Source organism: Nonomuraea monospora, assembly GCF_039531895.1.
GTDB classification, from domain to species: Bacteria; Actinomycetota; Actinomycetes; order Streptosporangiales; family Streptosporangiaceae; genus Nonomuraea; species Nonomuraea monospora.
On the sequence record NZ_BAAAQX010000037.1, the window covers coordinates 56,826 to 114,172 of the forward strand.

Here is a 57,347-nt window from a genome sequence, read left to right on the forward strand (position 1 = left end):
CCCGGGAAGGATCATCAGCACGCCCTGGACGAGCTTGCCGGCCAGCCAGTGCGCGTCGGCCAGCGGCGTGACCCTGAGCTGCCGCAGCCAGCCGCGCATGCGGTCCTCCGCGACGCCGCCGCCGGAGCCGATCAGCCCGCCGCCCGCCGCGGCGTAGACGGCCATGGCGACCATCGCGAGCGCGGAGTCCGAGGTCCTGCCGTAGATGAGGTAGAGCCCGACGGGCATGATGACGAGCAGGAGCAGGTACCGGACGTTCCGGAGGGACCGGAAGATCTCAAACCGCACGAAGCTGAACATTACGCACTCCTTCGGGGGAACGTAAGGGTCGTCAGGGGTAGGGGTCAGCGCTGCGACGAGGTGAGCTGGAGCAGGGCGTCCTCCAGGCCCGCGCCCGAGACCTCCAGGTTCCGCACCCCGCCGATCGAGGAGTACAGCGCGGCCACCGCGCTGTCGGCGTCGGCCGTCGTGAGCGTGACGGCGCCGCCGCGGACGGCGACCCGCGTGACGCCCGGCAGGGCCAGCAGCCGCGCGGCGTCGGGGGAGTCGAGCACGCAGCGGACCGTCCTGCCGCCCGCCATGGCTTTGATCGTGGCCGGGCTGCCGGTGGCGACGACGGCGCCCGCGCCCAGGACGATGACGCGATCGGCGTAGGCGTCGGCCTCGTCCAGGTAGTGGGTGGCGAACACGGTGGCCGTGCCGCCCGCGCGTACGGCCGCCCAGAACGCCCGCCGCGACTCCACGTCCATCGCGACCGTCGGCTCGTCGAGGAAGAGCAGCTCGGGACGGCCCGCCATGGCGACGGCGAAGCGCACCCGCTGGGCCTGCCCGCCGGAGAGGGCGTCGCAGCGGCGTCCGGCCAGCGCGGTGAGGTCGGCCAGCTCCAGGACCTCGGCGACCGTGCGGCGCCTGCCGTACAGGCGGACCGCCAGCCGGATCACCTCGGCCACGGTGCTGTCGGCGGGCAGCCCGCCCGACTGCAGCATCGCGCCGACCCTGCCCCGCGCGACCGCCCGGTGCGGCGCGGTCCCGAGTACGGTGATCTCGCCCGCGTCGGGCACGGCCAGGCCGAGCATCAGGTCCACGGCGGTGGACTTGCCGGCTCCGTTGGGGCCGAGCAGCGCCACGGTCTCGCCAGGCGCGACGTGGAAGGTGACGTCGTCGAGGGCGCGCACCCGGCCGTAGCTCTTGCTGACGGCGGTGAAGGTCACGGTGTTCTTCATGGGGATTACGCTAGATTCGCGCCCTCTCGCAGATAAGTGTCCGCCATCGTGACTCCACCCGTGACGATCGTCATGGGTCTGGCCTGGCACCCCACCCAGCTTCCGATCCGGAGAAACGGCATGGCCGAGGAGATCGCCACCAAGCTCGCGGTGCTCATCGACGCCGACAACGCTCAGCCAGGAGCCGTCACAGGGCTGCTGGCGGAGGTCGCCAAGTACGGCACCGCCCACGTCAAACGCGCCTACGGCGACTGGACGGGAGCGAGCCTGAAGGGCTGGAAGGAACACCTGCTCGCCCTGTCCATCCAGCCTATCCAGCAGTTCGCCTACACCACCGGCAAGAACGCCACCGACGCGGCCCTCGTCATCGACGCGATGGACCTGCTGTACTCCGGCCGCTTCGACGGGTTCTGCATCGTCTCCAGCGACAGCGACTTCACCCGGCTGGCGCAGCGCATCCGGGAGTCGGGCCTGACGGTGTACGGCTTCGGCGAGCGCAAGACGCCCAAGCCGTTCGTCGTGGCCTGCGACAAGTTCATCTACATCGAGAACCTGACCTACGCCCCCACCGGCGCCCCGCTCACGGATGCCGCCTCGCCGCCGCCGCGTCCGGCCGCGCGGCTCAGGGCGGACACCACACTGGTGAACCTGCTCCGCAACGCCGTCGAGGCGTCCTCCGACGACGACGGCTGGGCGGGGCTGGCGTCCGTCGGACACATCCTCATCAAGCAGAGCCCGGACTTCGACTCGCGCAGCTACGGGCACGCCAAGCTGAGCGACCTGGTCGCCGCCACGACGCTGTTCGACCTGGACCGGCGGCCGCTCGGCGACGGGAAGCCGGCCGTCATCTACATCCGCGACAAGCGCCACCGCGACCCGGGGCCCAAGCCGAGACAGCCGTTCCCGTCCGACGACGCCGGTCGCGGCTAGATCTCGGGCACGCGAGTTGGCCAGGTGTTCCAGCGGACCCTCGCGTTCGGGACCGGGCAGCCGTATAGTGCAAGTTGCAATATTGAAGGGAGAAACATGGCGCGACGCCCCGACCTGGTCGGCCTGACCGTGCTGGCCATGCTGTCGGTACGCGCCAGCCACCCGTACGAGCTGCACCGCTTCATCGTCGACACGCACAAGGACTACGTGACCGGGCTGCCCAGAAGCCTCTACCACGCGGTCGAGCGGCTCGCCGGCGAGGAGCTGATCGTGCCGGTCGAGACCAGCAGGGAGGGCCGGCGGCCGGAGCGCACGGTCTACGAGATCACCGACGAGGGCCGCCGCGAGCTGGCGACCAGGATCCGGGCGCTGCTGGAGAACCCGGGGGCCGAGCGCCGCACGTTCACCGCCGTCGTCTCCCTGATCGGCGTCCTGCCGGTCCCCGACGCGCTGCGCGCCCTGCGCACCAGGGCCGCGACGATCGAGGGGGCGCTGGCCGCGATGAGCGGTCATCTCAAGGCCATGCGGGACAGCGGCCTGCCCGACGTCCTGATGATCGAGGTCGACTACGAACGTGCGGTCAGCGAGGCGGAGCTGACCTGGCTGCACCAGCTCATCGCCCGGCTGGAGTCGGGCGAGCTCGACTGGCCGAGCACCGTCAGACAGGAGCTCCTGGGACAGGTGCTCGGCGAGTCGTGACAGAAAGATCGGCCGCCGGGGTGCGCCAACACCCCGGCGGCCGGACATCCGGAACAAGGCGCCTGCCCTGCCTGGAGTCGCAACCTCAGGATAGGCGCCGCGACCACGAGGAGTTGCGTCATGTCCGATCTCACCGAACTGCTGGACAGCCTCGTCGAGGCCTGGAACGGCGGCGACGCCGCCGCCTACGCGGCCGTCTTCACCGACGACGCCGACTACATCACCTTCGACGGCACGCACCTGCGCGGCCGGGCGGCCATCGAGTCCTCGCACCGGTGGCTCTTCGACGGGCCGCTCAAGGGCTCCACCATGTCCGGCGTCGGCGACGCCATGATCAAGCCGCTCGCCGACGGGGCCGCGCTGGTGATCGCCGGTGGCGGCACCGCGGTGGACGGGCGGCACCGCCCCTCCGTCGTCACCTTCACCGCCGTACGGACGCCGGAGGGCTGGCGCTTCGCCTCCTTCCAGAACACCCGGGTGGCGGCACGATGAACAAGAAGCTGATCACCGAGGTGGCGGGCATCGTCGAGGCGCCCGCCGCCCGGGTGTGGGCGGCGCTGGCCGCCGAGCTGCTGCCCGGCGACCGGCCGCGCTCCGGGCGCTTCGCCGTCGAGGACGCGCCCGGGCACACCTCCACCGTCGAGGTGGCCAGTCACACCATCTCGATCCAGGGCGGGTGGTGGTACCGGGGGGAGTGGAGCGTCGAGCCGCATCCCCAGGGGGCGCTGGTCGTGCACCGGGTGTTCAACGTGGCGGAGTGGATGAGATGGGCGGTGCCGCCGGCCAACCGGATGTTCGCCGGGTTCGCCGGGACGACGCGGCGGGGGTTCGCCGAGCTGCTCGCGAACGTGGGACGCCGCACGCAAGCCCCGGCCCGCCCGACCTGAGCCGGTAGGCGCGGAGCGGGGCGGGGGCGGCAGGCTGGGCTGGTGGCCCGGCCTGCGGTGGCCTCGCGTGCGGCGGTCTCGCGTGCGACGGCGTGGCGTGGCGGTGGCCTGGCCTGCGGTGGCCTCGCGTGCGGCGGTCTCGCGTGCGACGGCGTGGCGTGGCGGTGGCCTGGCCTGCGGTGGCCTCGCGTGCGGCGGTCTCGCGTACGGCGGCCTCCCGTGTGGTGGCGTCGCGTGTGGTGACCTCGCCTACGGAGGCTTGGCGCGTGCGGTGGCCTCGCGTGCGGTGGCCTCGCGTGCGGTGGCCTGGCGTGGCGGGCGGCAGGTGCGTGACGGCCTGGCCTCGGTTGGCGGTCCCGGCGTGATGACCGGTCCGGCGGGGCGGGCCGCCCGCTTCGGGCGTCAGGGGAGCGGGGTGGTGCGGGCGCGGGCGATCGCCTCGGCGTGGTCGGCGGGCAGCAGGTGCCCCGCCGCGAGCGCCCGGTCGGCCGCCCGGGTGAACGCGGCCACGTAGTCCTGCTGCGTCGGGTAGAGCTGACGGATCCGCGCGCTGCTCAACCCCGTGGTGGCCCCCAGCAGCAGGCAAGCCCCCGCCACCTCGCCCCCGGAGTTCGTCGGCGCGTACGCGGCCAGCGGCGCGTCCAGGTCGGGCAGCCGCACCCCGCCCAGCGCGTTGCCGTCACCGTCGCGGCGGACGCTGCCCAGCAGCAGGCTGATCTGCGGCCCGGCGGGCGGCGCGCCGAGGCCGCGGGTCCACCGGTCGAGGTGGTGGTAGGCGGCGTTGGAGGCGTACCGCCAGGTCATGGCGTTGACGGGCTGGTCGCAGGAGATGGGCCGGCCGTCGTTGATCGCGCGGTCGCGCGCGTTCTGCGCGTTGTACTGCGCCAGCCCGTACGCGTCCGCGTGCGACGTGCCGGCCACCTCCCACGTGCGCACCCTCGCGCTGTCGGCCTGCCGGGCGTCGGAGAACGTCCGGACGTCGGTCTCGGACTCGATCTGCAGGACGGGCACGGCGCTGTCGGTACGGATCCGCGCCGTGAGAGGCAGCGAGATCAGCCCGTCACCGATGGGCGCGGCCCCCGCGCCCCGGCCGTGGATCAGGATGCCGTCGTAGGCGGGCACGATCGGCTGGATCGCGTTGGCGAACGTGGCCAGCCGCCCCGCCGACTGGGAGTGCCCCGCCGCCAGCACCTTCGCGGGCGCGCCCGTCCCGAGGAGCGCGGGCGCGTTCGCCCGCACCGCCTCCGCCGCCTGGGCGAAGATCGAGTACGACAGCGCGTCCGACGCCAGCGACACCTGGCCGTAGCGGGCGGGATCGAGGCTCTTCAGCTTGTCGGCGCCGACCTTCTGCGTGGTGACGCCGACGTAGGCGTAACCGGCGCGGGTGAAGTGCTCGTAGGACTGGGACCACTCGACGCCGATGTCCACGCCGAAGCTGACGTTCAGCCACTCCATGACGACGGTGCCGTTGAACCTGGCGGGGTCGGCGGGCCGCTCCACCAGGAGGCGGGTGGTGTAGCTCTGCGTGGTTCCGGTGGCGCGGGCGCCCCACTGGCCGCCGCTGGTCCAGACGCCGACCTTCTGGTACGTGTCGGCGCGGCCGCTCATCAGGAACTCCCGCTCCTCGTAACCGCGGGCGGCCAGGTCGGCCACCGTGGCCCCGATGGGACGACCGTTCCCCGCCCCGGCCGGAACCTCCGCAACGGTCGGCACGGGCGCCGACAGCGCGACGGCAGACGCAGGCACCGACAACGCGACGGCAGACGCAGGTGCCGACAGGGCGACGGCGAGCGCGGGTGCGGGCGCCGACAGCGCGACGGCGGGCGCGGGTGCCGACAGGGCGACGGCCGGTGCCAGCAGGCACCACACCATCCTGAATCGGGAGCGCAAGAACATGGTGAGCTTCCTCCTCGCGGTTCCAGAGCGCGACGACGACAGTCTCCGCCGCAGCCCCACCCCCGGCATCAGGGAAATCACCAGTGCTGCACCCGCCGGGAGCCGATCACCCCGGCCACCTCCTCCGCGTCCGCGAAGCACCGGTGCAACGACCCGCCCCCGGTCGCGTCCCCGATCACGTGCACCCCGAGCGGCGCCGCGCACCCCGCGAGCAGCCCGGTACGCGGAACGACCCCCTGCGACACCAGCAGAGGCCCAGAAGCGGGCACCCACTGCTCCTCGTCGAAGGACCGGACGAGCAGCCGGTCGGGCTCGACGGCCAGGACGGTGGACTCCAGCAGCACCCGAACCTTCGGGTTCCCGGTCAGCCGCGGCACCATGAGGATCTTGGCCCGCCGCCCGACCTCCGGTGCGAGACTCGCCTGGGAGCCGATGAGCAGCACCTCCGCCCCGCCGGAGGCCAGGTGGTCGGCGACGGCGACGCCTTCCCGGTCGGCTCCCCACACGACGCAGGCGCGGGGCACGTCCCGGCTGAGGGCGAGCCAGTCGCGGACGTCGATGACGTGCGGCAGCCCGGCGCCGGGGACGCCGGAGGGCACGCGTCCCGCGCCGCCGGTGGCCAGCACGACGGCGTCCGCCCGGTGCCGGGCCAGCTCCTCGCGGGTCACCTCGACGCCGGTGCGCACGCTCACGCCGAGCCGCTCCAGCTCGTCGGCGCACCACCGTACGAGGCGGTGATGCTCTGGGTAGGTGCGCAGCCGACCGGCGAGCGCCGCCCGGCCGCCGACGTGCTCCTCGCGCTCCAGCACCTGGACGTGCTGCCCCTGCTCGGCCAGCAGTCGCGCCACCTCCAGCCCGGCCGGTCCCGCGCCGACCACCAGCACGGAGAGCCGAGTAGCGGACGCCTCCGCCAGGGGAAGGTGCTCGCGGACGTCTCCACCGGAGGGAAGGTGTTCGCGGATGCCTCCGCCGGAGGGGAGGTGCTCGCGGATGCCTCCGCTGGCGGACAGGTGTTCGCGGATGCCTCCGCCGGGGGGCAGGTGCTCGCGGCCGGCGCGGGCGTTGACCGTGCAGGGGATGGGTTCGCCGCTGCCGAGCCGGTCGATGCAGTGGTTGCAGGCGATGCACGGCCGGTGGGGCCGTCCGGCGAGGGCGTGGCGTGGGAAGTCGGGGTCGGCGTGCAGGGTGCGGGCCAGGGACACGAAGTCGGCGCTGCCGCCTGACACGATCGCCTCGGCGGTGTCCGGGGTGCTGATCCGTCCGGCGACGCCCACCGGCAGCCCCAGCGCGCGGTAGCGCCGGGCGTACGGGGCGAGCAGGCCGCGCTCCCACTCGGCGGGCTGGATGATCCACTGCCCCGCCTCGTAGGAGCCGGCCGAGACGTCCAGGAAGTCCAGCAGGTCGAGCCGGGTCCGTGAGATCAGGTCGTACGTGCGCTCCGCCGTCAGCCCGCCCTCGAACCCCTCGTGCGCGGACACCCGCAGCCCGACGGCCACCTCGCGCCCGGCCCGCTCGCGGACGGCCTCGACGACCAGGCCGAGGAAGCGGAGCGGGTCGGCGAACTCGTCGGTGCGCAGGTTGCGGGCGGGGGAGAGGAACTGGTGGACGAGGTAGCCGTGCGCCCCGTGAATCATGATCACGTCCACGCCCGCCTCGCGGCAGCGGCGCGCGCCCTCCGCGTACGCCTCCACCAGCTCGTACACCTCGGCGGCCGGGGCCTGTCGGGGCAGTTCGCCGCCCGCGGGCAGGCAGGGGACGGGGGAGGGGGCGACGGGCCGGAACCCGCTGACGGCGCTCTGCGCGGTGCGCCCGCCGTGATTCAGCTCGACGCCGAACAGCGCGCCGCCGTCGTGCACGGCCTTGGCCAGCCGGGCCAGGCCGGGGACGCGCGCGTCGGTGTCCGCGCCGAGCTGGCGCGCCCGCCCCTTGCCGTCGGCGCGCACGTAGGCGGCCTCGGCGAACACCAGCGCGGCGCCGCCGTGCGCCCGGCGGGCGAGGTAGGCGGCGTACCGGTCGGTGGCGGTGCCGTCGGGCTCGCAGTAGTTGCGCTCCATGGGGGCCGAGACGAACCGGTTGCGCAGGCGTACGGGACCTAACGCGAGGGGGCGGCCTGCGGCCGGTCCGGGAGGGGGAGGCACGCGGGCTCCGTCCTGAGAGTACGGACTAGATAGTCCACTAGGCTCCAACCCCGTCCCCACCAAGTCAAGAGCCACGTCTAGTCAGCTAACTCACTAGTACGTACATTAAGAAAACCGCAGCACCCTGCTGGAGAGGAAGAAGTGATGGAGTCATTCCTGGTCGGGTTGATCGGCTCGGGCATCGGCCCCTCCTGGAGCCCGCCACTGCACGAGCAGGAGGCCGTGCACCACGGCTTGCACTACGTCTACCGGCTGCTGGACACCGACCGGGTCGGCGGCGAGGTGGGCGAGCTGGTCCGCACCGCCCGCAGGTTCGGCTACGACGGGCTGAACATCACCCACCCCTGCAAGCAGGCCGTCATCCCGCACCTGGACGAGCTGTCCCCGGACGCCCGCATGCTCGGCGCGGTCAACACCGTGGTGTTCGACGGCGAGCGGGCCATCGGCCACAACACCGACTGGACGGGCTTCGCCGAGTCGTTCGCCCGCGGCCTGCCGGACGTGCCCACCCGCAGGATCGTGCAGCTCGGCGCCGGCGGCGCGGGCGCCGCGGTGGCGCACGCGCTGCTCACGATGGGCGCCGACCGGATCACCCTGGTGGACGCGGACCCGGCGCGGGCCGCCGCGCTCGCCGGGGAGCTGGCCGCCCGCTTCGGCGCGGGACGGGCCCGCCCCGCGACCACCGGCGAGCTGCCCGAGCTGCTGGCCGGGGCCGAGGGGCTGGTGCACGCGACGCCGACCGGCATGGCCCACCATCCTGGCCTGCCGCTGCCCGCCGAGCTGCTGCACCCGGGCCTGTGGGTGGCCGACATCGTCTACCGGCCGCTGGAGACCGAGCTGCTCAAGCAGGCGCGCGCGATCGGCTGCCGGACCCTGGACGGCGGCGGCATGGTCGTCTTCCAGGCCGTGCACGCCTTCCGGCTGTTCACCGGCCGCGAGCCGGACGCCGAGCGGATGTTCGCCCACCTGACCGATCTCATCGCCGTCTAAGCAGGAGGAACCGTGCGCAAGTCCATCGCCACCGTGTCGGTGAGCGGCACTCTCCCCGAGAAGCTGGAAGCCATCGCCGCCGCCGGGTTCGACGGTGTGGAGATCTTCGAGAACGACCTGCTGGCCTGCCCGCTCTCCCCCGAGGAGGTCCGCTCCAGAGCCGCCGACCTGGGCCTCGGCATCGACCTCTACCAGCCCTTCCGCGACTTCGAGGCGGTGCCGGCCGACGTGCTCGCGGGCAACCTGCGGCGGGCCGAGCGCAAGTTCAGGGTGATGGAACGGCTCGGCGCCGACCTGCTGCTGGTCTGCTCGAACGTCTCGCCGGACGCGATCGGCGACGACGAGCTGGCCGCCGAGCAGCTCAGGCTGCTGGCCGGGCGGGCCGCCGAGCACGGCGTCCGCATCGCCTACGAGGCGCTGGCCTGGGGACGGCACGTCAACGAGTACCTGCACGCCTGGCGCGTCGTCCGGATGGCCGACCATCCGAACCTGGGCACCTGCCTGGACAGCTTCCACATCCTGTCGCGCGGCTCCGACCCGATCGGCATCGAGGCCATCCCGGGCGAGAAGATCTTCTTCCTGCAGCTCGCCGACGCGCCGCTGCTGGCCATGGACGTGCTGCAGTGGAGCCGCCACTACCGCTGCTTCCCCGGGCAGGGCAACTTCGACCTGGCGGGGCTGACCGCGAGCGTGCTGCGGGCCGGGTACGCGGGGCCGCTGTCGCTGGAGGTGTTCAACGACGTCTTCCGTCAGGCGTCGGCGGAGCGCACCGCGCTGGACGGGATGCGGTCGCTGATCGCCCTGGAGCAGAGCCTGGACGGGGTGAGGCATCCGGCCGTGCCCGCCGGGTTCGCGTTCGCCGAGCTGGCCGACACCGGCACCCTCGGCGGGCTGCTGACCGCGCTCGGCTTCGCCCGTACGGGGGCGCACGCGAGCAAGCCGGTCGAGCTGTGGTCGCAGGGCGAGGCGCGGCTCCTGCTCAACTCCCGGGCTCAGGAGTCGCATGACGGCCCGGCGCTGGTCGCGATCGGCCTGGACAGCCCCGACCCCGGCGGCGCCGTCAAGCACGCCGGATCCCTGCTGTCTCCGGTGCTGCCCCGCGAGCGCGCCCCCGAGGACGCCCCGCTCGACGCGATCGCCGCCCCCGACGGCACCGAGATCTTCTTCTGCGACACCGCCTGGCTCGCCGACTTCGGCCAGGGCGCGCCCGTCGAGGGCAGCGTCACCCGCATCGACCACGTGGCGCTCACCCAGCCGCTGCACTACTTCGACGAGGCCGCCCTGTTCTACCGCGGCGTGCTCGGCCTGCGCCCGCAGGAGAGCCTGGAGCTGCCCGACCCGTACGGCCTGCTGCGCAGCAAGGCCATGTCGTCCCCCGACGGCGCGGTCCGCATGGTGGTGAACATCGCGCAGGTCGGCGCAGGCCACCACCCGTGGCAGCACATCGCGCTGGCCTGCGACGACGTGGTGGCGACGGCCCGCAGGCTGCGGGCGGAGCACCCGGACCTGCTGCTGCCCATCCCGGACAACTACTACGACGACCTGGAGGCCCGCTACGAGGTCGATCCCGAGCTGCGCCACCTCGGCGTGCTCTACGACCGCGACGGCCGGGGCGGCGAGTTCCTGCACCTGTACACGGTCACGGCGGGCCGGGTGTTCTTCGAGCTCGTGCAGCGGATCGGCGGGTACCAGGGTTACGGGGCGGGCAACGCCCCCATCCGGCTCGCCGTGCAGCACGCGGGTGCTTAATCCTGCGGCAACACCCTTGTAATGTACGAACCGGTGAGTTAGTTTTCCTGTCACCGCACTACCCCCCGACGTCACCGTGAGGAGCAAATTGTGACGGTGCAGGGCAAACCGCGTAAAGCGGCCGTTGCTGCGTGGATCGGCAGCGCCTTGGAGTATTACGACTTCTTCATCTACGGCACGGCCGCCGCGCTGGTCTTCAACAAGATTTTCTTCCCGTCCTCCTCGCCCGCCACGGGGACGCTGCTCGCGCTGGCCACGTTCGGGGTCGGCTATCTGGCCAGGCCCGTGGGCGCGTTCGTGCTCGGGCACATCGGTGACAAGTTCGGCCGCAAGCGGGTGCTGGTCACCACGCTGCTGCTGATGGGCGGCTCCACGTTCCTGGTCGGCTGCCTGCCCACCTACGACCAGGTCGGCGTGCTCGCGCCCATCCTGCTCGTGGTGCTGCGCCTGCTGCAGGGCTTCTCCGTCTCGGGCGAGCAGGCGGGCGCCAACTCGATGACGCTGGAGCACGCCCCCGAGGGGCGGCGCGCGTACTACACGAGCTTCACCCTCAACGGCACCCAGGCCGGCCAGATCATCGCCACCGCGATCTTCCTGCCGATCGCCGCGCTCCCCGAGGAGCAGTTGCTGAGCTGGGGCTGGCGGGTGCCGTTCTGGCTGAGCGTCATCGTGGCCGTGGTCGGCGTCGTCATCCGCCGCACGCTGGAGGAGACGCCCGCCTTCGAGCAGGAGGTCGCCACCAACACCGTGGCCAAGATGCCGATCGCGGTGCTCTTCCGCGAGCAGTGGCGCGACGTGCTGCGCGTGGTCGTCGCCGCGGTCATCGCCTCGGTCAGCACGATCTTCACCGTGCACGCCCTGTCGTACGCGGTCAACACGATGGGCCTGGAACGCAGCCCGATGCTCTGGGTCGGCGTGCTGGCCAACGTCGCCGCGGTCATCACGATCCCGCTGTGGGGCAGGCTGTCGGACCGCATCGGCCGCAAGCCGGTCTTCATCGGCGGCTCGCTCGGCTGCGCGGTGCTGATGTTCGCCTACCTGTGGTCGATCTCCGTGAGCAACTACGTGCTGATCTTCCTGGCCGGCATCCTCATGTTCGGGGTCGTGCACAGCGCCACCAGCGCCGTCTGGCCGTCCTTCTACGGCGAGATGTTCACCACCAGGGTCCGGCTGTCCGGCATGGCGATCGGCACCCAGATCGGCTTCGCCATCGCCGGGTTCGCGCCCACGGTGGCCACCGCGATCGCCGGCACGGGCCAGGAGAGCTGGCTCGGCGTCTCGGTCATCACCGCGGTCGTCTGCCTGATCAACGTGGCCGCCGTCGCCACCGGCAGGGAGACCTACCAGGTGCCGACCGAGCAGCTCGGACTCAAGCTCCCCGAGCGGGTGAAGGCATGACCTACCGCGTGTACGCCGTCCGCTACGCCCAGCGCGACGCCCGGCGCGGCGAGCACTTCCACGGCTACGAGAGCGGCGGGGACAGCCCCCACCCGACGTCCTACTACGTCTGGGCGGCCGTCTCCGGCGAGCACACGGTGGTGATCGACACCGGGATCGCCCCCGGGCGGGCGGCCCGCGTCGCGGGCCTGGACTACCGCTGCTCACCCGTCGAGGCCCTGGCCGAGCTGGGCATCAGCGCCGAGTCGGCCGGCCACGTGGTGCTCACCCACCTGCACTACGACCACACCGGCACCGCACGCGACTTCCCGCGCGCCCGCTACGTCGTCCAGCAGGCCGAGCTGGACTACTGGAGCGGCCCGTGGGCCGAGCGGATCGCCCGCGAGCGCTGGCTGCTCAACGACGACGACCTCGCTCACCTGACCGCCGCCAGGAAGGACGGGCGGGCGCTCGTGGTGGACGGCGACGCGTTCGTGACGCCCGGCCTCAGCGTGCACCTGGTCGGCGGGCACACCGCCGGCATGCAGGTGGTGCGGGTCGCCACCGCCCGCGGCCACGTCGTGCTGGCCTCCGACGCCAGCCACTTCTACGAGAACCTCGAGAGCGACCGCCCGTTCCCGATCCTGCACAGCATGCCCGGCATGTACGGCGCCTTCGACCGCATCAGGGAGCTGGCCGACGACCCCGGGCTGGTGGTCGCCGGCCATGACCCGCTGGTGCTCGAACGGTTCCCGCTCCACACCCCCGACGTCGCGGTGATCAGCCCGTGACCTCGATCTTGCCGGTGGGCCGCGGGCTGTAGGAGTCGTTGAAGAAGTACTCGCCCGGCTCGGTGAAGGTGTACTGGAACGACTCGCCCGGCTTCAGCCTGACGTCGAACAGTCCCTCGAAGAACTGGGTGGCCCCGTGGACGTTGACGTTGTCCGCGGGGTTGACGAAGGTGACCGTGGCGCCCACCGGCACCCGCAGGTGCGTGGGGGCCATGGCGTTGACCGCCGTGGACTCCACCGCGCCGACCTGCCCGCCCTCGTAGACGCGGGCCAGCACCACCGTGTTGTTCACGACGGCGCCGTCCACCGGCTGGCCGGAGACCGGGCGGCGCACCACGGGCGGGGGCGGCGTGGCGGCGGGCGGCACGGAGCCGCCGAGCTTGAACGCCCACAGGTGGTCGCCGCGCGGCGCCGAGTTCCCGTACGGGATGCCGGTGCCGCCGGCGTAGACCGCGAGGTACTGCTCGCCGTCGATCTCGTAGGAGATGGGGCTGCTGCTGACCGCGGCCCCGGTCTGCCAGCGCCACAGCTCGCGCCCGTCGCGGGCGTCCAGGCAGAGCAGGTTGCCGTCGGGCTGGCCGATGAACAGCAGGTCGGAGGCGGTGGTGAGGATGCCGTTGCCGTGCGCCAGCGAGTACGGCAGGTTCCGCTTCCAGCGCACCCGGTTCGTCGAGGGGGCCACGGCCACCACGCCGCCCGTCATGTACTCGCCCGGCGGGCGCAGCCCGTTCGACGACTCGGTCAGTGAGTGGGCCGCCGCCACGTAGCCGAACCCGGTGTAGACCAGGCGGGTGCTGTGGCTGTAGGACTGGTGGTTCCAGTCGGCGCCGCCGCCGTGGCCGGGGATGGTGAGGATCGGCTCGTCCCAGTGCGGCGTGTACAGCGACCCGATGCGGTAGTTGGGCACCGCCCGGTGCGGCAGGCCTGGCACCTCGGTGCCGAGCGGCTGCCAGACGGGCCGCTGCTCGGTCCAGCCGCCCTGGCGCGGGAACGGCTGCGTCGGCCACGTCTTCTGCCGCGGCTCCTGCGGCACGGGCAGTTCGTCGATGCCCAGCGGGGCCGAGCCGTCGGACCGGTCGAGGATGTAGTACATGCCGGTCTTGCTGCCGTACACGACCAGCTTGCGGGTCCTGCCGCGGATGCGGGCGTCCAACAGCACCGGGGCCATGACGTTGTCCATGTCCCAGATGTCGTGGTGGATGGACTGGAAGTGCCACCGGTAGGCGCCCGTCTTCAGGTCCATGGCGACGATCGAGTTGGCGAACAGGTTCTGGCCGCCGCGCTCGGAGCCGTCCTGCGAGGACTTGCTGCCCCTGGCGTTGCCGAACGTCCAGTAGACCAGCCCCAGCTCCGCGTCGATCGCGCAGTGCATCCACGGGGTCGCGCCGCCGACCTGCCAGGAGTCGCCCTCCCAGGTGCCGCCGCCGACCTCGCCGGGCGCGGCCGTGCCCCAGAAGTGCCACACCAGGTCGCCCGTCGCGGCGTCGAAGGCGAGCGCCGCGCCGCGCGGGCCGTCGTTGGTGCCGCAGTACAGCATGCCGTCGTGGTAGGTGACGGCGACCTTCTCCAGGTTGCCGTACCCGTTGTGCTGCCGCTCCCAGACGACCTGGCCGGTGCGCTGGTCGAGGGCGATCAGCCAGTTGTCGTTGGCGCAGGTGAAGACCTTGCCCGCGCCGACCGCCACCCCGCGCCGGGTGACCGCGCCGCGCGTCTGCTCGTACTTCCAGATCGTCGCCCCGGTACGGCCGTCCACGGCGACGACGTTGCCCAGGGCCGACTCGATGAACAGGACGCCGTCCACGGCCACGGCGGTGCTCTGGCTGTTGCCCGCCATCAGCCCGCCCTCGATGTGGTTCGTCCACGCCGCCCGCAGCCGCCGCACGTTGCCGCGGTGCACGGCCCGCAGCGCGGTGTGGTTCTGGTTCGCCAGGTTCCCGCCGACCTTCGGGAAGTTCCGGTCGGCGCGCCCGGTGGCGGCGACGGCGGGGCTCGCTCCCGCTCCGGCGAGCGCGACGGCCGCGACGGCGCCCGCGAGTAACTCTCTGCGACGGACCATGACCTTCCTCTCTCACAAACCCAGGTAGATGCGCCGGACCTGAGGGTCGTCGCTCAGCTCCGCCGAGGTGCCGCTGGCGGCGATCTCGCCGTTCTCCATGACCAGGCAGGTGGTGGTGACGTCGAAGGTGAGCTTGGCGTTCTGCTCGACGAGCAGGATGGCCAGGCCGTCGGCGTTGAGCTTCTTCAGCGCGGCGGCGATGTCGCCGACGAGCTTGGGCGACAGCCCCATCGACGGCTCGTCCAGCAACATCACCTTGGGCCGGCACATCATCGCCCGCCCGACCGCCAGCATCTGCTGCTGCCCGCCGGACAGCGCGCCGGCCAGCCGGCCGCGCATCTCGCCCAGCACCGGGAACAGCTCGTACACCTCGTCGATCGGGGTGCGCTTCCAACTGCTGGTGTACGCGCCGAGCAGCAGGTTCTTCTCCACCGTCAGCCCGGGGAAGACGTGCCTGCCCTCGGGGACGTAGCCGATGCCGTGCCGCACCAGGGTGTGCGCGGGGGCGCGCAGCAGGTCGTGCTCGCCGAAGCGGATGGCGGTGGCCTGGCGGGGGGCCAGGCCCATGACGGCCTTGAGGGTGGAGGTCTTGCCCGCGCCGTTCGCGCCGATGATGCCGAGCGACTGGCCGGGCTCGACGGTGAAGGACACGTCGTGGGCGGCGCGCACGCCGCCGTAGTGCACGGACAGCCCTTCGACGGTGAGTGTGCTCATCTGGTGGCCTCCTCGACGGCGGCTTCCGCGGTCTCCTCTGTTGGCGCGGCCATCGAGTCGCCGAGGTAGGCGGCCACGACGTCCGGGTGCACGGCGACCTCGGCCGGCGGGCCGTCGGCGATCACCCTGCCGCTGGACAGCACCGTGACCTGGTCGCACAGCGACATGACCAGCCCCATGTTGTGCTCGATGATGATCACGGTGACGCCGGAGTCCCTGATGGAGCGGACGATGTCGGCGAGCTGGCGCACCTCCTCGCCGTTCAGCCCGGCGGCGGGCTCGTCGAGCAGCAGCAGGCTCGGCGACATGGCCATCGCGCGGGCCAGCTCGATGCGCCGCTGGATGCCGTATGGCAGCGAGCGCGGCTCGGCGTCGGCGACCTCGCTCAGCCCGAAACGCTCGATCAGCTCCGCGGTGCGCCGGTGCAGCGTGCGCTCGTAGCCGAGCACCTTCCACGGCAGGACCGCGTACCGCCAGATCCAGGTGGTGCGGGTGCGGTCCAGCCCCAGCAGCAGGTTCTCCCGCACGCTGAGGTCCTCGAACAGGCGCAGGTTCTGGAACGTGCGGGCCACCCCGCGCAGCGACAGCCGGTACGGCGCCAGCCCCGTCGCCCCGCGCCCGGCCAGCTCCACCGACCCCTCGGTCGGGTCGTAGAAGCCGCTGACCACGTTGAACAGCGTCGTCTTGCCGGAGCCGTTCGGCCCCACGACGCCGCGGATCTGGCCCGTGGGCACGGTGAGCGACACCTTGTCCAGCGCCACCAGGCCCTTGAACCGCTTGGTCACCTCCCTGACGTCCAGCGCCACCTCCCCTGCGGCGGCGGGCGCGGGCTCGTAGGGCAGGAACGCGCCGAGCTGGGCCCGCGCGCCGCCGGTCCGCCTGCGCAGCAGGGCGCGGATCTGGCCGGGCAGGCCCGCCAGCCCCTTCGGCGCGAACACCACGACCAGCACGACCACCAGGCCGTAGCCGAGCTGCGCGTAGCCGGAGGCGTCCAGCAGCGCCTCCCTGACCAGCGACAGCGCGACCGCGCCGACGACGCAGCCCAGGATGCTGCTCCGCCCGCCGATGATCACCATGGCGAGCAGCAGGAACATGTTGGCGATGTTGAACGTCTCGGGCGCGACGAAGCGGATCAGCCCGGCGTACAGCACGCCGGCCAGGCCGCCGTACAGGCCGGACAGCACGAACGCCGTCATCCGCAGCAGCGGGATCTCCGCGCCGAGCGCGCCCGCCGCCAGGTCGTCGTCCCGCATGGCGCGCAGGCGGCGGCCGAGCGGCGAGTGCGTGACGAACAGCGCGAAGGCCAGCGCGATCGCGAAGACCACCAGCTCCACGTAGTAGAAGAGGTAGCCGCTGGACAGGTCGACGCCGAACATCGGCGGCACCGGGATGTCGCTGATGCCCTCGGCTCGCCCCGCGACCGTGGAGTTGGTGACCCAGTTCGTGAACGCCAGCGCCAGCCCGAGCGTGACGATGCCCAGGTAGTGCGACTGCATGCGCAGCGCCGGGATGCCGGTCAGCACGCCGAACACCACGGCGGTGAGGATGGCCAGCACGGCGGCGGTCCAGAAGCCGAGGCCCGCCTGCGTGGTCAGGATGGCCACCGCGTACGCGCCGACGCCGAAGAACGCGACCTGGGCCAGGTTGATCTGCCCGGCCACGCCCATGGTCAGGCCGAGGCCGATGGCCAGGATCGCGAAGATGATCGCGACGTCGGCGACGTGGATCGCGTAACCGCCCAGGCCGTAGGGCAGCAGCCAGGCCGCGACGGCGGCGATGGCGATGAGCGCCACTCGTCTCATGCTCGGTTCACCGTTGCCTCTCCGAAGATGCCGGTGGGGCGGATCATCACGATGACGGCGAAGACCAGGAACGTGACCAGCTCGGAGTACTCCTGGAAGTTGCCCGCGGCGAACGCGTCGAGCAGGCCGAAGGCCAGGCCGCCGACGATCGCGCCGGGCATGCTGCCGAAGCCGCCGAGCATGGCCGCGGCGAAGCCCTTGATGCCGAGGGTGCCGCCCATGGTCGGGTTCACGTACAGCATGGGCCCGATCAGGCTGCCCGCCAGCGCGGCGAGGCCGGCGCCGATGGCGAAGGCCATCGCGTTGCTGCGGCCGACGTGGATGCCGACCGCGGTGGCGGCCTGGTGGTCCATGGCGACCGCCTGCATGGCCGCGCCCCGCTTGGTGCGCTGCAGGAACAGGGCCAGCAGGCCGGTCGCGGCGGCGGCCACCGCGATCACCAGCAGGCTGTAGGTGGGGATGCGGATCCCGGCCACGTCGAGCGGTCCCGTCGCGACCGGGGACGGCACGGCGTGCCCGGTCGCGCCCCAGATGAGGACCGCGCCCGCCTCCAGCACCGCGCCGAAGCCGATCGTGCCGATCAGCATCAGCGTGAAGTCCTTGTTCTCCAGCGGGCGCAGGAAACGCTCGATGACCAGGCCGATCAGGCCCGTGACCGCGATGGCGACGACGATCGCGACCGCGAACGGGAGCTGGGTGGCCAGGTAGAAGGTGGAGGCGGCGTACGCGCCGATCATGACGACGCTGCCGTGGGCGAAGTTGACCAGGCCCATCGTCCGGTAGACGATCGAGAAGCCCATCGCCACCAGCGCGTACACCGCCCCGAACGTGACCCCGCCGATCAGGGTCTGAAGGAAGACCTGCACGTCAGCTCGCGGCCTCGGGCACGACCTTGCCGTCCTTGACCAGGCCGATCTTCGTTTCGTGGATGCCGACGCCGTTGGCGTCGTAGTTGTAGTTCCCCAGCAGCCCGGCGCGCTTGACGCCGCGGATGGCGTCGGCGAGCTTCTGGCCGCCCTCGCCGTTGGTCTGCTTGAGCGCCTCGATGAGGATGGACGCGCCGTCGTAGGCCTTGGCCACGTGCATGCGGGCGTCCTCGTTGTAGGCGGCCTTGTACTTCTCGGCGAACGCCTTGATCTCGGGGGTGGCGTCGTTGCTCAGGTAGGGGGAGCTGACGATGGTGCCCTCGGCGTTCTCCAGCCCGGCGGTGCCGGCGTAGACGTCGGTGCCGACGGGGGCGCCGCCGGCGAAGATCGCCTTGATGCCGAGCTCGCGGGCCTGCTTGGCGATCAGCCCCGACTGGACCTCCTCGGCGCCGATGAACAGCACCTCGGGGTTCTGCTCGCGAATCTTGGCGAGGTTGGCGTTGAAGTCCTTCTGGTCGGGGGTGACGACCTCGTCGGCGGACGGGGTGACGCTCCTGGTCTTGAGCGAGTTGAGGAACGCGTCGTGCTCGCCTGAGCCGTAGGCGCCGTTGTTGCTGATCAGGGCGATTTTCTTGTAGCCCTTGTCGTCCACCAGGTACTTGGCGAGCGTCTCGTCGAAGGTGACGCTGGTGGGCGCGTTGAGGAAGAGGAACGGGCTGCCCAGCTCGGCGAGCTTGGGCGACTGGCCCGAGGTGATGTTGGGGATCTTGGCGTCCTTGAGGATGGGCGCCATGGCGAGGGTGACCGCGCTCTCGGCGGTGCCGAGCATCGCGATGTAGCCCTCGGCGGAGATCTTCCTGGCCACGTTGGTGCCGACGGTGGGGTCGCCCTGGCTGTCGAACAGGTCGAGCTTGATCTGCCGGCCGTTGATGCCGCCGGCCTTGTTGGCCTCGTCGATGGCGAGCTTGACGCCCTTGTGCTCCCACTGGCCGAGCGAGCTGAGCTGGCCGCTCTGCGCGTTGGCGTTGGCGATCTTGATGGGGCCGGTGGCGGTGGCCCCCGACTCGGCCTGCTGGCCGGGCGGGGCGCAGGCGGCGAGCGCTATCAGGGCCGCGGCTGCGATGGAGAATCTCGTGAAACGCACGGTTCACCTCTAGGGGGGTGGGTGAGAGTTAATTCACGGACTAGTACGTTCGTTATAAGCGACGGGAAACGCTGAGGGAATCTCGAACGTGCAACGGTTTCCCGGACAGATCAGTCGGTGAACAGACCCTGATAGATGTCCTTGATGTTCCAGTGGCCCGGCGTCGGCACCGGTTCGTTCACCATCGGCACGTCGATCACGGCGGGCCGCCGGTTCGCGACCGCCTCGCGCAGCGCCGCGCCCAGGTCGCCGGGCGCGGCGACGGTGTGGCCGTCCGCGCCGCACGCCCTGGCGAGCGCGGCGAAGTCCGGGCTGTACGGCTGCCCCGCCGGGTCGGTGAAGTCGCAGCCGTGGCTGCGGCCGAAGTGCGCCGACTGCAGGTCGGAGATCGTGCCGTGGGCCCGGTTGTTCATCACCACGAACACCACGGGGGCGCCCTGCTCGACCGCCAGCGGCAGGGCGGGCAACTGCGCGCTCATCCCGCCGTCGCCGATGAGCGCCACCACCGTCCTGCCGGGCTGCGCGAGCTGCACGCCGACGGCGGCGGCCGGCCCGAACCCCATCGTGGACGCCCCGCCGGGGGTGACGAAGCGGCCCCCGGCGGGCAGCTCGTAGCACTGGGCGACGCCGTTCTTGTTCCAGCCCACGTCGGTGACCAGGATCGTGTCCGGCGGCAGCGTGTCCCGCAGGTCCGCGAGGATCCGCTCGGGACGCAGCGGGAAGTCCGCGCTGCGGCCCCGCTCCCGGCTGGCCGCGAACAGCTCCGTCCGCGCCTCCAGGATCTGCTTGCGCAGCTCGTGCCGGGAGCGGCCGGGGTGCGAGGCGGCGGCGTCGGCGATCGCCTCCACCGCGAGCCGCACGTCGGCGACGGCGCCGATGTCCGCCGGGTAGTTGCGGCCGATCTCGGCCGGGTCGATGTCGATCTGGATCAGCGTGCTGCCCGAGAAGTCCCAGGTGAAGCGGGGATCCCAGGAGCTGGCGTCGGTCTCGGCGAAGCGGGTGGCCAGCGCCAGCACCACGTCCGCCTCGCGGGCGCAGGCGTTGGTGAGCTCCAGCCCCCAGAAGCCCGGCATCCCGATGACCAGCGGGTGCGCGTCGGGCACCGTGCCCTTGGCCATCAGCGAGTGCGCGATCGGGATGTCGAGGTGCTCGGCCAGCCGGATCAGCGGCCCCGGATCCTCGCGCAGGCCGCCGCCCACGTAGATCAGCGGGCGCTCGGCATCGGCCAGCCTCGCGGCGATCAGCTTCGCGGTGTCCTCCGGCAGGCCGGGCAGCGCCGCGTGGCTGATCGGCGGGTACGGCGCGGCGGGCCGGGAGAAGACGTCCATCGGCACGTTGACCAGCACCGCGCCGGGACGGCCCGAGGTGGCCGTGAAGAAGGCGCGCTCGACGAAGCGGCCCAGGTCCTGCGCCCTGTGCACGTTCCAGGCCCGCTTGACGAACGGCCGGAACACGCTCGCCTGGTCGGCGTCGGCGTGCAGGTTGATCTCCTGGTGCGGATGCCGGCCGTGATAGTACGACGGGATGTCGCCGGAGATCACCACCAGCGGCACCGAGTCCAGCGCGGCCGTCATGACGCCGGTCGCGGCGTTGGTCAGGCCGGGCCCGACGTGCACGAGCAGCACGCCCGGCTTGCCTGAGGCGCGGGCGTAGCCGTCGGCGGCGTGCGCGGCGGCCTGCTCGTGGCGGGTGATGACGAACCGGACGGAGCTGTCGGCCAGCGCGTCCAGGACGGCGATGTTGGTGTGGCCGCAGGTGCCGAAGACGTACTCGACGCCGAGCGCCTCGAGCTGCGCGACGAGGGCGTGGGCGGCTGTGGTGGTCACTCGTCTCCCCAGATGGTCAGGCCCTTGAGCATGAGGGTCTTGGTCACGGTGAAGTCCTCGATCATCCAGCGCGGCGACTCGCGGCCGATGCCGGAGTCCTTCACCCCGCCGAACGGCACGTGGTCGAGCCGGAAGTTGGACGAGCCGTTCACGATCAGGCCGCCGACCTCCAGCTCCCGCCAGGCGGTCACGATGCGGCGCACGTCGTGGGTGAACAGCCCGGCCTGCAGCCCGTACGAGCTGCGGTTGCACTCCTCGATCACCTCGTCGAAGCCGTCGTAGGGGAGCACGGCCACCAGCGCTCCGAACACCTCCTCGCGCACCACCTTCGCCTCGGCGGGCGGGGCGACCACCACGGTCGGCGCCATCACCGAGCCGTCGCGGCTGCCGCCGGCCGTCACCCGGGCGCCCTGGGCGGCGGCCTCGGCCGTCCAGCGGACCACCCGCTCGGCCGCGTCGTCGTCCACCATGGAGCCCACGTCGGTGCCCGGGTCGAGCGGGTCGCCCACGACCAGGCCCTTCACCTGCGCGGTCAGCTCCTCGGCGAACTCCTCGAAGCGGCTGCGGTGCACGTAGACGCGCTGCACCGAGATGCAGCTCTGCCCGGAGTTGCTGTAGCCGGTGCGCGCGCACGCCAGCGCGGCCCCGGCGATGCCGGCGTCCTCGCAGACGATGGTGGCGGCGTTGCCGCCGAGCTCCAGCATCACCCGCTTCGGCCCGGCGGCGTGGGCGACGGCGTGACCGGCCGCGACGCCGCCGGTGAAGCTGACGACGGCGATCTCCGGCGCGGCGCACAGCCGCGCGCCCACGTCGCCGCCCCCGTGCAGGACCTGCACGGCCTCCACCGGCATTCCGGCCTCCAGCAGCAGCTCCACCAGGGCGGTGGAGACGGCGGGCGCCTGCGGCGGCGGCTTGACGATCGTGGTGTTGCCCGCCGCGAAGGAGGCGGCGAGCTTGTGGGCGAGGAGGTTGGCGGGCGCGTTGAACGGCGTGATCGCCAGCACCGGGCCGGCCGGGGCGCGCTGGGTGATCGCGGTGTTGCCGACGCCCCGGCCCCAGCCCGCCACCGGCAGCACCTCGCCGCCGATCATGCGCGCCTCGGCGGCGGCGACGGACAGCGTGTCGGCGACCCGCAGCACCTCGCCGCGCCCGTCCTTGAGCGGCTTGCCCAGCTCCAGCGCCAGCAGCCGGGCCAGCCTGTCGCCCTGCGCGGTGACCGCGGCGGCGGCCCGCTCCAGAATGTCGGCCCTGGTGGCGGGCGCCAGCCGGGCGACCCGCCTGGCGGAGCGCCGGGCGTGGTCCAGAGCCGCGGTGACGTCCTCGGGTCGTGCGGTGCGGGCCCTGCTGACGGGCTCGCGGAGGTAGGGGCCGATGCGTTCGGCATGCGGGCCTTCGGTCAGCCACTGCCCGGCGACCAAGCAACCGGCTTCGTGGATGGTGTTCATGATGACTCCCACTGAATCCGCTCAGCGGTTCTGATAATCCGCACTGTGGATTGCCTCACGGTATGAGCCAGGCGAAGGTTATGGCAAGAGCGCCGGGTAATCCGCTTGGTGGAGCGTATGGACCGCTATGCGGACTCGGTGTTAGCGTACGGCCATGCCTTCGAACATCCCCGCGGCGTCGGGAGAGGGCGGGGGCGTACGCAGCGTCCAGCGCGCGTTCGACATCCTCTCGCTGCTCACCGAGGACCGGCGGTCGTTGACGATCCGCGAGGTCGTCGACGAGACGGGCCTGGCCAAGACCACGGCGCTGCGCCTGCTGCAGACCCTGGAGCACCTGGGCCTGCTGTGGGCCACGCCCAAGGGGTTCGCGGCAGGCCCCGGGCTGTGGCGCTGGGCGCACCTGGCCCGTACGGTGTGGGAGCTGCCGCCGGAGACCGTCCAGCTCATGCGCGAGCTGGGGGCGCGGCACCGGGAGACCGTCAACCTCTACGTGCCGCGCGACACCTGCCGCGTCTGCATCGCCCAGCAGGAGAGCCCGCAGCCGCTGCGCCACGTGGTGCGCGTCGGCGACGAGCTGCCCCTGTGGGCGGGCGCCTCCTCGAAGGTGCTGCTCATCGAGGCGCCGGAACGGCTGCTCGTCCGGGTGGCCCGCTCCTCCCCGTACGGCGAGGCCCACGTGCCGACGCTGCGGGCGTGGATCGGGCAGGCGGCGCACGACGGGTACGCGGCCAGCCACGGCGAGCGCGAGCCCGGCCTGTCCGCGGTCGCCGTCCCGGTCGCCCGTGGTACGGGGCCCGTGGCGGCGCTGACGCTGAGCGGCCCCACCGTCCGCTTCACTGCGGAGCGGGTCCGGGAGTTCGCCGCGGACCTGCGCGAGGCGGCCAAGCGGATGTCGGAGCGCGGGTTCGACCATCCTCTGACTTGACTCAATGGAGCGTGCATGCAGCAGTTGCCACTGGACGGCGTCCAGGTCGTGGACCTGACCAACGTTCTGGCCGGGCCGTACTGCAGTTATCAGCTGATGTTGTTCGGCGCGCAGGTGGTCAAGGTCGAGCTGCCGGGCACCGGGGACCTCGCCCGGCGGCTCGGCCCCGACCCCGAGCTGAACCGGGCCGGGATGGGCGCGTCCTTCCTGGCGCAGAACGCCGGCAAGAAGTCCGTCGAGCTCGACCTGAAGAGCCCGGACGGGCGGGCCGCGTTCGAGTCGATGCTCGCCGGCGCCGACGTCCTGCTGGAGAACTTCAGGGCCGGGGTGCTGGCCAGGCTCGGCTACGGCTGGGACCGGCTGCGCGAGCTGAACCCCGCCCTCGTCTACTGCGCCATCTCCGGCTTCGGGCAGAGCGGCCCGATGAGCGGCGCCCCCGCCTACGACCAGATCGTCCAGGGGCTGTCCGGGATGATGAGCGTCACCGGCACCCCCGGCACGGCGCCGCTGCGGGTGGGCTTCCCCATCGCCGACACCGTCGGCGGGCTGATGGCCGCGCTGGCGATCTCCGCCGCGCTGGCCGGGCGGCACCGCACCGGGCGCGGCTGCTTCCTGGACCTGTCCATGCTGGAGGCGTCGATCTCCGCGATGGGCTGGACGGTCTCCAACTACCTGGTCAGCGGCGTCGAGCCGGAGCCGATGGGCGACCAGAACGCCACCGCCGCCCCCTCCGGCACGTTCGAGACCGCCGACGGGCCGCTCAACATCGCCGCCAACCAGCAGGCCCAGTTCGAGACGCTGTGCCGGCTCGTCGGGCGGCCCGACCTGCCCGCCGACCCGCGCTTCGCCGAGCGCGAGTCGCGCAAGACGCACCGGGGGGCGCTCAACCAGGAGCTGAACCAGGCGTTGCGGGCCAAGACGGCGCTGGAGTGGGAGGAGATTCTCTCCGCCGAGGGCGTGCCGGCCGCCCGGATCCTCACCGTGCCGCAGGCGCTCGCCCTTGATCAGGTACGTCATCGCGGGTTCCTGACCGAGGTGCCGTTCGCGGGGCCTGGGGAACGGCCGATGACCGTCACGGGGAACGGGGTGGTCATCGACGGGGTCGCGTTGCGCCCGCGCGGCCCTGCACCGCTGCTCGGGGAGCACAACACCGAGTTCGAGGCGGCCTCATGAACGAGCACACCGAGGCCGCAGATTGGTGGGGCACCGCCGTGTCGCGGATCGAGCCCGGCCTCATCGAGCTGCGCGGGCGGCCGGTGCAGGACCTCATCGGGCGGATCGGCCTCGCCGAGATGATCTGGCTCATGCTGCGCGGCGAACGCCCCGATCCGCGACAGGCGGCGCTGCTGGAGGCGGCGCTGGTCTCGTCCGTCGATCACGGCCCGCACGCGCCGTCCATCGCCGTCGCCCGGATGGCCGTCACCTGCGGCGTCGGGCTGAACAACGCCGTCGCCACCGGGGTCAACCTGCTCGGCGACGTGCACGGCGGCGCGGGCGAGCAGTGCGTCGGGCTGCTGGAGGAGGTCGTGGCCGACGGGGACGCCGCCGCCGTGGTGGCGCGATGGCGCGCCCGCGACAAGTACCTGCCCGGCTTCGGCCACCGCTTCCACCGCCGCGACCCGCGCCGGGACCCGCTGCTCGGGCTGGTCTCGCAGGCGGCCGGGGCCGGGGTGGTGGCGGGCGCGCACCTGCGGGCCGCGCTGGCGGTCGAGCGGCTGATCGCGCCGGTGCCGATGAACATCGACGGGGCGACCGCCGTGGTCTACGCCGAGCTGGGCTTCCCCGCGCCGCTGGCGCGCGGGCTGTTCGTGCTCAGCCGCTCCGTGGGGATCCTGGCCCACGCGTGGGAGGAGAGCGGGCAGGGGCGGCGCAACAAGGGGCCGATCCCGCCGTCCATCCTGCCGACCTGGCTCTGAGCGAAGCCCCGCCGTCCCGTACGGCGGGGCTACGCACTCAGAAGACGACGATCTTGCCGGTGCTCTGCGGGTAGATCGCGTCGTTGTAGAAGAACTCGCCCGGGGTGTCGAAGGTGTGGGTGAACGACTGGCCGGGCATCAGCACGCCGGTGTCGAACTCGTACTCGAAGAACGAGACGGCGGCGTGCGCGGAGGCGTTGCCGGCCGGGTTGACGAAGGTCACGGTCGTGCCCTTGGGCACCCGCAGGTGCTGCGGCGACATGGCGTTCTGCGCCACCGTGTTCTCCGTCGCGCCGGGCCGCTGGTTCGCCGCGTCCCAGACCCGGCCGAGCGTGACCGTGCTGCCGGTGACGGCCGCCGCCCTGATGTCGTTGCGCTGCTTGGGCGGCGTCGGCGCGGCGGCGGGCGCGACCTTGCCGCCGAGCTTGAACGCCCACAGGTGGTCGCCCCTGGGGATGTCCGGGTACGGCAGGCCGTTGCCGCCCGCCAGCACCGCGACGTACTGCTCGCCGTCGATCTCGTAGCTGATCGGGCTGGTGTGCACCCCGGCGCCGCACTGGAAGCTCCACAGGACGCTGCCGTCGGTGTCGTCCATGGCGTGCAGCACCCCGTCGGGGCCGCCCTGGAACATCACCCGCCCCGCCGTCGTCAGGATGCCGTTGCCGTGCGCGAGCGACCACTCCCTGTCCAGCGTCCACACGGGCGTGTTGGTGCGCGGATCGACCGCCGCGATGCCGCCAGCGAAGTACTCGCCGAGCGGGCGGGAGGTGTTGACCCGGCCCTCGCGGCTGTTGGAGAAGCCGGAGTTGATCAGGCCGTAGCCGACGTAGATCCAGCCCGTGTGCGGGTTGTACGACAGGTGCGCCCAGTCCGCGCCGCCGCCCGCGCCGGGGAAGATGATCGTCGCCCGGTCCCAGTGCGGCGTGTAGAGGCCGCCCCAGGCGTAGAACGGCACCGGCCTGGTGGCCTTGCCGAACTCCGGGGCCTGCGTGATGAACGGCTTCCCGCCGGGGAACGGCTGGGTGGCCGCCGTCTTCTGCTGGGCGTTCCGCGGGACGGGCCGCTCCTGCATGCCGTGCAGCGGCTCGCCGCTGGTCCGGTCGAGGATGTAGAACATGCCGACCTTGCTGCCGTACACGACGGCCTTGCGCAGCCGGCCCTTGACCTTGACGTCCACCAGCACCGGGGCCATGACGTTGTCGAGGTCCCAGATGTCGTGGTGCACCGACTGGAAGTGCCACCTGCGGGCGCCGGTCTTGGCGTCGATGGCCACGATCGAGTTGGCGAACAGGTTGTCGCCGCCCCTGGTGGCGCCGTCCAGGCGCGGGTAGGAGCCGCCGAACGTCCAGTAGACCAGCCCGAGGTCCGGGTCCACCGCCGGGTGGATCCACGGGACGGCGCCGCCCGTCTTCCAGGACTCGCCCTCCCAGGTGTCGTTGCCGAACTGGCCCTCGCCCGGGCACGACCAGAACGTCCAGGCGACCTCGCCGGTGGCCGCCTTCAGCGCGTACGCCCGGCCGCGCGCGCCGCCGGTGCTGCCCTGCATGCCGACGTAGATGAGCCCGTCCCAGTAGACCACCGCGCCGGCCAGGGTGCCGGTCAGGCCGCCGCACTGCCCGTTCTGCGGGTCGCAGCCGCCGGTGTCGCCGCCGCCCTCGTCCTCGGTGATGAGCTGCCGCTGCCAGGCGATCTCGCCGGTGTCCTTCTTCAGGGCGTACACGATGTTGGCGCCGGAGGTGGAGAAGACCAGGCCCTCGCCGAGCGCGACGCCGCGCATGTTCGTCTGCTTCGCGCCGAGGTTGGTCTTCCACCTGACGGCGCCGGTTCTGCCGTCCACGGCGAAGACGTTCTGCTGCGTGGTCTGGACGTACAGGACGCCGTTCTCCACGACGCAGGTGCTCTGCTGGGCGGCCGAGGTGCTGCCGCCCTCCAGATTGACGTGCCAGGCGCCGCCGAGCCGCCGCAGCGTGCGGGCGTTGATCTGGTTGAGCGGGGAGTAGTTGGTGTTGGCCAGGTTGCCGCAGACCTTGGGGAAGTCCTTGCCCGTCACGCCCAGGGACGCGGGCTGCCGCTCCAGGGGCTCCTGCGCCTGGGCGGGCTCCGAGATCGTGGCTGAGTCGGTCGCAGTGGCGGTCAGCGTGGCTGCCGCACCGAGGAGGAAGTTTCGTCGTTCCACTGGCACCATACCTTCAGCGGTCCGCTTGGTGGACCACTAGATCCATACGACGGACGCACCATAAGTCCCAGCCGTGAGTGAAGGCAAGAGCTTGTCGCCGCTGAGATCCGCAGTTACGCTCAAGCCTCCGAGTGGACCAAACGATCCACCTAGTGGATCCCTCTGCGAGGTGCCCCCCATGCGCAGCAAACTCTCCGTCGCCGCCGCCACCGGAGCCGCGGCCCTCCTGCTCACCGCCACCGCTCCCAGCTCCGCTGCCTCCCCGTCGCCGGCGCAGAACCTCGGAGACCCCGACTACGGCGTCTGCCGGGGCACCGACCCCCGCTGCTACCACGACTGGGGCAACTTCGACCCGGCCAAGGGCTACAAGCTGCTCGTCTACAGCCGCACCGCCGGCCCCCGCCACGCCCACCTCGGCACCCCGCTCGGCCCCGGCCTCAACCCGCCGCTCAACGACGACAACGTGGCCGTCAAAGCGGTGCTCAAGCTGGGGCAGGAGAACGGCTTCGCTGTCGACTACACCGAGGACGTCACCCAGCTCTCCTCCGCCGGCCGCCTGCTCGGCTACAACGCGGTGATGTTCCTGAGCACCACCCGCGACACCCTCGACGACGCCGCCCAGACCGCGCTGCGCCAGTACGTCCGCGCCGGCGGCGGCTTCGTCGGCGTGCACAACGCCTTCGGCACCGAGTACAACTGGCCCTGGTACGAAGGGCTGCTCGGCAACGCCAACTTCTACGACCACGGCGCCAACCAGCCCGGCACCGTCGTCACCGTCGACCGCCGCGACGCCTCCACCCAGGGCCTGCCCCGCACCTGGGCCTTCTCCGACGAGTGGTACAACCTCATCCCCGCGCCCACCCGCGTCCGCGTGCTCGCCGAGGTGGACGAGAGCACCCTGCCGCAAGGGGTGCGCGGCAACCTCGGCCACCCCGGGCACGGCGAGCACCACCCGGTGAGCTGGTGCCAGTACTACGACGGGGGCAAGGCCTGGCTGACCACCCTCGGGCACGACGTCAAGGCGTGGACCGACGCGCCCATGGAGGGTGACCAGTACTTCGTCCAGCACCTGCTGGGCGGCGTCAAGTCCGTGCTCGGCATGACCCCCTTCTGCCGCTGAACGCCGCCGCTCGGCTGCCGGCCGCAGCCGTCGCCGCCCATGTCACGGGGCGGTGCTGCGGGCGACGAGTTCGCCGATCTCGGGCAGCACCGCGTCCGCGACCGTGACCTTACGCTGGATCAGCCCGTTGGCGTGGAAGAGGTCGGCGGCGTGCTGCTGCTCGGCGACGAACTCCGCGCTGACCGGGTGCAGCCCCCACGGCCGGGTGCGCAGCGCGTGCTCCCAGGCGTCCAGGTCGCCGTCGAACAGGGCGGCGGCCTCGCGCGGGCGTTCCTCGGTCCAGCGGTCCGCCTGCTGCAGCGCCGCGACGATCCTGGCCAGCTCCTCCGGCCGCTCCACGGCGAAGTCGCGGCGGGTGAACCACAGCGAGCGGTGGCTGAACAGGCCGTCGGTCTCGACCAGCGTGCGGGTGCGCGACTCGACCGGCGTCAGGTACGGGTAGGAGCCCACCCAGGCGTCGACGTCCCCGTTCACCAGCAGCTCGGCGGCGTTGCCATAGGCGTCCACGGGGACGATGTCGCCCCAGCCGAGCCCGGCCCGCTCCAGCGCCAGCAGCAGCAGCGTGGTCTGCCAGGAGCCGTGGCCGAGCGCGACCCGCCTGCCCTTCAGCTCCTCGACCGAGCCGATCGGCGAGTCGTCCCGGACGACCAGGCGGCCGTTCTCGACGCGCGGGCCGGAGACGGCCACGTACACGATGTCGTGGCCCTTGGCCTGGGCGGTGACCGGGGGAGTGGAGCCGGTGCCGATGAAGTCGTAGCCGCCGTCGAACAGGTGGTCGCCGTGGGCGGAGGGCAGCGCCCTGGTGGGGTCGACGCGTTCGCCTCTGCCGAGGGCGTTCAGGTCCACCCACTCGACGCCGGGCAGCAGGTCGCGGTGGCGGGCCACCCAGAGCGTGTTGTTCTGCGGGAAGAAGCCGACCTTGGTGGTCATGAGGTGCGTCCCTTCAGTAGCGGCAAGACGTGGCGGCCCACGCGGCGGGCCTCTTCGAGATGGGGGATCCCGGCCAGGATGAAGGCGTCCACGCCGAGGTCGAGGAGCTGGTCGAGCCGCTCGGCGACCTGGTGGTAGTCGCCGACCAGGCCGAACGCGGGGCCGTCGCGCAGCCGGCTGAACCCGCCCCACACGTTCGGGGCGACCTCCAGGGCGCGGGGGTCGTCATCGGCTCCGGCGAGGAAGGCGCGGCTGCGCCGCACGCCGACGGAGTCGCCCTCGTCGGGGCCGCTCCGGTGCGGCCTGGCCTGCCAGCCCTGCTGGATCTCCGCCCACGCCTCCTCCTCGCTCTCGCGGGCGAGCAGGTCCACCCGCACGGCGAACCGGGGCGGCGTGCTGCTGTGCGCGCGTACGGCGTCGAACTTCTCCGCCAGCGCCTCGAACGGCTCCAGCCACGACAGGTAGTGGTCGGCGTGCCGGCCGGCCGCGTCGATGGCGGCCGGCGAGGATCCGGAGAAGAAGATCTCCGGGTACGGCTGCCCGGCCAGCTCCTCCGGCAGCCCCGCGTTCTCGACCTGGTAGAACCGGCCGTGGTGGGTGTATTCGCCCTGCCAGACGCCCTTGAGCACGTCCAGGAACTCCGAGGTGCGCGCGTAGCGGTCGTCGTGGTCCACCTTGTCGCCCCACCAGAGCTGCGCGGGACCGCCGCCGCCGGAGATGACGTTGTAGACGATCCGGCCGCCGGTGGCCCGCTGCAGCGTGGCCGTCATCCGGGCGGCCTGCACGGGGTGCAGGAAGCCGGGCTGGAAGGCCACCATGAACCGGTACGACGTGGTCTCGCGGGCCAGCGTCGCGGCGGCGGCCCACGGGTCGTCGGTGTGCGGGAAGTTCGGCAGCAGCCCGCCGACGAACCCGGACTCCTCGGCGGCCCTGGCGACCTCGGCCATGTAGTCGGCGTGGCTGTAGCCGTCGTCGCGGCCGTCGCGCAGGCCCGGGGCGGTGCCGCCGGGCGCGAAGCCGCCGCGGCTGCGGACGCGGTGGCGCAGCGAGGACTGGTCGCCCTCCATGTGGATGCGCCAGTAGATGTCAACGGTCAACAGCCCGCTCCTTCACGTGCTCGCCGAAGCGGTAGACGTCCTCGGTCTGGAGGAAGAACTCGGTGACCCCGAGCGCGGCGTACTCCTCGGCGGCTTCGGCCGAGTCCAGGCGCACGCCGTAACGCAGGCCCGGCAGCTCGGGGATGAGCGCGGCCACGTCGTCGCCGGCGGAGAAGACGTGCACGTCCGCATGGCGGCGCGACAGCTCCAGGGCGTCGGGTGAGGTTCCCGACAGGTGCACCTCGGGGAAGGGCGGGGACGACAGCGGCGCCCCGAAGCCTCCCGCGGCGACCTCGTAGAAGTCGCCCTTGAAGCCGAACGGCCCGCCGCGCCAGACCCCCTTGGCCACGGTCAGGAACTCGCCGGCGCGGGCGAGCCGGGCGGCGCCGGTCAGGAAGTCGCCCTGCGCCCTGGCCACGGCCGGGTCCAGGTCCACGGCGAGCCGCCAGCCGAGCCGTCCGGCGGAGAAGCGCTGCAGGGACGCCGACAGCTTGGCCGCGTAGACCGGGGTGGCCACGGCCGGGTGGAACTCGGCGACGACGCGCAGGTGGCGGGTGCGGCGCAAGGCGTTGGCGGCGACGGTGAGTGACTCCTGCCCGTCCGGGTCGAAGGGCACGAGCGCGCCCGCCCACCCGGACAGGTCCGCGGCCACGGCGGCCCGTCCGGCGGGGTCGGCGAGCACGGGCCGCACGTCGGTGACGAAGGCCGGCAATCCGGCGGGGGCGGGGGTCCTGGTGGGCAGGACCACATGAAAGCGGCCCACGGCCCGGGTACTGAGCAGGACGGACATGTCAGATCTTTCCTAGGGGTTCTGCGGAAACGGGCGGCGTCCGGGAGGGCCGCGGTGACTGGCCCGTCTCGTCGAGGAACTCTGGTGGCGGCGGCTGGTACGGCGGCTCGGCATCGGCCGGCAGCGGCCCGGGCCCCGATTCGCGGGCCTCGAACTCCTGTCTGACCGCCGCCAGCGTCTCCGGCTGCTCGACCAGCGTGACGGCGGCCGAGGCCAGGTAGCGGGCGGCGGCCAGCAGCCCGGCGTGCGCGATCGACGTGCCGGTCGCGGCCGTGGCCGCCCACGAGTGCAGCGGCACCCCGAGCGGCACCACGGCCGCGACCAGGCTGAGGTGCGGAGCCGTCCAGCTCACCTCGGACGTGTCGCTGGACGGACCGCCGAGGTCCGGCTCGGCGGGCGGGCGCAGCGGCAGGACCTCGGTCGCCAGGCCGGCGGGCGGCCGGCCGATCGCGGCCTGCAGCCGCAGCGCGAACGCGTGGTCGGCGTCGGTGAACGCGGGCGGCCCCAGCTCGCTCATCGTGTGGTGCAGCAGCCGCGCGCCCGCCCGGTTGCCGAGCCCCTGCCTGATGGCGGTGACCAGGCGGTGCTCCAGCCGGGTCCCGCTGGCGGCAGCGGCGGCGTGGGCGCAGTTCACGACCTTGTCGTAGAGGGTCCTGGCGGCGTCGTGGGTGGCCTCGCGGACGTAGACCCACACCGTCCGCAGGTCGGGCGTGACGTTGGGGGCGCCGCCGCCGCCGATCGTGTAGCTGACGCGGCCGGAGGGTGAGACGTTGCCGGCCCGCAGGCGTTCGATCATGTCGGCCAGCAGCAGCGCGCCGTCCTGGGCGCTGCGGGTGCCCAGTGGGTTCGAGCCGTGGCCGGGGGAGCCGAGGAAGGAGAACGTGGCCGAGTACAGGGCGCTGGTGACGCCCCAGCCGGTGCCGGTGACGGGGGAGGGGTGCCAGTCGAGGAAGGCGTCCAGGCCGTCGTACGCGCCGTCGCGCACCGCGTACGCCTTGCCGACCAGCTGTTCCTCGCCGGTGGATGCGAACACCTTGATCGTGGCCCGGTTCCCGAGAGCCCTGGCGGCGGCGATGGCCGCGCCGGCCGACGCCGCCGCCAGGGTGTTGTGGCCGCATCCGTGGCCGGGGCCGTAGGCGGGCGCGTACTCGTCGCCCTCGAACGTGACCGGCTCGTGCCGGGCCACGCCGGCCCGCTGGGACAGGGCGGGCAGGGCGTCGTACTCGACGTTGAAGCCCAGCACGGGCCCGCGGTCACCGTGGGTGGCGACGAACGCGGCGGGCAGGCCGGCCGTGCCCCACGCGATCGTGAAGCCGTGCGCGCGCAGGAGCCCGGCGGTGGCCAGCGCGGAGCGCCATTCGCGCAGCGACGGCTCGGCGTAGGCCCAGATCCGGTCCGCGAGCCCGGTCAGCGCGGCGGCGTTCTCGCCGATCCAGCCGGTGGCCGTCATGGCGTCGCTCCCGCGTGGGTGTCCACGCCCAGGTCGGCGAGCAGGCGGCGGCGCAGTTCGACGAAGTCGCGGTCCGTGCGGTCGCGCGGCCGGTCCAGCCCGACCCGCACGTCGGTGACGAACGTGCCGTCGCGCAGCACCGCGATCCTGTCGGCGAGCAGGATCGCCTCCTCGACGTCGTGCGTGACCAGCACCACGGCGGGCCGGTGCCGGGCGCACAGCTCGGCGATCAGGTCCTGCATGTGCAGCCGCGTCAGGGCGTCGAGCGCGGCGAACGGCTCGTCGAGCAACAGCAGCCCGGGCTCGCGCACCAGGGCCCTGGCCAGCGCCACCCGCTGCGCCTCGCCGCCGGACAGCGTCGCGGGCCAGGCGTCGGCGTGACCGCTCAGGCCCACCTCGGCCAGCGCCGCCAGGCCCTTGGCGCGGGCCGATCGGCCCTGGCCGATGATCACGTTCGCGAGGGCGCGCTTGGACGGGATGAGCCGCGGCTCCTGGAAGACGACCGTGCGCACCGGCGGCACGAGCACGGTGCCGCCGCTGGCGGCGTCCAGCCCGGCCAGGATGCGCAGCAGCGTCGTCTTGCCGGTGCCGCTCGCGCCGAGCAGCGCCAGGAACTCCCCGCGCCGTACGTCCAGGTCCACCCCGTCGAGGACGGCCCGCTCGCCGAAGACCTTGCGCAGCCCTCTCGTCCGCACCGCGAGGCTCATCGGATCGTCACCGCCCTGCGCCAGGGCATCGTGACGCGTTCGGCCAGCCGCAGCGTCAGGTCGGCGAGCAGCCCGATCACCGCGTACAGCAGCACGCACAGCGCGAGGATGTCGGTGCGCAGGTAGTCGGTGGCCCTGGCCATGAGGTAGCCCAGCCCGGCCGTCACGTTGATCTCCTCGGCGGCGATGAGCGCGATCACGCTGAGCGTCGTGGACAGCCGCAGCCCGGCGAAGATCGACGGCAGCGCGCCGGGCAGCACCACCTCGCGGGCGATCGCCAGGCGGCCGAGCCCGAAGGAGCGGGCGGCCTCGACGACCTTCCTGTCCACGTTGCGCACGCCGCTGGAGACGTTGATGTACATGGGGAATGTGCAGGCCACGCCGATCAGCAGGATCTTCGAGGCCTCCTCGATGCCGAACCAGACGATGAACAGCGAGGTCAGCGCCAGGAACGGGATGGCGCGCAGCGCCTGCATCGAGGAGTCGACGAGCTCCTCGCCGAGCCGGGTGAAGCCGGAGACGACGCCGAGTGCCAGGCCTGTGGAGGCGCCGAGCACCAGGCCGAGGCCGGCCCGGGTGATCGACACGCGCAGCGCCTCGGGGAGCTGGCCGTCGGCCCACAGCTCGCCGAAGGTCGCCAGGACGTCCTGGGGGCCGGCGAGCACGTCCTCGGTGAGCGCGCCGGAGGCGGTCGCGGCGTACCAGGCGGTCAGCAGCAGCACGGGCCCGATCGCCCGCAACGCGAACGTCAGCGCGGGCGCGCGGCCCGCGGCGCGTGGCGGGTTCGGGGCGACGAGCCCTTCGACGCCGGGCTCCGCGCGGGTGGTGGTCACGCTCACGACTTCGCGTCCCCGAGCGTGGTGACGTCCACGACGTGCTGGGAGACGTCGAGCGGCGCCGTGAGCACCTTCTGCTCCAGGAAGAACGTCGCCACGTCCTGATATTTCGTGATCTCGGATGCGGTGACCGCCTGGGCGGGCTTGCCCTTCTTCTGGATGTCCACCACCAGGTCCTTCTGCGCGCCCTGCACGGCCTGCGGGCCCGCCTGGGTGAAGACGTTCAGGTACGCCGCCGGGTCGGCGATCTCCTTGGCGCTGCCCTCCTTGATGAACTCGAACAGCGCCTTGACCACCTCGGGATGCTCCTGCAGCAGCTTGTTCGCGGCCACGTAGATGACGTAGTTGTCGGACTTGATCGCCTCGCCGTCGGCCAGGATCCGGGCGTCCAGCTCGGTCACGGCGGGGATGAGGAAGGTGGAGAACGTGGACCAGGCGTCCACCTCCCCCGAGCCGAAGACCGGCGCGGTCTGCGGCGGCTGCAGGTAGACCCGCTTGACCTTCTCCACCGGCACGTCGAACGTCTGCAGCGCCTTGAGCAGCAGGTACTCGCTGGTGCCGCCGTGCCCGACGGCCACACTGCGCCCGGCCAGATCGGCCACGGACTTGATCGGCGACCCGTTCTTCACCACGATGCCCTCGCCGGCCAGGTCGGGCGGAACGGTGGCGAAGATCTTGAAGCTGGGCTTGACGGCCAGCGCGGTGACGCCGGAGGTGATCGAGCCGGTGGCGATGTCGAGTGAGCCCGCGTTGATGGCCTGGGCGGCCGGGGCGAACACGGAGAAGTCGCCGGTCCACTTGACCTTGGCGCCGACCTTGGCCAGCGCGGCGTCGAGGCTGCCGTCCTTCTTCGCCACGGCCAGGAACCCGCTGTTGCCGGGGTCGGAGATCCGGACGACGACCTGCTCCCCGCCGCCCGCGGCGGCGTCCGTGCCGCCGCCGCAGGCCGCTGCCAGGAGAACGAGGGGGACGGCGAGCAGCAGCTTACGCATGGGGGACTCCTTGCAGAGGTGTGTGATCGGCCCAGGCCGCCACGTCCACGGGCGCGGCGAGGAAGCCGTGGCCGCGCAGGAAGTGCTCCTGCTCGGCCAGCAGGCCGAGGCGTTCCTGGGAGAGGTCGAGGTGCAGCGAGGCGCCGGGCACGTAGGCGGTGGCCACGCCGGTGGCGCCCGCGCCGGTCTCGGCGCCGAGGATCCGCGCGACCTCGGCCGGATGCCCGGCGGCCCAGTCGGCGGCGCGCAGCAGCACGCCGAGGAAGCGGGTGACGACGTCGGGGTGCTCGTCCAGCAGCCGCTGGTGCACGGTGATCGGGCGCGGGGTGCCGTTGTTGACCCTGGCCCGGCGGTCGGGCACGGCGTCCAGGTCGATCCCGACCTCCGCGCCGTGGCGCAGGGCGGCCTCGACGGCGAGCGCTCCTTTGACGTAGACGGCGTCCACCCGGCCGGCGGCCAGCGCGGCCAGCTCGGCCTCCCACTGGCCGCCGCCGGGCTCGGCCTCGACGTCGACCAGGTCGGCGTCGCCGAGCCCGAGCCCGGCGAGCGACAGCGCGCCGTGGAAGCCGCGCAGGGCCATCGCCCGCCAGAAGTCGATCGCGATCCGGTGCCGTGGCACGGCCAGGCGCAGGCCCTTGAGCTGCTGGGGGCTCTCCAGGGCGGTGCCGCCACGGACGAGCACGGCCTGCCGCTCCTCGATCCAGGTGAGCCCGACGAGCCGGGTGGCCTCGCCGCGCGAGCGCGCCCACAGCGCGGGCACGTTGCCGCCCTCGCGGAACAGGCCGGTCAGCGCGTGGGTGTAGTGCGTCTCGCGGGGCACGCCCGGCGCGTCGTCCTGGAGGGACCTGACCTCGATCCCGTCGGCGGCGAACTCCCCGGCGAGCCAGCCCTGGTCGGCCGCGATGCCCGTCGCGGTCGGGACGGGACAGCGGGTGAACCAGATGGTGTCGAGTGCGGCAGCGGTCATGCCACCGAGTTTGCTGGTAAATTGGTAGGAAATGCAAAGAATATCCCGCGATGCGGGAAGCTTTCTGAGCCGGACCCCCTCTGACCTGGTCTCGGCTCTCCCTACTCGGAAACCGGAGATTCCCGCATGGCAGCAGAAGGCGGCGTCCAGGCCGTGCGGCGGGCGATCGGCATGCTCGACTGCTTCGGCGGCGGTGACGCCACGCTCAGCCTGTCCGACCTGTCACGCCGGATGGGGCTGCCCACCTCCACCGCCCACCGGCTGGCCAAGACCCTGACCGGCGCCGGCTTCCTGGAGCAGGAGACCCGCACGGGCCGCTACCGGCTCGGGCCGTCGATCACCGAGCTGGGCCAGCTCTCCTTCCACCGGCGCGGCCTGCACCGGATCACCCCCGAGCTGACCGAGCTGGCCCGCGTCACCTCCGCCACCGTGGACCTCGCGGTGCGCCACGACAGGTACGCGGTCATCCTGAGCGGCGGCTCGCTCAACCCCGACAGCGGCGCCGGCCTGCGCCGGCCGCTGCACTCCACGGCGCTCGGCAAGGTCCTGCTGGCCTGGGACCCGGAGGGCAGGGCCGACCTGGAGGCGCTCGGGCCGCTACGGGCGCTGACCGGGCGCACCATCGTCTCCCACGGCGAGCTGCGGGCCGAGCTGGAGCGCGTCCGCGAGGCCGGGTACGCGCTCAACGACGGCGAGTCGTCCGACGGGATCCGCACCGTCGCCGTCCCGGTGCTCGACCGGCTGGACCACGCGCGGTACGCGCTCGCGGTGCGGTCCACGCCGGTGGTGATGAGCGAAGGGCGGATCGGCTGGTTCGTCGCGCACGCGCGGGCCTGCGCCCGCGCGCTGGAGGTATTGCTGCTCCCGCCAGCCGAACGCCGCCCACGCCCGTCGGACTGAACTCCTCCCCCTTTCCCCTGGCGTGGTCAGTCGGCGTGCAGGGCGGTTCTCAGGTCGGCGAGGGGGTCGGGCTTGGCGTAGCCCGGCGTCTGGACGCGTACCGACACCAGCCGTCCGTTCCACGCGGCCGGAACGCGATACCGGTCCGACACGGCCAGCCCCGAGTCGTGCCCCAGCCGCAGCCCGGCCCCGCCGTGCTGGAGGGCGACGGGCAGGAGGCCGTCGAAGGCCAGCGACCCCACCACGGTCGCGCCGTGCAGCAGGTGGAAGGCCGACCCGTCGGGCCCGGTGACGTGGGCGATCCCCAGGGACTGGCGGCCGGGCGGGACGGGCCGGTCCCCGATCACCTCCAGGATCTCCCCGGCACGCGAGAAGGTGAAGACCAGCCGCCCCTCCGCGACGTACAGCGCCAGCCCGCCGTGCAGGTCCCCGAGCGCGAACAGCACCCCGCCGGGCGCGTCCGCCGCCTCCACCTCGGCGGTGAAGCGGAAGCCGCCGAACAGGATCGGCAGCGACTCGTCGCAGATCGGCGAGGCGCCGGGCCGGTAGGTGCGGTCGTCGCCGGGCGGCCAGGCGGGGCCGATGAGGGCGCCGATGCGGTCCACGAGGTTGTCGTAGAGCGGCAGGACGTGGTTGCGCTCCGCCTCCTCGTCCCACAGCCGCCGCAGCTCGGCCACCACCTCAGGATGGCCGGCCGACACGTCGGTGGCCTCGGAGAAGTCGGCGGACAGGTCGAACAGCGCCCAGTGGTCGGCGTCGAAGTCGCGGCTGCCGGACAGCAGCTCCTGCTCGTCGAGGATGCCGGTGGAGACGTGGTCGGTGGTGGTCTTCCAGCGCCCGTGGATGAGCGAGCGGGAGCCCAGCATCTCGAAGTACTGGGTGTCGCGCGGCGCGGGCGCCCCGGCGTCGTCGAACCCGGCGCGGAAGCTGGCGCCGTCGATCCGCTGCTGCTCGATCCCGTCCACGACGTCCGGCGCCTGGATGCCGATCGCGTCCAGCAGCGTCGGGAACAGGTCGTTGACGTGCAGGACGGGGTCGCGGACCGCGCCGCGCGCGCGGATCCCGGCGGGCCAGTGCACGATCAGCGGCGTACGGGTGCCGCCGAGCCACGTGTAGCGCTTCCACAGGCGGAACGGGGTGTTGCCGGCCCACGCCCAGCCCCAGGCGTAGTGGTTGTAGGTGGCGGGGCCGCCCCAGTCGTCGTAGTGGGCGAGGTTGTCCGGCAGGGACTCGGGGATGGCGGAGGAGAAGCGGTGCTCGTTGACGCTGCCGTGCACGCCGCCCTCGGCGCTGGCCCCGTTGTCGGAGAACAGCACGACGATCGTGTCGTCGAGCTGCCCGGTCTCCTCCAGGTGGTCGAGCAGGCGGCCGATCTGGGCGTCGGTGTGGGTCAGGAAACCGGCGAAGACCTCCTGCTGGCGGGCGTACAGGCGGCGCTCGTCGGCGCTGAGGTCGTCCCAGGCCCGCACATAGTCGGGGCGGGGCGTGAGGGTGGTGCCTGGCGGGACGACGCCCGCGTCGAGCTGGCGCTGGAAGATCTCCTCGCGCCAGGCGTCCCAGCCGTGGTCGAAGCGGCCCCGGTAGGGCTCGACCCACTCGGGTGTCACGTGGTGCGGGGAGTGCATGGCGCCGAGGCCGTAGTAGAGGAAGAACGGCTTGCCCGGCGCGGCGTGGCGCTGGTCGTCCAGGTAGCGGATGGCGCGGTCGGTCAGGTCCTCCGTGAGGTGGTAGCCCTCCTCGGGGGTGGCGGGCGGCTCGACGTAGTGGTTGTCCTCGACGAGGTTGGGCGCGTAGTGGTTGGCGTCGCCCTGGAGGAAGCCGTAGTAGCGCTCGAAGCCGAGGCCGAGCGGCCAGTGGCTGAACGGGCCCGCCGCCGAGCGCTCGAAGCGCGGCGTGAGGTGCCACTTGCCCACGGCCAGGGTGGAGTAGCCCTGGTCGCGCAGGATCCGCGGCAGGGTGGCGGCCGAGCGGGGAATGCGGGCGGTGTATCCGTGGTGGTCGAGGGGGATGTCGGCGAGGAATCCCATGCCGATGGCGTGGTGGTTGCGGCCGGTGAGGAACGAGGCCCGCGACGGGGAGCACAGGGCGGTGACGTGGAAGCGGTTGTAGCGCAGGCCGCCGGCGGCCAGCCTGTCGATGTTGGGGGTGGCGATGTCGGAGCCGAAGCAGCCGAGCTGGGCGAAGCCGGTGTCGTCCAGGACGATGGCCAGGACGTTCGGGGCCCCGGCCGGCGGGCGGGCGGCGCTGCGGAAGACGGGCTCTGCGGTCATGGTGGTCACTCCGGTGGATCAGCTCGCGGCCGGTGTGGTGGCGTCGGCGCGCGGGGCGAGGAAACGGTTGAGCAGGAGGCCGAAGCCCGCTGCGACGATCATGATGGTGAGGCCGTAGATGCCGGGCGGGACGGCCACGGTGAGGTCGTCCGTCAGGCTGAGCGCGATGGTCAGGGCCAGCGCGGCGTTGTGGAAGCCGATCTCCATGCCCGCCGCGATCGACGGGCCGCGCCCGGCGCGGGTGAGCCGTCCCGCCGCGTACCCGGCGGTGAGGCTGGCCAGCGCGAACAGGACGACGGCGGGAAGGACGGTGGTGAGGTTCTCGACGAGCGGGGAGAGGTTGGCGGCGAACCCGCCCGCGATGAGCGCGGCCAGCGCGAGCCCGGACAGCACGCGGAAGACGCGCTCGGCGCGGTCCGCGAACCGGCTCCACCGCGCCCTGACGGCCATGCCGGCGGCGATCGGCGCCAGGACGGCGGCGAAGACCTGCACGATCTCGCCGCCCTGCAGGCCGATGCCCTCCTGCGCGGGCAGGAAGTGCGCCAGCGACAGGTTGGTGATCAGCGTCAGCGTGACGACCGACAGCACCGAGTTGACGGCGGTGAGCGTCAGGTTGAAGGCCACGTCGCCGCCGAAGAGCTTGGAATACACCCCGGCGAGCGGGCCGCCGGGCGAGGCGGCGACGAGCATCATGCCGACGGCCGCGGCGGGCGGCAGGCCGAGCACGCTGACGATCGCGAAACACACGAGGGGCAGGATGAGGAGCTGGCAGCCGAGCGCGGCGGCGATCGTCAGCCGGTACCGGCGGACGCGCAGGAAGTCCTCGACCGTCAGGCCGAGGCCCAGCCCGAGCATGAGGACGGCGACGACGAACAGCATGGCTCCGTTCACGCGCCGATCCCTTCGGAGACCGTGATCAACGGTGCTCTCCTTACTACGATGGAACGAATTAAGGCAAGGTGTCTTAATTCGGCAGCGATTCTATGGTCACTTGGTAGGAATAGACAAGAATGCGAGCGAAAGAGAAGATCCTCCTCGCCGCCGAGCGGCTCTTCGCCGAACGCGGCTTCGGGGTGTCCCTGCGGGAGATCGCCGTCGCGGCGGACCAGCGCAACCACTCGGCGGTCCAGTATCACTTCGGCGACAAGGCGGCGCTCATCGACGCGCTGTACTCGTACCGCATGACCCCGCTCAACCGGCGGCGCGGCGAGCTGATCGAGAGCCTGCGCGCGCACGGCCTGGAGCGGGACCTGCCCGCCCTGATCGAGGCGTACGTCGCGCCGCTGGCCGAGCACGTCCTGGCCCATCGGGGCACGAGCTGGTACGTCCGCTTCACCAGCCGGTACGTGCTGTCGGGCAGCTACCGGTCCTGGCCCTACTCCCGGGACCACCATCCCGGCGTCAACGAGCTCGTCGGCCTGATCTCCGCCTGCCTGCCCGGGCTGACGAGAGAGCGGCTCAGGGTGCTCAGCCTGCACATCGTCGTGGTGCTGGCCGATGTCGAGCAGCGGCTGGACGCGCCCGAATTCGAGGAGGCGGAGGCCGTCGCGGCCATGGCCGACCTGCGCAGGACCGCCCTGGCCATCCTCACCGCGCCCGGCGGGCGCTGACGTCCCTCATGGGACCGTGCCCGGCGGGCGCTGACGTCCTTACTCCTCCTTACTGCGCCCAGCGGCGCAGGTCGGCCACCGCCTTGGCCTGCTGCTCCGCCGGCAGCAGGGCGATCACCTCGCCGAGGAAGATGTGATGCGCGCCGGGCGCGGTGTAGACGGCCGAGTCACGGCTCCCAGCCCCCAGCCGGTACGGCTCCGCCGTCGCCGGATCGTTGCCTCCGTTGACGAACATCAGCCTGCTGCCCTGCGTGCGCACCCACCGATCCACGTCCCGCAGCACGCTCTGGTCCAGCGTCATCGGCAGCTCGCGCGGCACCCACGACCTCGGCCCGTAGCTGTCCTCGTAACGCAGCAGCGGGCGCAGGTGCGCGAACGCCGGCGTCGGCCAGCCGGTCTCCGTGCCCGCCTGGTAGAAGACCGACACGTACGGCGCGAGCGCCTGGTCGGTGAAGAACGGGAAGCCGAGCACCCGGTCGAAGCTCCGGTAGAGCACCTCGTCGGAGGCGTCGGTGGCGGGCAGGCTCGCGCACGCCGACTGCGGGTTGTACTGCCAGAAGCCCGTCTCGTAGTCCATCACCGAGTGCTCGAAGGCCCGGTCGGCGTCCCCGACCAGGTCGAACGTCCAGCCGTTCCTGGCCGCGTCGGCTCGCAGCAGCCGCAGCATGGCGGGCCGCCGCTCCAGGATCTCCCGCTGCAGGCTCCGCAGGCGCGTACGGCAGGCGGGGTCGCTGCCCGCGCTCTCCAGGAACCGGTCGTAGGCGCTGTCCTCGGCGTCGTCGAGGTTGTTCGGGGCCACGTAGGCGACCGTCCCGGCCACGTCGCCGGGGAAGTAGCGGCGGTGGATGACGGAGGCCTGCCCGCCCTTGCTGCCGCCGGTGCCGATCCAGTTGCGCTGGTAGATCCGCTTGAGCGCGACGACGATCCGGTGCTGGTCGTTGGCGCCCTGCCAGAGCGTGTCCTTGGTCCAGTCGGTCGGCACCGGCCTGGAGCCCGGGTAGTAGCGGTACTCCATCGAGAGCTGGTTGGCGTCCAGCAGCGTGGTGGGCTCTGTCTGGAACATGGTCTCCGGCACCTGGTGGCCGGTCAGGTGGAAGACCATGGGACGGTCGGGCGAGCGGTGCTGCAGCATGATCCGCTGCTCGAACCAGCCCTGGCCGGGATCCCGGTGATCGACCGGCTGGCGGTACCTGAGCCAGAACCAGCGCACCCCCGCGATGGTGGACGGCCGTTCCTCGACGCTCAGGCCGGGGACTGCTTCGAGCCGGTCGAGGACGTCCGGAGCGGTGTCGGCCCGGGCGGGGGCGACCAGCCCTGTCAGCGCCACGAGCACTGCCGCGATCGCGTACTTGATTGTCATATCGACCAACGTAGAAGCATGATTTGAGATCCCAAATGCGCTGCTGTCTCTGTTTCATACTCCAGCGTCTTCGTCGGTGGACGCGAGGCGGCGGGCCCGTGCCCTCGGAAGAGCGCGATATACGATATGCCTCGCCATTCATCCGAGGAGGATCGTGAACCTGGTCGAGCAGGGCAGCGCGTTCGCCGCCTTCTGGCAGGAGCGGCACCTGTGCACGCTGTCCACCGCGCGCCCCGGCGGCCCGCCGCACGTCGTGCCGGTGGGCGCGACGCTGGACGTGGAGACCGGCGTCGCCCGCGTGATCACCTCGGGCACCTCGGCCAAGGCCAGGCTCATCGCCGCGACCGGCGGTCTCCCCGTCGCGCTGTGCCAGGTGGACGGCCGGCGCTGGTCCACGCTGGAGGGCCGGGCCGTCGTCCGCACCTCGCCGGACGAGGTCGCCGACGCCGAGCGCCGCTACGCGGCTCGCTACAAACCGCCCCGCGCCAACCCCGCCCGGGTGGTCATCGAGATCCAGGTGACCCGCGTCCTGGGCAACGTGTGATCACCGTCGTCGGCATCGGCGCGGACGGCTGGGACGGACTGCCCCCCACCTCGCGGCGCGCGCTGGAGGCCGCCGGGGTCGTCATGGGCAGTCCCCGGCAACTGGAGCTGCTGCCCGCGTCCGTCGGCGCGGAGCGCGTGCGCTGGCCCTCGCCGCTGCTGCCCGCGCTGCCCGCGCTCCTGGAACGGCACACCGGCCGCGAGGTGTGCGTGCTGGCCAGCGGCGATCCCCTGTTCTACGGCATCGGCTCCACGCTGGTGCGGCTCCTGGGCGCGGCGGACGTCCGCGTGCTGCCGCACGTGTCGTCGCTGTCGCTCGCCTGCGCCCGCCTCGGCTGGCCGGTCGAGCAGGTGGAGACGGTCAGCCTCGTCGGCCGCCCGCCCGAGACGCTCAACGCCGCCGCGCTGCCCGGCCGCAGGCTCGTCGTCCTCGGTGCGGGACGCGAAGCCCCGTCCCAGGTCGCCGCCCTGCTCACCGCCCGCGGGTACGGCCCCAGCCCCATGACGGCGCTGTCCGACCTGGGCGCCGCCACCGAGACCGCCCGGCACGGCACCGCCGAGACCTGGGCCGGGCCCGCCGCGTCCCCGCTCAACGTGATCGCCGTCGAGTGCGTGGCGAGCCGGGACACCGAGCCGCTGGGCCTCGTGCCGGGGCTGCCCGACACCGCGTACGAGCATGACGGGCAGCTCACCAAGCGGGAGGTCCGCGCGGTCACCCTGTCGCGGCTCGCCCCGCGACCGGGCGAGCTGCTGTGGGACGTCGGCGCGGGCGCCGGCAGCATCGCCGTCGAATGGATGCGCAGCCACCCGGCGTGCGCCGCCGTGGCCGTGGAGAGTCGCCCGGACCGCGCCGCCGCCATCCGCCGCAACGCCGACCGGCTCGGCGTGCCGTCCCTGCGCGTCGTCGAGGGCAAGGCCCCGGCGGCCCTCGACGGCCTGCCCGAACCCGACGCGGTGTTCGTCGGCGGCGGCGTCACCGCCCCCGGCCTGCTCGACCACTGCTGGACGCGGCTGCGGCCCGGCGGCAGGCTCGTCGTGAACGCCGTCACCCTCGAATCCGAAGCCCTCGTCGGCCAGTGGTACGGCAGGCTCGGCGGCGACCTCGTCCGCCTCGCCGTCCAGCGGGCCTCGCCCGTGGGCGGCTTCACCGGCTGGCGTCCCGCGATGCCCGTCACCGTATGGTCCCTGACCAGGAAGGACGACCCGTGACCGTGTACTTCATCGGTGCCGGCCCCGGCGCCGCCGACCTGATCACCCTGCGCGGCCTGCGCCGCCTCCAGACGTCACCGGTGTGCCTGTACGCCGGATCGCTGGTGCCCCGCGAACTCCTCGACTCCTGCCCGCCCGGCACCAGGCTCGTCGACACCGCCGACCTCAACCTCGACGAGATCGTCGCCGAAGTCCTCACCGCCCACCGCGACGGGCTCGACGTCGCCCGCCTGCACTCCGGCGACCCGTCCGTCTTCAGCGCCGTCGCCGAACAGATGCGGCGGCTCGACGCGCTCGGCGTGCCGTACGAGGTGGTGCCGGGCGTCCCCGCCTTCGCGGCGGCCGCCGCCGCCCTGGGCCGGGAGCTCACCGTGCCCGGCGTCGGCCAGACCGTCATCCTGACCCGCACCTCCGCCCGCGCCACCCCGATGCCTCCAGGCGAGGACCTCACCACCCTGGGTGCGAGCAAGGCCACCATGGTGCTGCACCTGGCGGTGCGGCGGATCGACCAGGTGGTGGCCGAGTTGCTGCCGTCCTACGGGTCTGATTGTCCGGTGGCTGTGGTGGCGCGGGCCAGCAGGGAGGACGAGGTGGTGGTGCGGGGGACGCTGGCGGACATCGCCGGGCAGGTGCACGCGGCGGGGATCCGGCGTACTGCGGTGATCGTGGTGGGGCGGGTGCTGTCGGCCACGCAGTTCCCGGACAGCCATCTGTACAGCGTGGAGCGGGAGCGGTCGTGCGGCGGGTCCTGATCGTGGGCGGTTGCGTGGAGCGGGGTGAGACGTGGGGCGGGTCCTGATCGTGGGCGGTTGCGTGGAGCGGGGTGAGACGTGGGGCGGGTCCTGATCGTGGGCGGTTGCGTGGAGCGGGGTGAGACGTGCGGCGGGTCCTGATCGTGGGCGGTTGCGTGGAGCGGGGTGAGATGTGCGGGGGATTCTGATCCTGGGCGGCTGCGAGAAGGGGGGCGAAACGTGCGACGAGTTCTGATCCTGGGCGGCACGGCGGAGGCCCGTGCCCTGGCCGCCTCGCTCGCCTCCCGCCCGGGGCTGCACGTGGTGTCGTCGCTGGCCGGGCGGGTGAGCAACCCGCGGCTGCCGGTGGGGGAGGTGCGGGAAGGCGGGTTCGGCGGGGCCGAAGGGCTGGCCGCCTTTCTACTTGATGAGCGCATCGACGCGCTGGTGGACGCCACCCACCCCTTCGCCGAATGCATGACCGCCTCAGCCGCCGCCGCCTCGTCCGCCACCGGGGTGCCGTTGCTGGTTCTGCGGCGGCCGGGCTGGCAGGAGTCGGAGGGTGATGCTTGGCAACGGGTGAACACCCTCCACGCCGCCGCCGCCCTGCTCACCACAGACGCCTGGCGAACCCCCACCCCCACCACCCCTGCCGCTCCCGCCACGTCGGCCGCCATTGACACGACCCCCACCGCTCCCGCCGCGACGGCCGCCACTGACGCGACCTCCACCCCCGCCGCTTCCGCCCTGACCGCCGCGACCGCCACTCACGCGTCCGCTGCTCCCGCCGCGTTCACTGCTCCCGCCGCTCCCGCCGCTCCCGCCGCTCCCGCCACCATCGCCGACCTCACCGCCACCACCGCCCCCACCCGGGTCTTCCTCACGACCGGCCGCCGCAGCCTCCCCCTCTTCACCGGCATCCCCGGAGTGTGGCTCCTGGCCAGATCCGTAGACCCCCCAGAACCCCCCATCCCTCCCAACGTGCACATCCTCCTCGCCCGCGGCCCCTACACCCCCGAAGGCGAACGCACCCTCATCCAGCAACACCACCTGAACGTCCTCATCACCAAGGACAGCGGCGGCGACCTGACCTCCGCCAAACTCACCGCCGCCCGCGACCTGGCCCTCCCCGTCATCATGGTGAACCGCCCACCCCTCCCACCCGGCGTCCACCTCGTGGACACCGTGGCGGCGGCAACGTCCTGGGCCGCAGAGCCTCAGGGATAACGGCGAGGCGTGTAAACCAGCCCGCGCTCGGTGACCCGGGTCGTCGAGGACCCGACGATCAGCAGGCAGCGCATGTCCACCTGCCCCGGATCCAGCTCACCCAGCGTCGTGACGGTGACGCTCTCCTGCTCACCCCCCACATCACGCCCGACCACCACGGGGGTGGCCGCGTCCCGGTGCTCCAGCAGCAGGTCACGAGCCGCCGCGAGCTGCCACGTACGGCTGCGCGAAGCAGGGTTGTAGATCGCCACCACCATGTCGGCCGAGGCGGCGGCCGTGAGCCGGGCGGCCACCACCTCCCACGGCTTGAGCAGGTCCGACAGCGACACCACGCAGTAGTCGTGCCCCAGCGGCGCCCCGACCCGGCTCGCCACCGCCTGCGCCGCCGTCAACCCGGGCACGATCCGCACCGGCACGTCGGGGAAGTCGGCCGCCGCCTCCATGACCGCGCTGGCCATGGCGAACACCCCGGGATCCCCGGACGACACCACCGCCACACGGGCGCCGCCGCGGGCCAGCTCCAGCGCGTGCCTGGCGCGTTCGGCCTCCACCCGGTTGTCGGTACGGTGACGGTGCTGGCGCGGGTTCGGGGCCACCCGGTCCACGTACGGGCCGTAACCGACGAGGTCGGTCGCGGCGGCCAGCGCCTCCTGCGCCTCGGGCGTCAGCCACGGCCGCCCGGCCGGGCCCAGCCCCACCACGGTCACCTCGCCCGTCACCTTGCCCGGCCCTCTGCCCGCTGTTCGGCCCGCTGCCTCGCCCGCCGTGTTGCCCGCTGTGTGGCCTGCCGTGTTGCCCGCTGTGTTGCCCGCTGTGTGGCCTGCCGTGTTGCCAGCCACCTCACCAGCCACCTCGCCAGCCACCTCGCCAGCCACCTCGCCAGCCACCTTGCCCGCCGCCGGAACCCGCTGTGGCTCGGGCACGAACGTGCGCTCGGCGGGGCTGGTCAGCAGGGCCAGCGAGAAGTACGGCACGCCGTCGGCGTCCACGTCCTTGAGCGGCGCGACCCGTTCCGCGCCCATCGTGGCGCGCTCGACGTACCAGGCGTCGTCCAGCCGCCCGGCCTCGGCCAGCGCCTCGCGCACCTTCTCGAACGTCCGGCCCAGCTTCAGCACCGCCGCCGAGTCCGTCCCGCGCAGCCGGTCGGCCAGCACGTCGGCCGGCAGGGTGCCGGGCAGCACCGTCAGCACCTCGTCCCGCTCCACCAGCGGACGCCCGAGCACCGCCGACGCGGCGCTGACCGACGTCACCCCGGGCACCACCTCGGTGTCGTAACGGTGGGCGAGCCGCTTGTGCATGTGCATGTACGACCCGTAGAACAGCGGATCACCCTCCGCCAGCACCACCACGGTGCGGCCCGCGTCCAGGTGCACGGCCAGCCGCTCGGCGCAGTCGGCGTAGAAGTCGTCCAGCGCGCCCTGGTAACCGCCGGGGTGGTCGGTGGTCTCCGTGGTCAGCGGGTAGAGCAGCAGCTCCTCGACCTGGCCTTCCCGCATGTACGGCAGCGCGATCGAACGGGCGATGCTCCGGCCGTGCCTCGCGGCGTGGTACGCGATCACGTCCGCCTCGCCGATCAGCCTGGCCGCCTTCACCGTGACCAACTCGGGGTCACCGGGACCGAGGCCGACTCCGTACAGGCGTCCCTTCACCATGATCACTCCGTCTCGTCCGCGATGGCGTTGACCGCCGCCGCCGTCATCGCACTGCCGCCGCGGCGGCCGTGCACCACCAGATACTCCAGGTCGCTCGCGGCCAGCGCCCGCTTCGACTCCGCCGCGCCGATGAACCCCACCGGAATCCCCAGCACCGCCGCCGGCCGCCCCGCACCCTCCTCCACCAGCTCCAGCAGCCGGAACAGAGCGGTCGGCGCGTTCCCGATCGCCACCACCGCGCCGTCCAGCCGCCCCCGCCACAACTCCAGCGCGGCAGCACTGCGCGTGGTCCCCAGCCGCTCCGCCAGCTCCGGCACGCGCGGGTCGGGCAGCGTGCACACCACCTCGTTCTCGGCGGGCAACCTGCGCCTCGTCACGCCGGACGCCACCATCATGGCGTCACACAACACAGGCGCGCCCGCCCGCAGCGCCTCCCTGGCCCGCGCCACCACCCCGGGGGACCAGGCCAGGTCGGTGACGAGGTCCGTCATGCCGCAGGCGTGGATCATCCGCACCGCCACCTGGGCGACCTCGGGCGGGATGCCTGTGAGGTCGGTTTCGGCGCGGATGGTCGCGAACGAGCGGCGGTAGATCTCGGCGCCGTCGCGGATGTAGTCGGTCACGGGTGCCTTTCTCGGGGGCTGGGTGGTCAGGGGTGCTCGGCGTACGGGCACGCACGGTTGGTCGGCGGTTGCGCGAGCGCGGTCGCTGGTTGGCTGGCGGTTGTGTGAGCGCGGTCGCCGGTTGGTCGGTGGTGGCGAGCACGGTCGCCTTGCCTGGCCGCGGCTGCCTGCGGTGGTCGGTTCCGAGGCTGCCACCAGGAGCCACCACCTGCATGGCGCTGGTGGCCGCCCGCCTGCATGGCATGGGTGGCCGGTTGCCGTGGCTGCCGTCTGCATGGCGTTGGTGGCCCGGTCGGTGGGAGCCGCCGCCGGTGTGGCGTTGGTGGCCGGTCGGCGGGAGCCACCGCCTGCATAGTGCTGGTGGCCGGTTGCCGCCCGCTGTGTGGCGCTGGTGGCCGGTGGCCGCCCGTATGCATGGCGTTGGTGCCCGGTCGTTGGTGGCCGCCGTCTGCGTGCTGCCGGTGGCCGATCGTCGGTGGACGCCATCAGCGCGGCTGCCATCGGTGGTCGTCATCACTGCGGGTGCCGTCGGTAGCCGTCGCCTGTGGCGATCAGCTCGACGACCTGGCCGCGAGGCAGGCCGCAGCGCCGCTCGCAACCAGCCCAGTGAACGGGCGTCCCAGGAGCGGCGGCCTGGCTCTCCACCCACCGCCGCGCGTCCGCCTGCACGTCCGCCAGAGCCTTCCCGCAACCGGGCCTACCGGTACAAGCCGTGACCCCGGTCCACGGCGAGGCCGGGTCGGTGACCAGGCCCGCTTCGGTGAGCGCCCGCTCCGCGCGGTCCGCCGCCTCCGGGGAGAGGTCCAGGGACACGGCGGTCCGCCACGGGGTGAGCCGCACGGCGGGGCCGCTGTCGGCGAGGGCCCGGAGCTGGGCGGGGGTCAGCCTGCCGAGCGGCACCAGCACCTGCAGCGCCACCCGCCCGTCGCGCTGCGTGATCCGCCCGGCCCGCCGCCCCACGTCAGCGCGCTCCAGCGGCGTCACCGGCCGGTCGACCGACGGTCTGGTGACTGGATCGATCGTCGGGTCAGGGACCGGATCCGTGGTCGGGTTCTGGCCCATTGTTCCGGTGGCTGGCACGGTCGTCAGGGCGCGCACGGCCGGGTCGGCGGTCAGGCGGGCGGTGATGCGGGCTGGGCCGTTCTCCAGCTCCTGGATGCGCCAGGCGTGGGGCGCGTCGTCCGGGCGTTCGTCGAGGAACGCCTCTGCGGCGGCGAGCATGAGCGGGACGGCGGCGGCTGGGCTGCAGATCAGGCCCGTGTCCCAGCCCGCCAGCAGCAGCCGTCCTCCGGGGGACTCCCCGCTTCTGAGCGCCCCGCCTGGGAGCGCCCTGTTCGGGAGCGCCCCGTCTGGGAGCACCCCGTTCGGGGGTGCCCCGCCTGGGAGTGCCCCGCCTGGGAGTGCGCCGTGCGGGAGTGCGCCGTCTGGGAGCGCCGCGCCAGAGTTCCGAGCGTCTGTGCGCGCGCCGATGATCTCGGCGTTTGGGGGCGCGTCAACGGCCACTGCTGCCCATGTCACATCCGCCCCAAGCCCACTCACATCCCCCGTCCCATCATCGACCGCGAACAAGAACCGCCCAGGCAGCCCCGCCAGCCGCTCCCGCCCGCACAACGCCAGGTCGAGGGCCTGCACCACCGCGAGCACGTCCACCACCCCGAGCACTCCCCGCCCGCTCATCGGTGAGGCGACGATGTTGCGGACGCGTTCGTGGGCGAGGGACGGCAGCAGGCCGGCGGCGGTGAGGCGTTCGGCGAAGGCGGTGGGTGAGTGGAGTCCGCGCACCTGGACGTTGGCGCGCGAGGTGAGTTCGATCACGCCCGATCCGAACGCTTCGGCGCAGTCCGCGAGTGCGTGGAGCTGGGCAGGGGAGGCGGCGCCGCCGGGCAGGCGGATTCGGGCCAGCGGGCCGTCCGCGGCCTCGTGTACCTGTAGCGCGCCCGGACAGGCGTCGGGACGGATCCGTCCGGAAAAGTCGGCTATGGACACGAAGAGGATGGTAACGCCAGTTCTTGTGGAGGTCTGTCTTGCCGTAGTCTCCTGGTAGGCGATGGCATGGGAGGAAGCCGGTGCGAAACCGGCGCGGTCCCGCCACTGTGACCGGGGAGCGAACCCCACCGCAGGCCACTGCCCGGCGACGGGTGGGAAGGCCGGGGTGAGCGCTGATCCGGGAGCCAGGAGACTCCTGCCGTCGCATCACCCGCGACCGGGGCGAGGACCCCGAGGGAGGATTGCGCCGTGCCTGGCGACAGCCGTACCGTCCTGCTGCTCTCGACTTCGGACACCGACCTGCTGAGCGCACGCGCGAGCAGCGTCCCCTACCGGCTGGGCAATCCGGCCAGGCTCGTCCCCGGCGACCTGCCCGCGCTGCTGGAGGGCGTGGAGCTGGTCGTGGTGCGGCTGCTCGGTGGGCGGCGGGCCTGGGCGGAGGGACTGGACGCGTTGCTGGCCGGGCCTCTGCCGGTGGTGGTGCTGGGTGGCGAGCAGGCGCCCGACGCCGAGTTGATGGAGCTGTCCACGGTGAGCGGGGGCGTCTGCGCGGAGGCGCACGCCTACCTTGCGCACGGTGGGCCAGCGAACCTGGCGGAGCTGCACGCGTTCCTGTCCGACACCGTGCTGCTGACCGGCCACGGTTTCGCGCCGCCCGCGCCGACGCCGTCCTGGGGCAGGTTGGAGCGGGGCACCGGGGCGGGGAGCCTGGAACGGGACGCCGGGGCGGGCGGGTTGGAGCGGGACGCCGGGGCGGGCGGGTTGGAGCGGGACGCCGGGGCGGGCGGGTTGGAGCGGGACGCCGGGGCGGGCGGGTTGGAGCGGGAGGTCGGGGCGCGGGGCGGGCCTGTGATCGGGGTGCTTTACTACCGGGCGCACCACCTGGCGGGCAACACCGCGTTCGTGGAAGCGCTCTGCTCGGCGATCGAGGACGCCGGCGGCCGGGCCATGCCGGTCTACTGCTCATCCCTGCGCACCCCAGAACCCGGCCTGCTCGACGCGCTGCGGGCCGCCGACGCGCTGGTCGTGACGGTGCTGGCGGCCGGCGGCGCGCGGCCCGCCACCGCCGGCGCGGGCGGCGACGACGAGGCGTGGGACGTCGGCGCGCTGGCCGCACTCGACGTGCCCATCCTGCAAGGGCTCTGCCTGACCACCAGCAGGCAGGCGTGGGAGGAGAACGACGACGGCCTGTCGCCGCTGGACGCCGCCTCGCAGGTGGCGATCCCCGAGTTCGACGGACGGATCATCACGGTGCCGTTCTCGTTCAAGGAGATCGACGAGGACGGGCTGACCGTCTACGAGGCCGACCCCGAGCGGGCCGCCCGGGTGGCCGGGATCGCGGTGCGGCACGGCCTGCTGCGTCACGTCCCGCCCACCGAGCGGCGCCTGGTCGTGATGCTGTCGGCGTACCCGACCAAGCACTCGCGCGTCGGCAACGCCGTCGGCCTGGACACGCCCGCCAGCACTGTGCGGTTGCTGTCCAGGCTCGCCGAGGCCGGATACGACCTGGGCGAAGGCTTCCCCGGCGTGGCCGAGCAGGACGGCGACGCGCTCATCCACGCGCTGATCGCCGCCGGCGGCCAGGACCAGGACTGGCTGACCGAGGAGCACCTGGCGGGCAATCCGGTACGGATCTCCGCCGCCTCCTACGAGCGGTGGTACCGGACGCTGCCCGGCGACCTGCGGCACGCAATGGAACGCCACTGGGGGCCGCCGCCCGGCGAGCTGTTCGTGCACGAGGGCGACATCGTGCTCGCCGCGCTGCACGCCGGGAACCTCGTCGTCATGGTCCAGCCGCCACGCGGCTTCGGCGAGAACCCGATCGCCATCTACCACGACCCCGACCTGCCGCCCAGCCACCACTACCTGGCCGCGTACCGGTGGCTGTCGGACGAGTTCGGCGCGCACGCCATGGTGCACGTGGGCAAGCACGGCAACCTGGAGTGGCTGCCGGGCAAGTCGGCGGGCATGTCCGCGGCGTGCGCCACCGACGCGGCGATCGGGGACCTGCCGCTGGTCTACCCGTTCCTGGTGAACGACCCCGGCGAAGGCACCCAGGCCAAGCGGCGGGCGCACGCCGTGCTGGTCGACCACCTGGTGCCGCCGATGGCCAGGGCGGACACGTACGGGGACATCGCCCGCTTGGAGCAGCTCCTCGACGAGCACGCCACGATCGCCGCCATGGACCCCGCCAAGCTGCCCGCCATCCGCGCGCAGATCTGGACGCTCATCCAGGCCGCCCGGCTCGACCACGACCTGGGGCTGGCGGATCGGCCGCACGACAGCGAGTTCGACGACTTCCTGCTGCACGTGGACGGGTGGCTGTGCGAGGTGAAGGACGCGCAGATCCGCGACGGGCTGCACGTGCTCGGGCAGGCGCCGGAGGGGGCGGCGCGGGTCGATCTGGTGCTGGCCATGTTGCGGGCGCGGCAGTTGTGGGGCGGGCGGGAGACGTTGCCGGGGCTGCGTGAGGCGCTCGGGCTGGTGGAGGACGGTACGGCCGGGCTGGGGGCGGTGGATCGGGCCGAGGGGGTGGCCAGGGCGCTGGTGGAGGGGATGGAGGAGCGGGGCTGGGCGGTGGAGGCGGTCCCGGAGGTCGTACGCGCCCACGTGGCGAAGGTCGTACAGTCCGAGCAGGTCGAGCAGGTCGAGCAGGCTGCCGACCTGGTCACCCGCATTCTCGCCTTCGCCGCCACCGAGCTGATCCCCCGCCTGGCCCGCACCACGGACGAGCTGGACCACGTCCTGCACGCCCTGGACGGCGGCTACGTCCCGGCGGGCCCCAGCGGCTCACCGCTGCGCGGCCTGGTCAACGTCCTGCCGACCGGCCGCAACTTCTACTCGGTCGACCCCAGGGCGGTGCCCAGCAAGCTGGCCTGGGAGACCGGCCAGGCGATGGCGGAGTCGCTGCTGGAGCGCTACCGCGCCGACACGGGGGAGTGGCCGCGTTCCGTGGGCCTGTCCGTGTGGGGCACCTCCGCCATGCGGACGGCGGGCGACGACGTGGCGGAGGTGCTGGCGCTGCTCGGCGTCCGTCCCGTGTGGGACGAGGCGTCCCGCCGCGTCACCAGCCTGGAGCCGATCCCGCTCGCCGAGCTGGCCCGGCCCAGGATCGACGTGACGGTCCGGATCAGCGGCTTCTTCAGGGACGCGTTCCCGCACGTGGTGGCGATGCTCGACGACGCCGTACGGCTGGTGGCGGCCCTGGACGAGCCGCACGAGCACAACTACGTGCGCGCCCACGTGGCCCAGACCCCGGCCGGCGAGCGGCAGGCCACGATGCGGATCTTCGGGTCGGCGCCCGGCGCGTACGGGGCGGGGCTGCTGCCGCTGATCGACAGCCGCAACTGGCGCGACGACGCGGACCTGGCCGAGGTGTACGCGGTGTGGGGCGGCTACGCCTACGGCCGCGACCTCGACGGCGTGGCCGCCCGCCCGCAGATGGAGGACGCCTACCGCCGCATCGCCGTGGCCGCCAAGAACGTCGACAGCCGCGAGCACGACATCGCCGACTCCGACGACTACTTCCAGTACCACGGCGGCATGGTCGCCACCGTCCGCGCGCTCACCGGCAAGGCTCCGGCCGCCTACGTGGGCGACAGCACCCGGCCCGACGCCGTACGCACCAGAACGCTCTCCGAGGAGACCTCGCGCATCTTCCGCGCCAGGGTCGTCAACCCGCGCTGGCTGGCGGCGATGCGGCGGCACGGCTACAAGGGCGCGTTCGAGCTGGCCGCCACCGTCGACTACCTGTTCGGCTACGACGCCACCACGGGGGTGGTCGCCGACTGGATGTACGACAAGCTGACCGAGACGTACGTGCTCGACCCCGAGAACCAGGCGTTCATGGCCGAGTCGAACCCGTGGGCCCTGCACGGCATCGCCGAACGCCTCCTCGAGGCCGCCGAGCGCGGCATGTGGGAGCACCCGGACCCTGACGTGCTGCGCGGGCTGCAGGAGGTCTACCTCAAGACGGAGGGCGACCTGGAGGACGACACCAGCCGCTGAGCCGTCCCCGGCGTGCCCGCCCAGTGCAGGTGCAGATAGGACGCGGTCACGCCGGGATCGCCGTACCCGTCGGCGCCGCCCTCGTGGCGGAACAGCGGCCCGGCCGCGTACTCGACGGTGGTGCGGTGGAACTCGTGGCCGCGCACGCGTTCGCCGGGCCTGGTCAGCGGGGTGCGGGCGAGCGCGACGGCCTCCCGGTAGCCGAGCGTGAGTTTGGACGTCATCGAGGCGCGGCCGGGGACGCGCCCGCACATGCGGCGGCCGTCCAGCTCGTCGCACAGGTACAGCAGCCCGGCGCACTCGGCGGCGATCGGGCCGTCGAAGGTGGCGACCTGGGTGCGCAGGGGGGTGTTGGCGGCCAGTTCGGCGGCGTACACCTCGGGGAAGCCGCCGCCGATCACCAGGGCGGCCGTGCCTGGGGGGAGGCGTTCGTCGCGCAGCGGGTCGAAGGTGACGACGTCCGCGCCCGCCGCGCGCAGCAGCTCGACGTGTTCGGCGTAGCCGAACGTGAACGCAGCCCCACCGGCCACCGCCACAACGGGCCGCGCCCGCCTCGCCCGCCCACCGCCGTCATCGGCCGCCCGCCCATCGCCGTCACCGGCCATCCGCCTGCCGTCATCACCGGTCGCGGCGGTGAGCGGATCCCATGCGGACGCGTCCAGCGGCGCCGCCGACCTGGCCAGCCGCATCAGCGCGTCAAGATCGCACGACCCGGCCACCAGCGCGGCCAGCCGCTCCACCGCGTCCACCGCCTCGTCCCGCCGCTCAGCCGCGGGCACCAGCCCCAGATGCCGCGACGGCGTGAACACCGCGTCGTCGCGCCGCACCGCCCCCAGCACCGGCACCCCCACCCCGGCCAGCGCCGACCGGCACAACTCCGCGTGCCGATCCGACCCCACCCGGTTGAGCACCACCCCGCCCACCCGCACCCCCGGGTCGAACGTCGCGAACCCGTGCACCACCGCCGCCACCGACCGGCTCTGCCGCGCCGCGTCCACCACCAGCACCACCGGCGCGTCCAGCAGCCGGGCGACGTGCGCCGTCGAGGCGAAGTCCGTGTCCCCCCGCCCGTCGAACAGCCCCATCACGCCCTCGACCACGGCCACCTCGCATCCGGCCGACCCGTGCAGGAACAGCGGCACCACCCGCTCCTCGCCCTGCAGCCACGGATCCAGGTTCCGCCCCGGCCGCCCGGTGGCCAGCGCGTGGTAGCCGGGGTCGATGTAGTCCGGCCCCACCTTGTGCGGTGAGACCCGCAGGCCGCGCGCCCGCAGCGCCGCCATCAGCCCGGTGGCGACCGTCGTCTTGCCGCTCCCGGACGAGGGCGCGGCGACGACCAGCCGCGGGATCGTCACCACTCGATGCCCTTCTGGCCCTTCTGCCCGGCGTCCATGGGATGGCGTACCTTGCCCATCTCCGTCACCAGATCCGCCGCCTCGACCAGCCACTCGGGCGCGTCCCTGCCGGTGATCACGACATGCTGGCTCCCCGGCCGGCCGGTGAGCGCCGCGAGCACGTCGTCCGCGTCCAGCCAGCCCCACTTCAGCGGGTACGTGAACTCGTCCAGCACGTAGAACCGGTACGTCTGCGCCGCCAGATCCCGCTTGATCTGCGCCCAGCCCTCCCTGGCGTCGGCCGCGTGATCCTCCTCGGCGCCGGGCCGCTGGATCCACGACCAGCCCTCGCCCATCTTGTGCCAGGTCACCGGGCCGCCCTCGCCGCTGTCCCCGAGCACCCTGAGCGCCCGCTCCTCGCCGATGCGCCACTTCGCCGACTTCACGAACTGGAACACCCCGACCGGCCAGCCCTGGTTCCACGCCCGCAACGCCATCCCGAACGCGGCCGTGGACTTGCCCTTACCAGGGCCGGTGTGCACGATCAGCAGCGGCCTGGTGCGGCGCTGCCGGGTGGTGAGACCGTCGTCGGGGACGACGGCCGGCTTCCCCTGCGGCACGATCAACCCGCCTTCCTGCGGCTCTGGGGCCTGGTGAGGTTCTGCGTCCTGTGGTCGTGGACGACAGAGCCGAGGTCGGTCAGCGAGTCGAGAGGTACGAGCCACGCCCGCAACCGCGCCGCCAGCCGCACCGCCAGGCCGAGCCGCACCGGCCCGCTCTCGCAGTCCACGACGACCGCGGCCGTGCCCTCCAGCAGAGCCGCCGCCCGATCCACGTCGCCGCCCGCCGTGGCGCGCCCGTCCGTCACCAGGACGAGCAGCGGCCGCCTGGCGGGGTCGCGCAGCCGTTCGACGCGCAGCACCTCCGCCGCCCGCGTCAGCCCCGCCGCCAGGGGCGTGCGCCCGCCGGTGGCCAGCGTACGCAGCCGCGCCGCCCCCACCTCCACCGACGACGTCGGCGGCAGCGCCACCTCGGCCCCCGCTCCCCTGAACGTGACCAGCCCCACCTTGTCGCGCCGCTGGTAGGCGTCGAGCAGCAGGCTCAGCACGGCCGTCTTGACCGCCGTCATCCGCTTGCGGGCGGCCATCGAGCCGCTCGCGTCCACCACGAACAGCACCAGGTTGCCCTCCCTGCCCTCGCGCACCACCTCGCGCAGGTCGCCGCCGCGCAGCACCAGCCCTGGGCCGTTTCGTCCGCGTTCTCTTTGGTACGGGGCCGCGGCTCGCATCGTGGCCGCCACGTGCAGGTCGCGTACGCGGCCCGATGGGTGGCGTGCGCCGGTGGCTCGGCCCTGTGACGTGCGTGACCTGGACCTGCGCCCGGCCGCGCCCTCGCCGACGCCCGGCACCTCCAGCAACGGGACCCGGTACGGGGCCGCCACCCCGGCCACCCGCA

Annotated in this window: 48 protein-coding genes and 1 riboswitch (2 of these 49 cut by a window edge); of the genes, 19 read left to right on the forward strand and 29 right to left on the reverse strand. The window is 72.8% G+C overall.

The annotated features are described in order from the left end of the window. Positions 1-300 carry the 5' end (the start) of an ABC transporter permease gene (locus ABD331_RS46760; protein WP_344490660.1) on the reverse strand. 402 nt of this gene lie to the left of the window's left edge, so only the first 300 of its 702 coding nucleotides appear in the window; its start codon is at positions 298-300; its stop codon lies off the left edge, out of view. Between the two features lie 44 nt (positions 301-344). After that, on the reverse strand, positions 345-1,223 hold the full coding sequence (locus ABD331_RS46765; protein WP_344490663.1) for an ABC transporter ATP-binding protein: 879 nt from the start codon (positions 1,221-1,223) through the stop codon (positions 345-347). A gap of 60 nt (positions 1,224-1,283) precedes the next feature. Here ABD331_RS46765 and ABD331_RS46770 point away from each other — a divergent pair, with 60 nt between their 5' ends. The 4 genes from ABD331_RS46770 (at position 1,284) to ABD331_RS46785 (ending at position 3,739) form a co-directional block, all read left to right on the forward strand. Further along, a complete protein-coding gene (locus tag ABD331_RS46770) occupies positions 1,284-2,153 on the forward strand; it encodes an NYN domain-containing protein (RefSeq protein WP_344490666.1) in 870 nt (289 codons plus the stop codon). Positions 2,154-2,249: 96 nt separating this feature from the next. Beyond that, complete coding sequence (locus ABD331_RS46775; protein ID WP_344490669.1) at positions 2,250-2,852, forward strand: PadR family transcriptional regulator; 603 nt, start codon at positions 2,250-2,252, stop codon at positions 2,850-2,852. Between the two features lie 120 nt (positions 2,853-2,972). Beyond that, positions 2,973-3,344, forward strand: a complete 372-nt coding sequence (locus tag ABD331_RS46780; protein WP_344490673.1) for an SgcJ/EcaC family oxidoreductase — start codon at positions 2,973-2,975, stop codon at positions 3,342-3,344. Continuing rightward, positions 3,341-3,739 (forward strand): hypothetical protein, encoded by a 399-nt coding sequence (locus ABD331_RS46785; RefSeq protein WP_344490676.1) that lies wholly within the window; start codon positions 3,341-3,343, stop codon positions 3,737-3,739. Before ABD331_RS46780 ends, ABD331_RS46785 begins: the two co-directional genes overlap by 4 nt. Before the next feature lie 402 nt (positions 3,740-4,141). Here ABD331_RS46785 and ABD331_RS46790 read toward each other — a convergent pair whose 3' ends face one another. Beyond that, positions 4,142-5,635, reverse strand: coding sequence for an alpha/beta hydrolase domain-containing protein (locus ABD331_RS46790; RefSeq protein ID WP_344490679.1), 1,494 nt, complete (start codon positions 5,633-5,635; stop codon positions 4,142-4,144). Positions 5,636-5,712: 77 nt separating this feature from the next. Next, positions 5,713-7,773 carry an oxidoreductase gene (locus ABD331_RS46795; protein WP_344490682.1) on the reverse strand — a complete coding sequence of 687 codons (2,061 nt, stop codon included), beginning with the start codon at positions 7,771-7,773 and terminating at the stop codon, positions 5,713-5,715. A 144-nt stretch (positions 7,774-7,917) separates the two neighbouring features. On the opposite strand from ABD331_RS46795, the gene ABD331_RS46800 reads away from it, so the two are divergent. From ABD331_RS46800 to ABD331_RS46815, 4 genes are all read left to right on the forward strand, one after another. After that, positions 7,918-8,763, forward strand: coding sequence for a shikimate dehydrogenase (locus ABD331_RS46800; protein WP_344490685.1), 846 nt, complete (start codon positions 7,918-7,920; stop codon positions 8,761-8,763). Between the two features lie 12 nt (positions 8,764-8,775). Further along, positions 8,776-10,512, forward strand: coding sequence for a bifunctional sugar phosphate isomerase/epimerase/4-hydroxyphenylpyruvate dioxygenase family protein (locus tag ABD331_RS46805; protein WP_344490688.1), 1,737 nt, complete (start codon positions 8,776-8,778; stop codon positions 10,510-10,512). 96 nt (positions 10,513-10,608) lie between these two features. Further along, positions 10,609-11,910 (forward strand): MFS transporter, encoded by a 1,302-nt coding sequence (locus ABD331_RS46810; RefSeq protein WP_344490843.1) that lies wholly within the window; start codon positions 10,609-10,611, stop codon positions 11,908-11,910. Beyond that, on the forward strand, positions 11,907-12,680 hold the full coding sequence (locus ABD331_RS46815; protein WP_344490691.1) for an N-acyl homoserine lactonase family protein: 774 nt from the start codon (positions 11,907-11,909) through the stop codon (positions 12,678-12,680). The genes ABD331_RS46810 and ABD331_RS46815 overlap by 4 nt, the downstream gene beginning before the upstream one ends. Here ABD331_RS46815 and ABD331_RS46820 read toward each other — a convergent pair. The 7 genes from ABD331_RS46820 to ABD331_RS46850 all read right to left on the reverse strand — a co-directional run bounded on the left by ABD331_RS46820 (position 12,670) and on the right by ABD331_RS46850 (position 22,533). After that, positions 12,670-14,736 carry an outer membrane protein assembly factor BamB family protein gene (locus tag ABD331_RS46820; RefSeq protein WP_344490694.1) on the reverse strand — a complete coding sequence of 689 codons (2,067 nt, stop codon included), beginning with the start codon at positions 14,734-14,736 and terminating at the stop codon, positions 12,670-12,672. The two genes, ABD331_RS46815 and ABD331_RS46820, sit on opposite strands and share 11 nt — an antisense overlap. A gap of 12 nt (positions 14,737-14,748) precedes the next feature. Then, positions 14,749-15,450 (reverse strand): ABC transporter ATP-binding protein, encoded by a 702-nt coding sequence (locus ABD331_RS46825; RefSeq protein ID WP_344490697.1) that lies wholly within the window; start codon positions 15,448-15,450, stop codon positions 14,749-14,751. Beyond that, complete coding sequence (locus tag ABD331_RS46830) at positions 15,447-17,252, reverse strand: branched-chain amino acid ABC transporter ATP-binding protein/permease (protein ID WP_344490699.1); 1,806 nt, start codon at positions 17,250-17,252, stop codon at positions 15,447-15,449. Before ABD331_RS46830 ends, ABD331_RS46825 begins: the two co-directional genes overlap by 4 nt. Continuing rightward, positions 17,249-18,118, reverse strand: coding sequence for a branched-chain amino acid ABC transporter permease (locus tag ABD331_RS46835; RefSeq protein WP_148440942.1), 870 nt, complete (start codon positions 18,116-18,118; stop codon positions 17,249-17,251). The genes ABD331_RS46830 and ABD331_RS46835 overlap by 4 nt, the downstream gene beginning before the upstream one ends. 1 nt (position 18,119) lies before the next feature. Then, positions 18,120-19,262, reverse strand: a complete 1,143-nt coding sequence (locus tag ABD331_RS46840; RefSeq protein WP_344490703.1) for an ABC transporter substrate-binding protein — start codon at positions 19,260-19,262, stop codon at positions 18,120-18,122. 110 nt (positions 19,263-19,372) lie between these two features. Beyond that, positions 19,373-21,088, reverse strand: a complete 1,716-nt coding sequence (locus ABD331_RS46845) for a thiamine pyrophosphate-binding protein (RefSeq protein ID WP_344490706.1) — start codon at positions 21,086-21,088, stop codon at positions 19,373-19,375. Continuing rightward, entirely contained in the window at positions 21,085-22,533 is a 1,449-nt protein-coding gene (locus tag ABD331_RS46850; RefSeq protein ID WP_344490709.1) for an aldehyde dehydrogenase family protein, read from the reverse strand. Before ABD331_RS46850 ends, ABD331_RS46845 begins: the two co-directional genes overlap by 4 nt. 154 nt (positions 22,534-22,687) lie before the next feature. On the opposite strand from ABD331_RS46850, the gene ABD331_RS46855 reads away from it, so the two are divergent. From ABD331_RS46855 to ABD331_RS46865, 3 genes are read left to right on the forward strand one after another with little or no spacing between them, the layout of a single operon-like run. Next, a complete protein-coding gene (locus ABD331_RS46855; RefSeq protein ID WP_344490712.1) occupies positions 22,688-23,458 on the forward strand; it encodes an IclR family transcriptional regulator in 771 nt (256 codons plus the stop codon). Between the two features lie 15 nt (positions 23,459-23,473). Continuing rightward, complete coding sequence (locus ABD331_RS46860) at positions 23,474-24,631, forward strand: CaiB/BaiF CoA transferase family protein (protein ID WP_344490715.1); 1,158 nt, start codon at positions 23,474-23,476, stop codon at positions 24,629-24,631. Then, entirely contained in the window at positions 24,628-25,374 is a 747-nt protein-coding gene (locus tag ABD331_RS46865; protein WP_344490718.1) for a citryl-CoA lyase, read from the forward strand. The genes ABD331_RS46860 and ABD331_RS46865 overlap by 4 nt, the downstream gene beginning before the upstream one ends. 37 nt (positions 25,375-25,411) lie before the next feature. Here ABD331_RS46865 and ABD331_RS46870 read toward each other — a convergent pair whose 3' ends face one another. Next, on the reverse strand, positions 25,412-27,550 hold the full coding sequence (locus ABD331_RS46870) for an outer membrane protein assembly factor BamB family protein (protein WP_344490721.1): 2,139 nt from the start codon (positions 27,548-27,550) through the stop codon (positions 25,412-25,414). Between the two features lie 178 nt (positions 27,551-27,728). On the opposite strand from ABD331_RS46870, the gene ABD331_RS46875 reads away from it, so the two are divergent. Continuing rightward, a complete protein-coding gene (locus tag ABD331_RS46875; protein WP_344490724.1) occupies positions 27,729-28,670 on the forward strand; it encodes a ThuA domain-containing protein in 942 nt (313 codons plus the stop codon). Between the two features lie 42 nt (positions 28,671-28,712). On the opposite strand, the gene ABD331_RS46880 is transcribed toward ABD331_RS46875, so the two are convergent. Genes ABD331_RS46880 through ABD331_RS46915 form a run of 8 tightly spaced genes read right to left on the reverse strand, consistent with a single transcriptional unit; the run spans position 28,713 to position 36,439 of the window. Continuing rightward, a complete protein-coding gene (locus tag ABD331_RS46880; protein ID WP_344490727.1) occupies positions 28,713-29,600 on the reverse strand; it encodes an ABC transporter substrate-binding protein in 888 nt (295 codons plus the stop codon). After that, a complete protein-coding gene (locus ABD331_RS46885) occupies positions 29,597-30,697 on the reverse strand; it encodes an LLM class flavin-dependent oxidoreductase (protein WP_344490730.1) in 1,101 nt (366 codons plus the stop codon). Before ABD331_RS46885 ends, ABD331_RS46880 begins: the two co-directional genes overlap by 4 nt. Beyond that, the gene (locus tag ABD331_RS46890) at positions 30,687-31,487 is read right to left on the reverse strand and encodes an LLM class flavin-dependent oxidoreductase (RefSeq protein ID WP_344490733.1); all 801 of its coding nucleotides are present in this window, start codon (positions 31,485-31,487) and stop codon (positions 30,687-30,689) included. Before ABD331_RS46890 ends, ABD331_RS46885 begins: the two co-directional genes overlap by 11 nt. Before the next feature lies 1 nt (position 31,488). After that, positions 31,489-32,937: a zinc-binding metallopeptidase family protein gene (locus tag ABD331_RS46895; RefSeq protein WP_344490736.1), complete on the reverse strand. Its 1,449-nt coding sequence runs from the start codon at positions 32,935-32,937 to the stop codon at positions 31,489-31,491. Then, positions 32,934-33,644 (reverse strand): ABC transporter ATP-binding protein, encoded by a 711-nt coding sequence (locus ABD331_RS46900; RefSeq protein WP_344490739.1) that lies wholly within the window; start codon positions 33,642-33,644, stop codon positions 32,934-32,936. Before ABD331_RS46900 ends, ABD331_RS46895 begins: the two co-directional genes overlap by 4 nt. Continuing rightward, a complete protein-coding gene (locus tag ABD331_RS46905) occupies positions 33,641-34,483 on the reverse strand; it encodes an ABC transporter permease (RefSeq protein ID WP_344490742.1) in 843 nt (280 codons plus the stop codon). The genes ABD331_RS46900 and ABD331_RS46905 overlap by 4 nt, the downstream gene beginning before the upstream one ends. Further along, a complete protein-coding gene (locus tag ABD331_RS46910) occupies positions 34,480-35,472 on the reverse strand; it encodes an ABC transporter substrate-binding protein (RefSeq protein ID WP_344490745.1) in 993 nt (330 codons plus the stop codon). Before ABD331_RS46910 ends, ABD331_RS46905 begins: the two co-directional genes overlap by 4 nt. Next, positions 35,465-36,439, reverse strand: coding sequence for an ABC transporter substrate-binding protein (locus tag ABD331_RS46915; protein ID WP_344490750.1), 975 nt, complete (start codon positions 36,437-36,439; stop codon positions 35,465-35,467). The genes ABD331_RS46910 and ABD331_RS46915 overlap by 8 nt, the downstream gene beginning before the upstream one ends. A 126-nt stretch (positions 36,440-36,565) precedes the next feature. Here ABD331_RS46915 and ABD331_RS46920 point away from each other — a divergent pair, with 126 nt between their 5' ends. Further along, entirely contained in the window at positions 36,566-37,339 is a 774-nt protein-coding gene (locus ABD331_RS46920) for an IclR family transcriptional regulator (RefSeq protein ID WP_344490753.1), read from the forward strand. A gap of 26 nt (positions 37,340-37,365) precedes the next feature. On the opposite strand, the gene ABD331_RS46925 is transcribed toward ABD331_RS46920, so the two are convergent. Both ABD331_RS46925 and ABD331_RS46930 read right to left on the reverse strand, forming a co-directional pair. Then, positions 37,366-39,609: a sulfatase-like hydrolase/transferase gene (locus tag ABD331_RS46925; RefSeq protein ID WP_344490757.1), complete on the reverse strand. Its 2,244-nt coding sequence runs from the start codon at positions 39,607-39,609 to the stop codon at positions 37,366-37,368. A gap of 18 nt (positions 39,610-39,627) precedes the next feature. After that, on the reverse strand, positions 39,628-40,500 hold the full coding sequence (locus ABD331_RS46930; RefSeq protein WP_344490760.1) for a bile acid:sodium symporter family protein: 873 nt from the start codon (positions 40,498-40,500) through the stop codon (positions 39,628-39,630). Positions 40,501-40,619: 119 nt separating this feature from the next. Between ABD331_RS46930 and ABD331_RS46935 the strand changes: the two genes are divergently transcribed. After that, positions 40,620-41,219, forward strand: coding sequence for a TetR/AcrR family transcriptional regulator (locus ABD331_RS46935; protein WP_344490763.1), 600 nt, complete (start codon positions 40,620-40,622; stop codon positions 41,217-41,219). A 49-nt stretch (positions 41,220-41,268) separates the two neighbouring features. On the opposite strand, the gene ABD331_RS46940 is transcribed toward ABD331_RS46935, so the two are convergent. After that, a complete protein-coding gene (locus ABD331_RS46940; RefSeq protein WP_344490766.1) occupies positions 41,269-42,579 on the reverse strand; it encodes a S28 family serine protease in 1,311 nt (436 codons plus the stop codon). 154 nt (positions 42,580-42,733) lie between these two features. On the opposite strand from ABD331_RS46940, the gene ABD331_RS46945 reads away from it, so the two are divergent. From ABD331_RS46945 to ABD331_RS46960, 4 genes are all read left to right on the forward strand, one after another. Continuing rightward, positions 42,734-43,123, forward strand: a complete 390-nt coding sequence (locus ABD331_RS46945) for a pyridoxamine 5'-phosphate oxidase family protein (RefSeq protein WP_344490769.1) — start codon at positions 42,734-42,736, stop codon at positions 43,121-43,123. Continuing rightward, on the forward strand, positions 43,120-44,331 hold the full coding sequence (gene cbiE, locus ABD331_RS46950; RefSeq protein ID WP_344490772.1) for a precorrin-6y C5,15-methyltransferase (decarboxylating) subunit CbiE: 1,212 nt from the start codon (positions 43,120-43,122) through the stop codon (positions 44,329-44,331). Before ABD331_RS46945 ends, cbiE begins: the two co-directional genes overlap by 4 nt. Beyond that, entirely contained in the window at positions 44,328-45,083 is a 756-nt protein-coding gene (gene cobM / locus ABD331_RS46955) for a precorrin-4 C(11)-methyltransferase (RefSeq protein ID WP_344490775.1), read from the forward strand. Before cbiE ends, cobM begins: the two co-directional genes overlap by 4 nt. A 219-nt stretch (positions 45,084-45,302) precedes the next feature. After that, entirely contained in the window at positions 45,303-46,289 is a 987-nt protein-coding gene (locus ABD331_RS46960) for a precorrin-6A/cobalt-precorrin-6A reductase (protein WP_344490778.1), read from the forward strand. Here ABD331_RS46960 and cobJ read toward each other — a convergent pair. The 3 genes from cobJ to ABD331_RS46975 all read right to left on the reverse strand — a co-directional run bounded on the left by cobJ (position 46,280) and on the right by ABD331_RS46975 (position 50,550). Continuing rightward, entirely contained in the window at positions 46,280-47,941 is a 1,662-nt protein-coding gene (gene cobJ / locus ABD331_RS46965) for a precorrin-3B C(17)-methyltransferase (RefSeq protein ID WP_344490781.1), read from the reverse strand. The genes ABD331_RS46960 and cobJ overlap by 10 nt on opposite strands. A gap of 2 nt (positions 47,942-47,943) precedes the next feature. Continuing rightward, complete coding sequence (locus ABD331_RS46970) at positions 47,944-48,564, reverse strand: precorrin-8X methylmutase (protein WP_344490784.1); 621 nt, start codon at positions 48,562-48,564, stop codon at positions 47,944-47,946. Positions 48,565-49,077: 513 nt separating this feature from the next. Beyond that, the gene (locus tag ABD331_RS46975) at positions 49,078-50,550 is read right to left on the reverse strand and encodes a precorrin-3B synthase (RefSeq protein ID WP_344490787.1); all 1,473 of its coding nucleotides are present in this window, start codon (positions 50,548-50,550) and stop codon (positions 49,078-49,080) included. Positions 50,551-50,570: 20 nt separating this feature from the next. Next, positions 50,571-50,761: riboswitch (cobalamin riboswitch) on the forward strand. A gap of 38 nt (positions 50,762-50,799) precedes the next feature. Between ABD331_RS46975 and cobN the strand changes: the two genes are divergently transcribed. Continuing rightward, positions 50,800-54,558, forward strand: coding sequence for a cobaltochelatase subunit CobN (gene cobN, locus ABD331_RS46980; RefSeq protein WP_344490790.1), 3,759 nt, complete (start codon positions 50,800-50,802; stop codon positions 54,556-54,558). On the opposite strand, the gene ABD331_RS46985 is transcribed toward cobN, so the two are convergent. The 3 genes in view from ABD331_RS46985 to ABD331_RS46995 are tightly spaced (at most 2 nt apart) and all read right to left on the reverse strand, a layout consistent with a single transcriptional unit that may run on beyond the window. Next, positions 54,513-55,916, reverse strand: a complete 1,404-nt coding sequence (locus tag ABD331_RS46985) for a cobyrinic acid a,c-diamide synthase CobB (RefSeq protein ID WP_344490793.1) — start codon at positions 55,914-55,916, stop codon at positions 54,513-54,515. The two genes, cobN and ABD331_RS46985, sit on opposite strands and share 46 nt — an antisense overlap. After that, positions 55,910-56,512 (reverse strand): cob(I)yrinic acid a,c-diamide adenosyltransferase, encoded by a 603-nt coding sequence (gene cobO, locus ABD331_RS46990; RefSeq protein WP_344490846.1) that lies wholly within the window; start codon positions 56,510-56,512, stop codon positions 55,910-55,912. Before cobO ends, ABD331_RS46985 begins: the two co-directional genes overlap by 7 nt. Positions 56,513-56,514: 2 nt before the next feature. Continuing rightward, on the reverse strand, positions 56,515-57,347 hold the end of the coding sequence (locus tag ABD331_RS46995; RefSeq protein WP_425566226.1) for a magnesium chelatase subunit D family protein. It continues 1,312 nt past the right edge of the window; only the last 833 of its 2,145 coding nucleotides appear in the window; its start codon lies beyond the right edge, outside the window; the stop codon is at positions 56,515-56,517.

Excerpts from the sequence above, each read along its gene's own strand:
- ABD331_RS46940 (WP_344490766.1), bottom strand. The coding sequence starts at position 42,579 with ATGACAATCAAGTACGCGATCGCGGCAGTGCTCGTGGCGCTGACAGGG.
- ABD331_RS46850 (WP_344490709.1), bottom strand. The coding sequence starts at position 22,533 with ATGAACACCATCCACGAAGCCGGTTGCTTGGTCGCCGGGCAGTGGCTG.
- cobJ (WP_344490781.1), bottom strand. The coding sequence starts at position 47,941 with ATGGTGAAGGGACGCCTGTACGGAGTCGGCCTCGGTCCCGGTGACCCC.
- ABD331_RS46815 (WP_344490691.1), top strand. The coding sequence starts at position 11,907 with ATGACCTACCGCGTGTACGCCGTCCGCTACGCCCAGCGCGACGCCCGG.
- ABD331_RS46910 (WP_344490745.1), bottom strand. The coding sequence starts at position 35,472 with ATGCGTAAGCTGCTGCTCGCCGTCCCCCTCGTTCTCCTGGCAGCGGCC.
- ABD331_RS46895 (WP_344490736.1), bottom strand. The coding sequence starts at position 32,937 with ATGACGGCCACCGGCTGGATCGGCGAGAACGCCGCCGCGCTGACCGGG.
- ABD331_RS46785 (WP_344490676.1), top strand. The coding sequence starts at position 3,341 with ATGAACAAGAAGCTGATCACCGAGGTGGCGGGCATCGTCGAGGCGCCC.
- ABD331_RS46800 (WP_344490685.1), top strand. The coding sequence starts at position 7,918 with ATGGAGTCATTCCTGGTCGGGTTGATCGGCTCGGGCATCGGCCCCTCC.
- ABD331_RS46775 (WP_344490669.1), top strand. The coding sequence starts at position 2,250 with ATGGCGCGACGCCCCGACCTGGTCGGCCTGACCGTGCTGGCCATGCTG.
- ABD331_RS46925 (WP_344490757.1), bottom strand. The coding sequence starts at position 39,609 with ATGACCGCAGAGCCCGTCTTCCGCAGCGCCGCCCGCCCGCCGGCCGGG.
- ABD331_RS46790 (WP_344490679.1), bottom strand. The coding sequence starts at position 5,635 with ATGTTCTTGCGCTCCCGATTCAGGATGGTGTGGTGCCTGCTGGCACCG.
- ABD331_RS46825 (WP_344490697.1), bottom strand. The coding sequence starts at position 15,450 with ATGAGCACACTCACCGTCGAAGGGCTGTCCGTGCACTACGGCGGCGTG.
- ABD331_RS46830 (WP_344490699.1), bottom strand. The coding sequence starts at position 17,252 with ATGAGACGAGTGGCGCTCATCGCCATCGCCGCCGTCGCGGCCTGGCTG.
- ABD331_RS46865 (WP_344490718.1), top strand. The coding sequence starts at position 24,628 with ATGAACGAGCACACCGAGGCCGCAGATTGGTGGGGCACCGCCGTGTCG.
- ABD331_RS46855 (WP_344490712.1), top strand. The coding sequence starts at position 22,688 with ATGCCTTCGAACATCCCCGCGGCGTCGGGAGAGGGCGGGGGCGTACGC.
- ABD331_RS46860 (WP_344490715.1), top strand. The coding sequence starts at position 23,474 with ATGCAGCAGTTGCCACTGGACGGCGTCCAGGTCGTGGACCTGACCAAC.
- ABD331_RS46820 (WP_344490694.1), bottom strand. The coding sequence starts at position 14,736 with ATGGTCCGTCGCAGAGAGTTACTCGCGGGCGCCGTCGCGGCCGTCGCG.
- ABD331_RS46780 (WP_344490673.1), top strand. The coding sequence starts at position 2,973 with ATGTCCGATCTCACCGAACTGCTGGACAGCCTCGTCGAGGCCTGGAAC.
- ABD331_RS46890 (WP_344490733.1), bottom strand. The coding sequence starts at position 31,487 with ATGTCCGTCCTGCTCAGTACCCGGGCCGTGGGCCGCTTTCATGTGGTC.
- ABD331_RS46935 (WP_344490763.1), top strand. The coding sequence starts at position 40,620 with ATGCGAGCGAAAGAGAAGATCCTCCTCGCCGCCGAGCGGCTCTTCGCC.
- ABD331_RS46875 (WP_344490724.1), top strand. The coding sequence starts at position 27,729 with ATGCGCAGCAAACTCTCCGTCGCCGCCGCCACCGGAGCCGCGGCCCTC.
- ABD331_RS46765 (WP_344490663.1), bottom strand. The coding sequence starts at position 1,223 with ATGAAGAACACCGTGACCTTCACCGCCGTCAGCAAGAGCTACGGCCGG.
- ABD331_RS46900 (WP_344490739.1), bottom strand. The coding sequence starts at position 33,644 with ATGAGCCTCGCGGTGCGGACGAGAGGGCTGCGCAAGGTCTTCGGCGAG.
- ABD331_RS46880 (WP_344490727.1), bottom strand. The coding sequence starts at position 29,600 with ATGACCACCAAGGTCGGCTTCTTCCCGCAGAACAACACGCTCTGGGTG.
- ABD331_RS46915 (WP_344490750.1), bottom strand. The coding sequence starts at position 36,439 with ATGACCGCTGCCGCACTCGACACCATCTGGTTCACCCGCTGTCCCGTC.
- ABD331_RS46920 (WP_344490753.1), top strand. The coding sequence starts at position 36,566 with ATGGCAGCAGAAGGCGGCGTCCAGGCCGTGCGGCGGGCGATCGGCATG.